Below are 55,549 nucleotides of genomic sequence, written 5' to 3' on the forward strand. Positions count from 1 at the left end.
TCCGGAACCCCCCACCCCTGCGGCCCCGCCCCCTCCCGCCGGTGACTTGCACTCAGGGCCTCAGCCTTCTACCGCCGGTGGCCGTCCTCAGGTGCTCGACCCTCTACCGCCGGTGACCCGTCCTCAGGGCATCGGTCGCTGGGGTCAGTGGCCCCGTCGGCGAGCGCACCACTCGCCGTGGCGGGTTCCGCGCGGACAGGTCCCGCTGCCGGGCCCGAGCCGGAGGGCGGACCGGTCCACTCCCGGGCGTCTGAGGACGGGCCGACTCAGGCCCGCAGCCGCGCCGGGAGCGCCGACCAGGAGTGCGGCCGGTCGCGAACTCGTAGTCTTTCAGTGCCCGTTCATGGGAGCAGGTAGGGAACGCCCGGCCCCCCATGTGTCCGATTCGTCTGCTGCATGGTCAATTCCGGGTATGCGTCCCCCCTTCATGTTGTGCCCTGCAGAGTCATGCCCGCATTCCCCTCTTGTCCCCGACAGGCGGGACGGGATGTCCTGATCATCCGCGAACGGCGGCAGAAAAGGACGGAGGTGTCAGGCACATGTCGTATGTCTTTCTCGCTGCTCCTTACACGCAGTGGATGGATTGGTCCACCGGAGAGCTGGACCCGGGTCGTAAGAAATACCTGCAGACGCTTCGTCAGGCATTCATTGACCGAGGACACGCGGTATTCAACGCGCACCAGAATGAACAGTGGGGCAAAGCCTGGCTTGCACCCGAGATCTGTACACCGGCGGATTTCCTCGCCGTGGCGAACGCCGATGTCATGTGCGTCATCGTCGGGGATCCGCCGTCTCCCGGCGTGATGATCGAGATGGGCTGGGCGTCCGCACTGGGAGTTCCGATCGTCCTGCTCCAGGAGGGCGATTCCGCACCCGCCCTGGTGGCCGGGATCGGTGAGGTCACCAGCACCACGCGGTGCCGGCTCCCGCAGGAGCTCACCGAGGAGAGCCTGGCCGACATCATGACCACCGTGGAGAAGGCGGCCGCCTCGCCGAGGAGTCCGCGGGTGACCGAGCCGGTCGCCGGCTACCCGAAGACCTCGCTCCCGAACGGCTACGAGGCGGCCGAGCAGCCCATCGGCCATGTCTGACCAACAGGTGCGCGCAGGTGCGCGCCCCCTGCGGATCCTGGCCTCCGGGGTGAACTTCGGGTGGGGAAGCGCAGGCAAACTCTCCAGTGTGCTGCGGGCCCTCGGCTCGCGGGCGGAGCTGGAGGTCACCGGCATCGGCACCGAGCTGGGGCGACCGGTCCTCGGCGGTCTGGGCATCACCCGGTGGCGGACCGTGGACGCCTCGGACGCCCACGCGGTGGATGTGCTGGTCGCCGAACTGGCGCCGGATCTGGCGCTGGTGGTCCTGGACCCGGAGCTGGCCACGGCTCTGCAGAACGCCGGCTGCCCCGTGATCTACGTGGACAGCCTGCCGTTCCTGTGGACCGAGCACGACCCCGTGCCCGGGGACGTCGAGCTCTACTGCGCGCAGCGCACGCTGCCGCTGCCGCCCGCCGCCGAGTCGGCACTGGGCCGGGTGCGGAACCTGACCTGGGTTCCGCCGATCGTGCCCGACTCCGCCGGCCTGTCCCGGGCGGCGCTCCGGGCGGAGGACACGGCCACCGGCCGGGATGCCGGTCTCGCCGTGCTGAACCTCGGTGGGCTGCACTCCCCGGTCACCGGAAGTACCGATGACTCGTATCAGCGGCTGGTGCTCGGGCCCGCGCTCGACGCGCTGTCGGCGGTGGGCGTCGAGCGGGTGGTCATCACCGGGAATCTGGCGCCGGACACCGTGGTGCCCTCGCCCGGCTCGATGACCGTGGACGTCCGGCGGTGTGCTCACGACGAGTTCGTCGATCTGCTGCTCAGCGCCGGACGGATCATGACCTCACCGGGGCTGACCACCATCCTGGAGATCGCGGCGGTCGGCCGGAGCGCGGTGCTGCTGCCGCCTCAGAACCTCAGCCAGGTACTCAACGGAGATCTGGTCGAGCACGCCTGCTCCGCGCAGTTGCGTACCTCCTGGCCCCTCCAGGTGCTCACCCGCGCGAGCATCGACGCGTGGCACCGCGAGGGCGAGGAGTACGCGGTGGAGCGCATCCGTGCGCGCCTGGCCACCGCCTGCGCGAACCATCTGCGCGACGTCGTGACCCGTGAGCTCACCACCGACCTCGAAAAAGGCCTCGCGCTGCTCGCGGACGGCGCCCCGTCCTTCGCTCGCATCGCCCAGGACTTCGGCGGCGCCGAGCGTGTTGCGGACGAAATTCTGTCCCGCTGGGCCGCGGCCGCTGTCGCCTGAAAGTAGGGAACCATGAAGACCCCTCGGAACAAGTATCTGTTCATTCGCATCCTTGAGGCGTGCAACGCCGACTGCTTCATGTGTGAATACGCGCTGTCCCGTGACACCTACCGGTTCTCACCCGAGGATTTCGCCGAGCTGCTGCCGGAGGCGATCGAGGCCGGGGTGGGATATGTGCGGTTCACCGGCGGTGAGCCGCTGATGCACCGCGACGTCCTGGAACTCGTGCGCATGGGTGCCGAGCACGGGATGAGAATGTCCCTCATCACCAACGGCATGTTCCTGCCGCGCTTCGTGGACCGGCTCGCGGAGGCCGGCCTCGCCCAGGTGATCCTGAGCCTGGACGGTTCCTCCGGGGAGACGCACGATGTGTACCGGCGCTCCCCCGGCATGTTCGACGCGGGCCTGGAGGGCCTGAAGCGGGCCCGGGACCTGGGCATTCTCCCCCGGGTCAACAGCGTGGTGGGCCCGCACAACTACGACCAGATGCCCGAGCTCCAGCGCGTGCTCACCGAGGCGGGCGTCAAGCAGTGGGAGCTGTCGGCCATCAAGCTCGGCCGGGAGATCACCTATCCCGACCCCGCCGATGTCCTGGAGGCGTGCGAGCCCATCTACCGGGCCGACCCCGGGACGACGCTGGTTCCGCTGGGCAAGCGGTTCTACGGCGAGACCCCCGAGGAGCAGAAGGCCTACTTCGAGGAGTCGATCACTCCCCGTCCCTCCGGGCCGCTGTGTCTGGTGACCGACGACGTCATCTACCTGGACGGCAAGAACGGCCGCGCCTTCTCCTGCAGTTGCCTGCCGCACTCCGAGGACGACGCCGGCCCCGGTGGCGCCCCGCTGCGTGGCGGCTCCGGGAAGGTGGAGCTGAACAGTCCGGTGTTCCGCGAGCACGCCGACGCGTTCAAGGTGAACGGCCCGACCCTGTGCGACGGCTGCTCCGCCACCGCCGCCGGCTACAGCGACGATCTCGCCCGGATGGGCGCGGTCCCGGAATGGAGCTACTGACCCATGGGGACACGGCTCACGCCCGCGGGGACGGGACTGAAGGTCCTGACGGCCGCCCTGCCGGGCGACCCCGAATCGCAGACCGTGCTCCGCTGGATCTGCGCCCACCTGACCGAAGTCGAGCTGGTGGACGGCTCGGAGGCGGGTTCCGGCACCGAGGCGCCGGACGCGCGGGCCGACGTGGCGGTCATCTGTGACGACACCGCTCTCGCGGAGCACACCGAGCGGGCGGGCACCCCGGTGGTCTTCGTGTCCGGTACCGGGGTTCCGCCCGCGAAGGGCTGGCCCTCCGCCCGGATCCGGTGCCTGCACCGGCCCGGCTGGCTCCCGGACGCACCGGAACGCGGCGTGCACCGGGCGGGGACGGTCGCACCGCCCCGCGCGGTCCGCGCCCGCCACGGCCGTGGCGCGCTGATCCGGCTGGCCGTGCCGGACGCGGCAGCGGCGGAGGACTGCACCCGTCTCCTCCGCAACGCCGGGGCGGCGCTCACGGACGCCGGCCACCCGGCCTTCGCCGTGCACCTGTCCGGCCCGGGGAGCACGCAGCTCGCCGACGCGGTGACGGCGCTGCTGCCGGACACCACGGTGTTCACGGACGCCGGTCCGGAGGCCGAACGGGCCCTGGCCGACGCGTCCCTGCTGGTCTCCTCACCGGCCCTCACGGGCGTGACGCTGGCGCAGACGGCGCGGATCCCGCTGGCCGTGCTGCCCCCGTCCGGCGCCGTCCAGCAGCAGGCCGCGGACGTGCTCGGCTCCGCCGGCGCGCCCCTGGTCGTGCTGAGCGGCGACCCGGCCCACCGGACGGCCGAGGCCGAAGCTCTGCGTGGCGCCCTGGACGCGCCGGAGGAGCTGGCGCGCTGGGCCGACACCGCTCAGCAGGCGGCCGGCGACGACCGGCGGGGCGGACAGCGCATCGCCCGCAGAGTCCGTCAGCTGCTGCTCGCCCCCATGTGAACCGGGGCCGCCGACGTGCCCGACGCGGCGCCCCCACCGATCTCTTGGAGTCACCTTGCTGCGCACCCTGCCCTACGGGGCCAACTACCTCGACTGGAGCGAGATGCCGGAGCTCCGGCAGGCCGTCGAGGGCAAGTCGCTCTTCCGGTACATCTCCTCGGGCCCGAGTGTGTCCAACCGGCTGGAGCAACTGGTCCAGGAGCGGCTGGGCGCCACCAGGGCGCTGGCGGTCCACAACGGGACCGAGGCCCTGCGGCTGGCCCTCATGGGCACCCGGCCCTCCGCAGGCGATCCGGTGCACATCCCGGCCGTCACCTTCGTCGCCGTCGCCGGCGCCGTGCTCTCCTGCGGTCTCGTGCCGGTGCCGGTGGACGTGGACGAGCGGTTCGCCCTGGACGCGTCCCTGCTGCCCGCGGACGCGCAGCGGGTGATCGTCGCGCATATGGAAGGCATGGTCGGACCGCTCCCCCAGGGCGTTCCCTACCTGATCGAGGACACCGCCCAGGCGATGGGCGGCCGGCACGCCGACGGCCGTCACGCCGGCACGGTCGGGTACGCGGGCACCTTCAGCTTCCACCACGCGAAGGTGCTCACCTCGGGCGAGGGCGGACTCGTCGTCGTCCGGGACCCCGACGACTGGGAGCTGCTGCGCTCGTACCACGACCACGGCTCCGACCGGGAGCACGGCAAGTACCCGGCCTGGCGGGACGGCGCGTTCTACGGTGAGAACTTCTGCGCCAACGAGGCGGTGGCCGCGGTCCAGCTCCAGCAGTTCCGCCACCTCGACGGCATCCTGGCGAGCCTGGAGCGGCATCACCGGCTCGCCTCCGAGGCGCTGCCCGACCGCCCGGACATCCGCCAGGTGACACGGACCGACGGGGACGTGAAGGTGAGCGTCCGGATCGAGCTGGAGTCGCGCGAGCTGCGGGACCGGGCGCTGACCGAGCTCACCGAACGCGGCCTGCCGTGCTGGACGCTGGACAAGTACTTCCTGCCGGAGCACCCCGTGGTGCGGGACCGGGTGTCGATCTACGCCGACGGGTTCCCGTGGAACCTCGACGACGGGTCGGAGCGCTACCGCCCCGTCAGCCGGGACGGCTTCCGCACCACGCGCCACCTGCTCGGGCGGACGCTCTGCCTGCCGCTGGCCCCGGAGCTGGACGAGAGCGCCCAGGCCCAGGCGGCCAAGGAAGTGGCAGCCGTTCTGGCCGCGTTGTAGCTTTCCCGCAGCGCGGACCTCGCCGGCTTCCCGCGATGCCCCTTCAGGGCAACTCCCGTTCCGGCGCCGTCCGGTCGCGGGAGACGGGCCGTTGCCGCCGTGCGCTCCCGACCGCATCCCCGCCTCGTCGAAGGAAGAGACGTGTCCTCAGGCGTTTCCCGGTTCACCGATCTGCTGCGCCACCGCCTCGTGCAGAGCCCTGTGCTGTGGGGTGTCGTCGGCCGGCTGCCGCTGTATCTCGTGAGCCTCGCGCTGACACTCCACCTTCTGGACACGGGGCTCGGCTACGCCTCGGCCGGACTGGTGCTGGCCGCGTACACCGTGGGAACGGCCGCGCTCGGTCCCGTGATCGCGCGCCGGATCGACCGGCACGGCCAGCCACCCGTCCTGGTGCTGACGGCGATCGTGCATCCGCTGGCCCTCGCGGGCTCGGTGTACGCGGCGTCCGGGCCGAGAGCGGTGGAGCTCGTGCTGGCCTTCCTGGCCGGCGGGACGATCCCCCCGGTCAGCCAGGTGATCAGGGCGCTGTGGAGCACCCTGCCGCTGAGCCGGGACGAACGCTCCACCGCGTACTCGCTGGAGTCCATTCTCGCCGAACTCTTCGTCATCGGCGGGCCCCTGCTGCTCAGCCTGCTGCTGGCGGTGGGGGACGCGGGCACGGCCACCGTGGTGGGCGGGGTGCTGTCCGGCCTCGGCGGCCTGGGCCTCGCGACCACGAAGGCCTCCCGGCAGTGGAAGGCCGAGCCGGTCGCGCGCCGCGATCTGCTGGGCGCCCTGCGCTCGCGGCCGCTGCTGATCCTGCTTCTGCTGCTCGCCCTGTCCGCGCTGACCCTCGGGGTGCTCAACCTGGCACTGGCCGCCTTCGCGAAGGAGCACGGATCGGCAGGCGATGTGGGGTTCCTGTTCGGCGCCTCGGGCGTCGGCGGGGCGATCGGCGGGCTGTGGTTCGGCAGCCGGTCCTTCGCCGCGTCGAAGGGCCATCAGCTGCCGGTGGCCAGTGCGGCCTTCACCCTGGCCGCCGCGGGTCCCCTGCTCGCCTGGGACACCTGGTCGATGGCGGTGGCCATGGCGTTCCAGGGCGCCTCGATCGCCCCGCTGACCGCCGTCCTGTACGAACTGGTCGGCTCGGCCGCGCTGCAGGGCACCGTGTCCGAGGCCTTCACCTGGGTGCTGACCGCCACCACCGGCGGTGGCGCGGTGGGCTCGCAGGCGGCCGGGGTGCTGATCGGCCGCTTCGACTGGCACGCCGGATTCGTGCTGGGCGTGCTGAGCGGCGGTTGCGCGACCCTGCTGGCCTGCGTCGTACGCCACCGGATGGCGGCGGTGGCCGAGGAGGAGCCGTCCGGCGCCGCGACGGCGGAGCCGGCCTCCCTGGAACGGGACACATGAGGAGACACAAACGGGGCTGACGACGCGGCCCCCTCCCGGATTTCCCATCGACACCGGTGGCGCCCGCCCCACCGGCCGACGACAGACGGAACGTGGCGCACGGGCGGCAGTCCCCGCCTGCCCCGCCACGACGGCGCCCGACGCCGCGTGACGCGCATCGACGTCACCACCGGTCTCCGGCGCACCCGCCCCGGGGCGGCCCCTCGGCCGACGCCCGGGCCGGCACCGAGCCGGCATCCCCATCCGCCCATGAACTGGAGTCCCTCATGACGAGCTCAGCCCCCGAGACATCCGCGCTTCCGGTAGTGCTGCTGGTGGACGGCAGGCCCTCCACCTTCGCCCGCAGCGTGCTGGACCGGGACGACGTGCACATCGTGCTGCTGCGCTTCACCTCGGCCCTCAAGGACCTGCCGCAGGAGTACCTGGACCGTACGGCGCATCTGCCGGTGTTCCTCGCCGAGGACGACCGTCTCGCCGAGGAGGCGGAGCGCTACCTGAGTTGGGTCGGCACGCTGGAGCACGTGCCCACCTACTTCTGCAACCCCCAGGAGCCGCACCAGGAAGTGGCCCAGCCGTTCGCCGCGCTGGTGGGGCTGCCGCACCTCACGCAGCAGCAAGTGGCGTGGGTCCGGCACAAGACGGCGATGAAGGACCGGTTCGCCGAGCTCGGGCTGCGGTGCGCCGCCTACCGGAGGGTCGAGTCGCTCGCCGAGGTGGGCCGGTTCGCCGAGGAGCAGGGGTGGCCGGTCATCGTCAAACCCATGGACTCCTTCGCCTGCATCGGGACGTACCGGATCGACGGCCCGGACGAGCTCGGACACGTTCCGGAACTGGCGCCCGACCGCCGGTGGATGGCCGAGGAGTACATACGCGGCACGGAGTACCAGCTGTGTGCGCTCGTCTTCGGCGGCAAGGTGGTGGACGCCTACCTGTCCCTGAACCCGGTGCCGATCCTGGAGGTCCTGGAAGGGGCCATCAACGCCAACATCACCTACGCCCCGGGCGAGGAACTGCCGCTGGACGTACGGTCGGTGTGCCAGGAGCTGGTGGACGGCTTCGGCCTGGACCACGGCTACTTCCACGCGGAGTGCTTCCTGATGGAGGACGGAACGCTGTGCGTGGGCGAGGCCGCCGCACGGATCACCGGCTGCGAGGTGCTGGCCAACCACGGCCTGTCCCGCGGCTTCGACATCCACCGCGCGACGCTCGACACCTACCTCGGCCGGACCCCGGACCTCACCTACGCGGAGAACCAGGCCGTCGGCGACCTGCTGCTGCCGGTGACGCCGGGACGCGTGGTGAGCCTCAGCACCGAGGAGGAGCTGCTCCGGCTGCCCGGGGTCCTGGGCGTGCAGCTGAAGCTGGCCGTCGGGGACGTCGCGGCGCCGCCGCGCGCCTCCCACGCCTCGTCGGGATTCGCGCATGTCGCGGGCGCCACCGTAGCCGAGGTCGAGCGGCGGATGCAGAATGTGTTGGAGCACTTCACCATCGAAACGGAGCCCGTGACGACATGACGACGGCCACGGTCCCCGACGACGTCACTACCCTGCCGGAGCTGTTCGCCCGGACCGTGGCGGAGCACACGGAGCAGCCCGCGGTCAGCGATGCCGACGGCGCACTGACCTACCGGGAGCTGGACGAGCTCTCCGACGCGGTCTCCGGGCTGCTCCTGCTGCACGGCGTGTCGCCCGGCGACCGGGTCGCGCTGTGCGTGGCCCACTCCCCCGGCAGCTGGGCGGCCGTCCTGGGGATCCTCAAGCGGGGCGCCGTCCTGGTGACGGTGGAGACCTGTGATCCGGCCGGCCCGAGCGCGCCGGCGATGCGGATGGCCGGTGCGACCCGCTGTCTGACGGACACGCCCCCGCCGCCGTCCCAGCAGTGTCCGCGCGTGGTCGTCATCCCGCTCGCGGAGGCCGGCCCGGACACCGCCGCGCACCACGCGCCGCCCAACCCGCGCCTGGCCACGGCCTCGCATGTCGTCGCTCCGGCGGCGCGGGCCGGGGCGGCCCGCCGGGCGCTGATCGTGGACCACACGGACGTCCTGGCCCAGGTCGAGGCGTGGGCCGACGAGCGGAACAGCCCGGACCTGCGGGGCGAACGGTTCGGATACTTCGGCGATGTGCCGCTGTCCGCCGTGGAGTTGTCCCTGTGGGTCGGGCTGGCCCACGGGGCGCACCTCGTGGTGCTGCCGTCGCTGGCGTGTCTGCTGGAACGGGGGCTGCGGGAGGAGCTGAGCCGGCGGGGCGTCACCGCACTGGCGCTGCCGGCCGAGGCCCTGCGGCACGGGGTACGCGCGGAAGCGGGGGGCTTCGCGTCCTTACGGGCCCTCGTCGTCGAAGGCGAGGACCTGGCACCGGAGATCTGTCAGATGCTCATCGGCGGCGGCTTCGACGGGCACCTCGTCCAGGTCGGAGCGCCCGAAGCCGCCTCCTGCCGGGTGGTGGACACCACGGCCTGACGGGAGCGGGCACGCATGCGTCGTCCCGGAAGCCGGTCCGGCTTCCGGGACGGTGTTCGGCGTTCCGCGGGCAGGCCCGCGGAAGGACGCCGATGCCCCAGGGCGTTCAGCGCTCCGCGGACCCGCCGGCCGGGAGGACACCGAAGTCCCAGCGCGCCACCGACAGGCCGAGGTCCTGAACGGCGAACGCCGTGAAGTAGTACGCCTGCGGGTGTGCTCCGGCGTCGACGGCGAGCGAGAACTCCGCCTCGTGCCACTGCCCGGCGGCGGCCCGGATCTTGCTCGCGGACGGCGTCACGGTGCAGTCCGAGCGCAGGTGACGGGGGACGAACATGCCGATCCTCACGGGCCCGCGGCGTTCGGACCGCACCCGGACGCGAGCGTGCAGCGTCTCCCCCGCCCGCACCTCCTCGCCCGCTGCCTCGACCCGCACCTCGGGCGCGCCGTCGGTCCGGTACGCCATGTCGCCGCACCGGATGCAGACGGTGCAGACCGTGTCCAGCGCCGTGGGGACCAGGGCGCGCTTCACGAACTGCCGGGCCGGCCGGCCGCAGGGACACCGCACCTCGGAGACGGACTCCGGGGCGACCGCGCTGCGCAGGCCGAAGTGGGCGTGGCAGTCGGTGAACTCGGTCTCCGGGTTCTCCACGATCTGCCGGCTGATCACGTGGTCGAGGGACTGGAGGTCGTCGGAGAGCGCCCGCAGGATGGCCTGCTCGCCCTCCGCGGCCGTCGCCTGCCGGGTGACCCAGCGCTCCACCTTGCCGGCGAATCTGGTGAGCCGCGGACGCAGTGCGTGCCGCTCCGGAAGCAGGCCGCCGGCGAGGTACGCGGTCAGCCGGGCGGACGTGGAGAGCACCAGCGGGTCGGGGACCTGCGGGACGGGGCGGGGCTCGCTGCCCCGGTCGTCGGCCATGCCGAAGTGCCAGTAGGCGGGGTCCGGCTGAGCGCCGGAGATCGCGGTGTTGAGACCGGTCACGGAGGGGGAACCGGCCGCCACCGCGTTCATCCAGGCCGTGTTCTCGGGGCGGGCCGAGTCGTGCACGGTGGGCGCCGCCACGACGTCCCGGGCCGCGCCGTCGATCGCGTTGAGCATCAGCTGGTACTTGGGGTCGTAGGCCACGGCGTCGGCGAACGGACCGTTGTTGCACGAGCTCAGCACGATCTCGACCGCGGAGACCCGGTTCAGGGGGATCAGCTTCTCGTTGGGCTTGTAGCAGTCGGGCCCGTAGGCGCAGCGCGGCCCGAGCAGATCCGGCCGGCGGGGCGCTTCGGAGTTGAGCCCGCAGACGGTGAAGTCCGCGAGATTGACCGAGTCGTCGCGCCCGTGCCCCTGGAGGAGCACCCGCCGCCACCGCCTCCCGAGGAGCTCGGCGCCGATGTCCCGGCGTTCCAGGGCGCGGTCGTCGTAGACCTCCACGGCACCGAGCGCCTCCGGGCGGTCGGTGGAGGTAAACAGGCCCGAGGCGTCGACGCCGGGGGCGGGGCGGCAGAACTGCTTGGCGGTGAACCACGCCAGCGACGCGGCGTCCCGGCCCGTCAGGAACGCCACCCGTCGGCCCTCGCCCGGCCGGGCCCGCCGCACGATCTCCAGGACCGGGTCCGAGGTCAGCCGCGGGTAGGCCGCCACGACCAGCAGGGACCGTCCGCCGGGGGCGCTCTGCAGGAGCTCGGCGCTCAGCTCCTTCTCGTCCAGCCACTGGAGGGCCAGCGGCGCCATCAAGGCCCGTAGTCCCGCCGGGAGTTCGTCGCCGCCCAGGAGCACGCCCCGCGCGTACGGCTCCGGCCGGGCGATGCCGTGGTAGAGCCCGGCGGCCAGCCGCACGGCGGAGAGCAGATCGGCGCGGCCGCCCACCCACACCGGAACGGCCTCCGGGCACGGTGAGCCGAGGAACCGCGCGACGGCTTCGGCGTAGGCGGCCTCCTCGTCGACGGGCGTGAAGAGTGTCGTGGATACCTCGGTCGGTGAACTTGGCATGGTGGTCATCCTCGTCGAGTCGTCGCTCTTCCGGAAAAAGGAGCTCTTCCGGGACGGAGCTCATCCGGAACGGAGCCCTTCCGGGAAGTGCGGGCGGGTGCGGCAGGAGCGGGCGGACCGGTCGCACACAGGAAGGCGGCGGGGGCGTCCTGCTCACCGCCCCCGCCGCATGTGTCACGACCTCGGCCCGTGGGAGAACGGGCCGGCCGACCGGCTTCCGGTCCCCGCCGCTACTCGGTCACCGGCGCCGGGAAGAACGCCGTGACGTCGCTCTCCGGCACCCAGATCGGCCGCTCCTTGGCGATGATCAGGTACCGGTGAAGGTTCTTCTCGTCGTCCCAGGAAACGGCGAGTACCCGGTACTTCGCCTTGCCGCCGATGTTGACCTCGACATCGCTCGCCACCCCGGTGAAGTGGATCGACATGCTCTTTCTCCTTGAATTCAGTGACGGTTGGTGAAGCGCTGGAGATAGGCGATGCCGGACGGCCTGCCCTCCAGGTAGCTGGTGGTCGAGTAGCTGTCGTAGGCGTGCCGCTCGATCAGGATCTCGTCGAAGTACGGCTCCCAGCGCGGTTCGAGCTTCGGCTCGGTCACGAAGAACGACATGAAGTGGCCGCCGGGGGCGAGGACGCGGGTGATCTGCTCACGCATGAGGGTGTCCCACCACTCGGCGTCGTCCCGCATCGCCTTGGGGAGCCAGGGGTCGAGCATGATTCCGTCGATGGTCCCGGTGGGGATCGACTCGATGTACTCGAAGAAGTCCGCGTGGACGATTTCCAGGTTGCCGGGGAGGTTCGGGGCCGACTTCTTGAAGTCCTGGATCACCTCGTCGTAGACCTCGACGACGGTGTGCTTCTTCACGTTCGGCTGCTCCGCGATCGCCACGGCGGAAAGGCCGAAACCGAGGCCGCACTCGAGGAATACGCCGCCGTCGCGGCACAGGACCTCGGCCGAGCGGCGCATCAGCGGCGCTTCCCACTCCTGCATGGCCTGCGAACCGTCGATGTACAGGGTCTTCTCGCCGTCGGAGTCCTTGACGGCGATGTCCGGTGCTGCGGGCTGGGCGGGATGCTTCACGATCTGTCCTTACTCTCGAGGATCACTGCGGGAAATGACGCACTGATGTCGGCGCGTATTCAGGGAAAGGAATCGCAAATGAGGCCACGATGCAGGTCCGGGCACCTATCGGCCGGTTCTGCTTCACCGTAGCCGCGCGCCGGGGCGGGCGGCCGGAATGCGCGGGCCGGGCAATCTGCATTGCGGGAACATGCAGCGTTCCCAAATTCGGGCAAAGGCCACCGGAGTGGGTCCGGGGCGCCGTTGCGCCCGGCACCGCGGAACCCCGCGGGCCGGCCGCGACGGTCAGCCGGCCGTCGCGGTACGGCGCAGCCGCACGCCGACGGCGGCGATGGTCTCCAGGGACCGGGTGAGCACAGCGGGGTCGACACCGGTCGGCACCCGGATGTGGCGGGGGTCCGCCGGGTGGTAGTGGGCGCCGGTGGTGACGACGAGCCGGTGCTCCGCCATCAGCACGTCCGCCAGCACCTCCACGTCGGGCACCCCGGGGTCCACCCACACATGGGTACCGCCCTGCGGGGCGGAGACCCGCATGCCGTGCACCCGGGCCCAGTCGAGCACCAGCCGGTGACCGGTCCGCACCCGCTCCGTCAGCGACTGGTTGCCCAGTTTGCACAGCTGGGCGGCCTGGTTCTGGGCCCGTGTCGACACGGCGATGCGCTCCCACTCCATGCGCGCGGTGAGCGAGGCCACCTCCTGCGGTTCGCCGGTGATCCAGCCGACCCGCAGCCCGGGGGCGCCGTAGTTCTTCGAGAAGCTGTTCAGGCCGTAGACGCCGCGCCAGTCCTCGACCAGCGCCAGCGGCGTGGCGCAGGCCGCGGGGTCCTGGACGAAGGAGTCGTAGGCCAGGTCCAGGACGAGCGTGAAGCCGAGCTGCCGCTGCGCGTCGAGCAGGTCGCGGGCCGTCGCCTCGTCCAGACACACGCCGGTCGGGTTGTGCGGGGAGTTGACGTAGAGCAGGTCTCCGGGGCCGAGGGCGGTCCAGGAGCGTTCCCCGACCAGGGCGGGCCAGTCCAGCACCTCCATGTCGAGCCCGACGGACCCCAGCAGGTCGGCGACGCTCAGCAGGACGGGGCCACCGCACACCGCGCGCCGCACACCGCTCCCGAAGAGGTGACGGGCGATCAGTCCGAGCCCGTCGAAGGCGCCGTTGGTCACCAGGAGCGAGTCGGCGCCGACGTCGACGCCCTGTTCCCGCTGCCGCAGGCACAGCGCCTCCAGCAGCTCGTCGGTGCCCTGGCTCGGGGGGTACTGGGCGTCCAGCTCCCAGCCGACCGTCTGCAGGCCGGGCGGTTCGGGCCAGACGGGCACGTTCTCGGCCAGGATCTCCCAGGGCTCCTCCGGCGAGGCCGCGACCGTCGCCAGGCGCTGCCCCAGCGGCGTCAGGCTCACTGTGCGGCACCTTCCTGCCGGGTCAGCAGATATCCGATCTCCAGGCCGGTGGAGTCCACGGACGGGTCGGCCACCCGCCGCGAGACCACCGCGGCGCCGGCCTCCTCGAACAGGTCCTGCCAGAACCGGTCGGTCTCCAGCTTCTGTTCGGTGAGGACGTGCAGGAGGAAGTAGGGGTTGTAGTAGGCCAGACCGAGGCCGTGCCGCATGACCTGCGGGTCGGCGGGGCGGTGGTCCACCTCGACGATGGCGAGATGGCCGGAGTGCCGGAGGGCCGCGCGGACCAGTTCCACCACCGCGCCCCGGCCTTCCTGCTCCAGGATCTCCTGGAGCAGGAACGCGGCGAGACAGAGCCGCGAGGAGTCCGGCTCCGCGTCCGGGGCGACGGTGTCGCGGACGTAGTCGGTGGCGCCGGAGCGGACGAAGCGCAGCCCGTCGGTTCCCCGCTCCTCCGGGGCGAACGGGTCGACCCCGATGCCGGTGACGGTGCCGGAGTCGCCGATCAGGCCGGTGAGGAAGGTGCCGTCGCCGCAGCCGAGGTCCACGACGGCGGCCGGCGCGGCCGGCAGGTCGGACATCAGCTCACGGACGAGCGGCAGCGCGTCGTAGGCGCTCATGCCGCAGCTGCCGATGCCCACGAGCCGGCCGTCGCGGGAGGCGTAGCCCTTGCCCCGCAGGACGTCGGTGATCTGCTGGAACGTCTGCGCGTAGCCGCCGATGAGCAGCTCGTACCACGGGCGGTACGGCCCGAGGGCACGCCCGTGCTCCGTGAGGGTCACGGTGTCGCCGCTCAGCGCCACGTAGTTCTCGTTGGCGAGGTACCGCAGGAATCCGGCGGTGCGCGACGCGTCGAGTTCCAGGGACGCGGCCAGTTCGGGTACCGCCTGCGGGCCCTCCGCGATGCGGTCGTACAGCCCGCTGCTGAACAGGTGGTAGAGGCCCTGCGCCAGCGCGAAGCCACGGACGGGCTGCAGTGCCTCGATGAGCCGGAGCTCGAATCCCTCATCCATTGTGCTGCCCCTCATCTGGTGAACCATCGGCCTTGGGCCGGAAGTCGATACGGACGATTTCGAGATCGCAGGTGTGATGCAGCAGTTTCCGAAAGCGGTCGGCGCGCGCCTCGGACCGTGTGCTGACGCGGATGAACGGGCGGCTGCGGCCCTGCCAGTCGAGGACGCGGGAATCCGCCGCGGTGACGAAAACGCAATCCTCGCGGAACGTCTCTCCCGCCAGGAGCCCGCGCACCCGCTGCTCCAGTGCGTCCCGTTCCTCGCGTGATGAGCCGAAGAACTCTATGGTCGGCATCAGTCCTCCTTGTTCGCCCCGTCGGGATGGCTGTTGCTGTTGCTGTGAGGCTCTCCTCCAGGAGCGTTCCTGCCTTCCGGCCGCCGGCCTCGCCCGCGTACGAACGACGGGGGCGGCGATGCTGCCGGAGGGGCCGGGCGGGCTAGTCCAGGGGTGAGCGGACTCCGCCGCGGCGCCGCGCCAGGGGTTCCAGGAGCGGTGGTCCGGGCGCTGCCGGGACACTCCGTCCGCGTGCACGACGTCGGCGTACCGCCGTCCGCCGGGGCCGCGGAACCGGTCACGAAGCCCTCTGCGAACCCGTGGGCCGTCTCTCCCCGTACCGGGCGACTCACTGCGTCAGCGGCTCTCAGCCCCAGGCGGAGTCGTCCGACTGGTTGCCGGCGGCCCGGAGTGCCGAAGAATTGTCCGGGTGCAGGTTCTGCGTGGACAGGCCAACTATCGCCAGAAGGAAGATGCAAGCCACTGCGAAAAGGTTGCGCATGAGATCCCACATTTCTTTTTCTCGTTCGATGTCGCGTCGTTGACGATATCCGGACGGCCCCGCTCATGACCCGAAGAGGAAATGGCGAGGACTTGCATTGCCGAATCATGAAGGGCCGACAAGAGGTGACCCAATCAATGCAAGTGGAACATAACGGACAGGAGTGCAGGGTCCGTCCCGGGTCGGGGCGGGTCGTACACGGCCGGGAGCGCCGCTTCTCCGGGACTCACCCGCACCCGCTCCGGCGTCGTGACGGCCGATCCCCATGCAGCGAAGGCCGGTTCGCGCAGGCCGGGCACGGGCGGGGCACGGGGGCGCGGAGAGAGAGCGGGGACGCGGCCCACGGGCGAGAAGCCGCATGCGGACGCGCCCCCGGAACGAGAAGCGGCGCTGGGACGGAGCGGGGACGGACCGCGGAATGGAGGCGGGCCGCGGCGCGGAGCCTTTCGGCGGCGCTGCGGGGGCGGGCCGCGGAGCGGACGGCGGGCCGCGTCCGCGCACGGACGCGGCCCGGGGCCCTACGCGGTCACAGGTCCTCCCGCTCCTCGGCACCGGACAGTGAGTTGCCCGGCCCGGAGAGCAGACCGGTGGTGCCGATGAGATAGGCCAGTTGGGGCCGGCTGCGGCTGCCCAGCGCGTCCGAGGTCTTCTTGATGTGGGTGGCCACGGTGCGCACACTCATGCCCAGCCGCTTGGCGATGGCCTCGTCCGTGAATCCGTCCACCATGAGCCGGAGCACCGCGCTGCGAATCTCGTTGCTGATGAGCGGGGACCGCTGGGTCACGGTCCTCGGGTCGACGGACCGGGCACGCGCCCACATGTACTCGAACATCGTGGCCAGGTAGTTGACCAGCCCGGGGTGCCGCACGGTGAGCGCCGACGCGCTGCGGTCGCCCTCGCCCGGGATGAACGCGATCCTCCGGTCACAGATGATGACCCGGTCGAACACCTCGTCCAGCGTCCTGACCTGTGCCCCCACCTCTGTCACCCGCTCGATGTAGGCCATCGTGGGGCCGTGCGTCCGCACGGTGTGCTGGTACAGCGTCCGCTGCACGACGCCCCGTTCGTTGAGCTCCAGATCCCGTTCCAGTGCCTGCCTGAGCAGTTGGGGCGACCGGCCGCCGCCGGGCTGCGCGGTGATCAGCTCCTCCTGGCACGACTGGACGGCCCGCTCCAGCGCGGCAGCGATCAGGGCCGGATCGTCCAGCAGCTCCACCGGGGCCACCCGCTGCCGGTGGGCCTTGCTGTGGATGTGGCGTATCCCGTCGATGGCCAGCAGGACATCGGCTAACGCGTTCTGATGGCCCTGAATCGTGCGTTCGATGGGCCGCGCCGTGTTGGCGTAGGCGACGTCCGGGGAGACCGCGAGAAACCTGCCGGCCTGTTCCGGGTCGGGGCGCAGCAGCCCCAGCCCGAGGACGCACTCGGGGACGCCCCCGGAGACGCCGCCCTCGTTGATCGCGGACTCGTAGGCCTTCAGCCCTCGTTCACAGAGTCCTGTCCTGCCTGCTTCACCTGTTGCGCAGTCACTTCCGCACATACGTCGCCCCTTCGCGGTGCCCCGTTCGGGTCATATTAGTGAGCCCTGGCTCCGCGGTGGATCTTGTCGAGTGTCGCCCCGGTGTCCCCGGGGAGGGAATCGGCCGTGGTGACGGGGTGTCCGCCCGTCCGCGCCCCGAGGGCACGGTGGCGGCGCGGAGCCTTGCGGCGGCGCTGCGGGGGCGCGACGAACCGGGCCGTGGTCCGGCCGCTCGCGACTGCGAGCCGCCGGGAGACTGCCGGAAGCGGTAACACGGTCGACGGATGTGCCGCCCGGGTGAACCGCGGGCCGGATGCGGCGAGGTCGACGACGGTGGTGGCCGCGGGCAGGCGGCTTCGCCCGATGGAGGCAGACATGGTTGATCCGATTCGTCACAGGTGCATGGCCCGGTACGCCGTCCGGCCGGTCTCCGCCGGCGGCGTTCGGGGATGACCAAAGCTTGCTCCGCGCTCCGCCCCCTGACCAGATCTGCCGGCCCATCGGGGACGCTCGAACGCTCCCACCGTCTCTGAACTGCGAAAACTCCCTGACCTCGAATGCTCGGTTGGAATGGCGGAGCGGTCGGGCCACGAGGCCCCCACCGGAGATCGGCCGAGTCCGGACACCTGTCGGGCGGGGCCGAAGGACCGATCCGGGCCACGTTCACGACAGGCTCGGCGAGCGGCAGCACGGGAGTGCGTCGACGCCGTCATGGCGACGGGTCGACCATCAGGGGCACGCGTGCAGGCATCAGAGCACAAGACGCCGAAGGTGACCGCACCGCTTCCGAAGGGACGCGCCGGTGCCCTGCGTCAGCCGGGCCGACCGCTCCGACCGGCCGGCCCGCCCTGCCCGGTCCGCCCGGTCCGCCCGGTCCGCGCCTCCAGCCCGTCCAGCAGCACCTCCAGCGCCGCCCGGAAGACCCGCTCGCCCGTCATCGTCGCCATGTGGGCCGAGGTGCGCGCGATCGCCGGATGGCTGGACGGGTCGACCGCCACGTAGTCACGCGTCCAGGCCGCCTCGTCGCCCGCCTGTGCCGCCGGGTCGAGGGTCGCGAAGGCGGCGTCCATACCGGACCAGGCGAGGGTGAAGTCCCCGTAAACACGGTGCAGAAGGGCGGACTGCTCGGGGTCGCAGCCGGCTTCCGCGAAGGCCGTCAGGATGTGCTCGACGATCCGCATCTCCGCGGGCCGCCGCGTGGTCCGGTAGGTGGCGACGACCGCGGCGGCCGGATGCCGCAGGGCCGTATCGCGACTGCCGACCGCCAGATCGCGCAGGGTCGCCCGCCAGTCGCCGGGGGTCGGCTCGAAGGACTCCAGGACCTCCGCGAAGAGCCGGTCGGCCAGGAGCAGATGCAGCTCGTCCTTGTCCGCGACGTGCCGGTACAGGGCCGACGGGTCCACACCGAGCCGGGCCGCCAGCTTCCGCACGGTCAGCGCCTCGGCGCCGTGTTCGTCGCAGAGCGCCAGGGCCGCGTCCACGATGATCGGCGCGTCCAGCAGCACCTTGGGCGGCCGCCCCCTGCCGCGTGCGGCCGTGTCGTCCGATGCCATGCACCCGATGAGATCAGCCGACGGCACTCCCGGGCAACCCCGTGCCGCCGTCCGGAAAATATTTTTCCCACACTGTTGACTTAATCGCTCGGCGGACGCTTTCCTTCCCTCACCCCGGACCGAGGAGACGGCGCATGGACGACAGCCAGGACCCCCGTCACGACGAGTTCCACAAGACCCTCCGCACCCACCACGGCGTGATCATCGCGCTGGCCAACATCAGTCCCACCGTCTCGCTCGGCATCGGGCTCGGCTTCCTGGCCGCCGTCGCCGGAACATCGCTGCCCGCCGCGTTCCTGCTGGCCGCGCTGCCGATCCTCGCGGTGTCCGGCGGCTACGCCCGCCTCGCCGCCCGCGACCCCAACTGCGGCACCGCGTACATCTGGGTGCGCCGCGCACTCGGCCCGTGGACCGGCTATCTCGCCGGCTGGACCTCGGTCGCCACCAACATCATGTTCCTCTCCTACGCGGGCCAGCTGACCGGCCGGTTCACCCTCCAACTCGCCGACGAGGCGGGGCTGTTCCACACGGATTCGACGGTCGCGGTCACCCTCACCGGCCTGGTGTGGACCGGCCTGATCGTGATCGGCGCGGTGCGCGGCGTGCAGGACGCGACCGCCGTGCAGTCGGTGCTGCTCGGGCTGTCCGCAGTGGTCGTCCTCACCGTCGTCGGCACCGCCTTCGTCCGCGGGGACGCCGCCCCGGTGCAGGCGTCGTGGTTCTCGCCGTTCTCCTTCCCCGACCCGCTCACCCTGTTCAGCGCGACGGTGCTCGCCGCGTACATGTTCTGGGGCTGGGAGAGCGCCTTCAGCGTGGTCGAGGAGAACGCCGAGGCGCGGTCCTCGGGCCGGGCGGGCCTGATCGCGATCGTGGTCACGCTGGCGCTGTTCCTGGTCGGCGCGGCCGGCTTCCTGCACGCGCTCACCCCCGGCCGGCTCGCCGACCCGCTCGCCGGGATCACCGAACTCGCCCGCACCTTCTACGGAACCGGCGGCGCGATCGCCGCGGCCGCCGCGATGCTCGCCGCCACCGTCGCCTGCATGCAGTCCTCGGTGATCGCCGGGTCCCGGCTCACCCTGGCGATGGGCCGCGACGGGGTGCTCGGCCCCAGCTGGGCCCGGCTGCACCCGACCCGCCGGACCCCCGTCACCTCCACCCTGCGCACCGCGGGGCTCGCCGTCGCCCTCTCCGTGGCGGGGCTCGCCATCGGCAAGCTCTCCGACGTCGTCCTGGCCGTCGTCAACTCGGTCGGCATCCTGGTGTCGTTGCTGTACGGCATCGGGGGCTGGGCCTGCGTGGTCACCTTCCGGCACGAGCTGCGCGGCGGGCGCCTGCGCGACATCCTCGTCGTGGGCGTGCTGCCCGCGCTCGGCGGGACGGCGCTGCTCCTCCTCGGCGGCCTGGTCGCGTACCAGCAGTGGACGTCCGTCGACCACCTGGCCGTCGACCCGGAGAACGGGCGCTTCCTCACGGCCCTCCCGCTCGGCACCGTCCTCCTCGGCGTCCCGGCCGCTCTCTGGACCCGCTACCACCGCAAGGCCGCCTACTTCACCCGGCCGGCGCCTCCGCTCGCGCCCGCCCCCGCACCGGCATCCGCGTCCACCTCCCCGTCCACGTCCACCACTCCTGGAGTCTCCGCATGAGCACCGCCCCCGACCTCGTCCTCCTCAACGGCACCGTCTGGACCGCCGGACCGGCCCGCGACCGCGCCTCGGCGCTCGCGGTCACCGGCGACCGGATCACCGCGGTCGGCAGCGACCGGGAGATCCGCGAGCTGGCCGGGCCCCGTACCGAAGTCGTCGACCTGGAGGGACGGTTCGCGCTCCCCGGGTTCACCGACGCGCATGTGCACCCGGTGATCGCGGGCCTCGGGATGCTCGGCTGCGACCTGTCCGACGGGCGGGACGTGGACGCGTACCGCAGGACGATCCGCGGGTACGCGGACGCGCACCCGGAGGAGGAGTGGATCGTCGGCAGCGGCTGGTCGTTCGACGCGTTCCCGGGCGGGCTCCCGCCGCGCGGCGTGCTGGACGAGGTGGTGCCGGACCGGCCCTCGTACTTCCCGGTGCGGGACGGGCACTCCGCCTGGGCCAACGCCCGCGCGCTCGCCCTGGCCGGCATCGACCGCGACACCCCGGACCCGGCCGACGGCCGGATCGAACGCGACGCGGACGGCGAGCCGACCGGTGTGCTGCACGAGGGCGCCATGGGCCTGGTCGGCGACCGCACCCCGCCGGTCACCCCCGACCGGGCCCGCGCCGGACTCCTCGCCGCGCAGACGCTCCTGCACTCGCTGGGCATCACCGGCTGGCAGGACGCCCTGGTCGGCGCGTACGGCGGCTACCCCGACCCGCTCGACACCTACCTGGCCGCCGACGCCGACGGTTCGCTCACCGCCCGCGTCCGCGCCGCCCTCTGGTGGGACCGGGAGGCGGGCCTGGAGCAGATCGAGTCGCTGATCGCGCGGCGGGCGAAGGCGGCCGCACAGGGCGGGCGGCGGTTCACCGCGGGCACCGTGAAGATCATGCAGGACGGGGTGGTGGAGAACTTCTCCGCCGCCCTGCTGGAGCCCTACCTGGACTCGTGCGGCTGCCCCGGCGACAACCGCGGGCTGTCCATGGTCGACCCGGCCCTGCTGCGCGAGGCCGCGGTCCGGCTGGACGCCGAAGGGTTCCAGATGCACTTCCACGCCCTCGGCGACCGCGCGGTCCGCGAGGCCCTGGACTCGCTGGAGGCCGCCGTCGCCGCCAACGGCCACACCGGCAACCGGCACCACCTCGCCCACCTCCAGGTCGTCCACCCCGACGACATCCCGCGCTTCCGCACCCTGCGCGCCACCGCCAACATCCAGCCGCTGTGGGCCGCCCACGAACCCGCCATGGACGACCTCACGCTGCCCTTCCTCGGCGCGGAGCGCGGCGCCCTCCAGTACCCGTTCGGCGCACTCCACGCGGCGGGCGCGATGCTCGCGGCGGGCAGCGACTGGTTCGTCTCCAGCCCCGACCCGATGCACGGCATCCACGTCGCCGTGAACCGTCAGATCTGGCCGGAGGAGCTGGGGGAGCCCGTGCTCCGCCCCCCGTTCGTGCCGCACCAGCGCCTCGCCCTCACCGACGCGCTCGCCGCGTACACGGCGGGGTCGGCCTGGGTGAACCACCAGGACGAGGCCGGCGTCCTCGCCCCCGGGCGGCTCGCGGACATCGCGGTCCTGGACCGCGACCCGTTCGACGTGGACCCGCGGGAGCTGCACGGCATCCGGTGCGTGCGGACGTACGTGGGCGGGGCCGCGGTGCACGTCGCGGAGTGAGCAGGGACCGGCGCGGGCCCGTGCGGGGGCCCGCGCCGGCGGTGCGCGGCGGTCCGGCTGGGCGGCTGGGCGTGGCCCGGCAGCGGCGGGCCCGCGGAGCGGCCACGGGCCACCGACGGGCCGTTCCCGTGGGTGGCCCGCTGCCGTCCGCGGGCCCGCTCCGGCCCTCATACCGCCGCCCGCCCTTTCCGGTCCTCAGGCCGCCACTGCCCCCTCCGGCCCTCAGCTCACCGCCGTCAACGCCCGGGAATCCTCACGGCCCCCGGGCGTTGACGCAGAGGTGACCTCCGCACTCGCCACCACCCGGTTCTCCGTACTGGACCGCTCCCGCACCCGCCAGGGGCAGGCTCCCGAGCAGTCGCTGCGCGACACCGTGCGGTTCGCGCAGCAGGCCGAGGCCCTGGGCTATCACCGGTTCTGGGTGTCGGAGCACCACAGCGTGCCCGGCGTGGCGGGTTCGGCGCCGACCGTGCTGGCGGCGGCCGTCGCCGCGGCCACCTCCCGTATCCGGGTCGGCACCGGCGGGGTCATGCTCCCCAACCACCAGCCACTCGTCGTCGCCGAGCAGTTCGGCGTCCTGGAGTCGCTCTTCCCCGGCCGGATCGACATGGGCCTCGGCCGGTCGGTCGGATTCACCGACGGGATCCGCCGGGCCCTCGGCCGGGGCAAGGAGGACGCCGAGGACTTCCCGGCCCGGCTGGCGGAGCTGCTCGGCTACTTCACGGGCGAGCAGACGGCGCATCCGCAGGTGCACGCCCGGCCGGCCGAGGGGCTGCGGGTGCCGGCCTTCGTCCTGGCGACCGGCGCCGGGGCCGATCACGCGGCCGAGTTCGGGCTGCCGCTGGTCATCGCGGCCGTGCGGGGCGAGGACGCGATGCTGCGGACGGTCGACCGGTACCGGGAGCGGTTCCGGCCCTCGGCCCGGTCGGCGGAACCGTATGTGGTGCTGTCCGGCACGGTCGCCGTCGCCGAGACCGCCGAGGAGGCGTGGCGGCTGCTACTGCCGGAGGCATGGTCGGCCGCGTGGTCCCGCACCCACGGGGAGTTCCCGCCGCTGCGGCCTCCGGAGGAGATCCTGGACCTGCGGATGAGCACCCTTGAATCCTCCCCTCCCTGAAGGGGAGGGGATTCCTGGCTCAGGCCGCCCCCTGGAGCAGCGCTCCAGGAGGTCTTGTGCCATCGGCACCAGCCGGGTTGAGACCAGCCCGGACGAGCATGACGCGAGCGGAGTTCTTGTCCCGTGGGGAGGTGTTTCCGCAGGCGGTGCAGGTGTAGGTGCGCTCCCCCAGCGGCAGGCGATGCTTGGCTCTCGCATCGCAGTGCGCGCAGTCCATCGTGGTGTGCGCGGGATGGACCAGGCGGATGTCCCGCCCGTGTTTGCGGCCCATGTGGATCAGAGCTGCTTTGGTGGCGCCGATGGCGGCGTCCGCGGCCTTGCGGGCCATCGTGGTCCTGGCCAGGAACTTCGGGCGGAAGTCCTCGACCGCGATGGCATCATGGGCCAGGACCGCCCTCCTGGCCCACTTGAGGCCGGTGTCCTCACGCTGCCTGGCCACCTTCTTGTGTGCCCTGGCCCGCAGCTTCTTCGCCTCGCGGTAGCCCTTCGACGCCGGCCGGCCCTTCTTCGGCCTGCGGCGGGCCATCATCCGGTCGTACCGGGCCAGCTTCGACCGGGCCTTCTGGCCGTGCCCGGGGTGGGGGAGGTCGTGCGCCTCGCAGGTCGTGGTCGCGGTCTCCTTCACACCCCAGTCGACACCAAGCACCCGGCCGGTCCCGGGCAGGGGCTGCACCTGGGCGGGGACGACGAACGAGGCGTACCAGTGCCCCAGGCTGTCCTGGTAGACGCGCACCGAGGACGGCTCGGCCGGCAGCTCCCGCGACCACACCACCGCCACCACCACGCCCCCGGCCAGGTGCAGCCGGCCACCCTTCAGCCGGAAGCCCCGCCGGGTGTAGTTGAGGCTCGGCAGACTCTCCCGTTTGGTCCTCCACTTCGGCATACCTGCCCGCTGCCGCACCGGCAGGCACTGCGTGATGTCCTGGTGCGCCTTGGCGCGGGCACGACCAAAATCACGGATGACCTGCTGCTGGACAACCGACGAACCCTCACGCAGCCACAGCGTGCCCCTGCGGGCTTCGGTCAGCATCCTGTCCAGCTGCGCCGGGCCGCACGTCTGCCTCTTGCCACCCGCCTGGTTGTGCAGGTGCACGGCCCTGGACTTGGCGACACATTCGTTCCACACCCAACGGCACCGGTCCCCCTCCGCCACCAGGGCAGCACGGGCAGTGCACGACATACGCAGCCGGTACGTATAGCGCGCATGCCCGACCACCGCAACCGCCTCCACCTGCACCATCCCGCGCCCCCTCACAGCCCCGACCGGGACACAGCACCATGCCCGACCCTGCGAACGACCATACGTACGACAGCCGCACAAACACCCCCCAACCCCACAGCCACCACCCCGACCAGCGACCACAGGCACACACGTTCGCATCACCACGGCCACCCCGACACCGCTACAGGCACTCCACACCCCGGACCGGATACGGCAACGCTCCGCGCCGCAACACCCGGATACGAATCCTCCCCGACGTGAACGCCACGGCCTCCTCGCAAGAAAGAGGTGAGCGCACACTGTTCGAGGAGGCGCTCCACGGCCCTCTGCACGGCACCGGGCCCGACGTGGCCGAGGCGCAGGAGAAGCTGCTGGCCCGCACCGCGGCCGATGAGATGATGGTGACGACGAGCACCTACGACCGTCGGCGGGAGCTGGACTCGTACCGGCGGCTGGCCCGCGTCGTGGGGCTGCCCGGCGGAGCCGGTGCCGGACGGCCGGCCACCGCCCCGCCCCGAGCCCCTGCGGAGACCGATGAGCACCCCGGCCCATGACCCGTTCGTCCGTGTACGCGGCGCCCGTGAGCACAATCTGCGCCGGGTCGACGTGGACATCCCCCGGGATGTGCTGGCCGTCTTCACCGGAGTCTCCGGCTCCGGCAAGTCCTCGCTGGCCTTCGGCACGATCTACGCGGAGGCGCAGCGGCGCTACTTCGAGTCCGTCGCCCCGTACGCCCGCCGGCTGATCCACCAGGTGGGGGCGCCCGCGGTCGACGACATCCTGGGGCTGCCGCCGGCGGTCGCCCTGGAGCAGCGGCGCGGGGCGCCCACCTCGCGGTCGTACGTCGGCACGGTGACGACGCTCTCCAACACGCTGCGGATGCTGTTCTCCCGGGCCGGCAGCTATCCGCCAGGGGCGGAGCGGCTGGACTCCGACGCGTTCTCCCCCAACACCGCGGCCGGCGCCTGCCCGGCCTGCCACGGCCTGGGCACCGTGCACCGGACGACCGAGGAACTGCTGGTCCCCGACCCGTCGCTGAGCATCCGGGACGGTGCGATCGCCGCCTGGCCCGGGGCGTGGCACGGCAAGAACCTGCGCGATGTGCTCCGGACGCTGGGGTACGACATCGACCGGCCCTGGCGGGAGCTGCCGCAGCAGGACCGGGACTGGATCCTGTTCACCGACGAGCAGCCGGTGGTGACGGTGCATCCGGTGCGGGAGGCCGGGCGCATCCAGCGGCCCTACCAGGGGACGTACGTGGGCGCCCGGCGGCATGTGATGCACACCTTCGCCGACTCCAGGAGCGCCACGCTGCGGGCGCGGGCCGAACGCTTTCTGGAGAGCTCACGCTGTCCGGACTGCGACGGCAGCCGGCTGCGGCCGGAGTCCCTCGCCGTCACCTTCGCCGGGCACACCATCGCCCAGCTCAACGCGCTGCCCCTGGCGTCGCTCGCCGAGGTGCTGCGGCCGGTCGGCGAGGGACGGTGGGCGGAGGAGGCCGACGAGCCGCGCCGCCGGGTCGCCGAGGCGCTCTGCGCGGACCTCGCCGCCCGGGTCGGGGTGATCACCGAGCTCGGGCTCGGCTATCTGAGCCTGGACCGCACGACGCCGACCCTCTCCCCCGGCGAGCTCCAGCGGCTGCGGCTGGCCACCCAGCTGCGGTCGGGCCTGTTCGGCGTGGTGTACGTGCTGGACGAGCCGTCCGCCGGCCTCCATCCGGCCGACACCGAGGCGCTGCTGACGGTACTGCTGCGGCTGCTGGAGGCCGGGAACTCGGTCTACGTCGTCGAGCACGACATGGAGGTGGTGCGCCGGGCGGACTGGATCGTCGACGTCGGTCCGCACGCGGGCGAGCACGGCGGCCGGGTGCTGCACAGCGGGCCGGTGGACGCGCTGGCCCAGGTCGAGGAGTCGGCCACCCGCCGGTTCCTGTTCGCCACCGGCCCGGACCCGGCCGCGGGCCGTACCCCGCGCGAACCGTCCGGCCGGCTGCGGCTGCGCGGCATCGACCGGCACAACCTGCGGAACGTGGACGCCGAGTTGCCGCTGGGCGTGTTCACCGCGGTCACCGGCGTGTCCGGCTCGGGCAAGTCGACACTGATCGGGCAGGTTCTGGCCGCCGTACTCCAGCGCCACCTCGGCCCGTCCCGGCCGGCTCCGGACGGCGAGACCGACGCCGACGCGGAGCCGGACAGCGTGGACGCGAGCGCCGGAGTGACGGCGGAGGGCGTCGCGGCCGTGGACCGGCTGGTGCAGGTGGACCAGAAGCCGATCGGCCGCACCCCGCGCTCCAACCTGGCCACCTACACGGGCCTGTTCGACTCCGTGCGCAAGGTGTTCGCGGCCACCGACGACGCCCGGTCGCGCGGCTACGCGGCCGGCCGGTTCTCGTTCAACGTCGCGGGCGGGCGGTGCGAGACCTGCCAGGGCGAGGGGTTCGTCGCGGTGGAGCTGCTGTTCCTGCCCGGCACCTACACGCCGTGCCCCGCCTGCCACGGCTCCCGGTACAACGAGGAGACGCTGCAGGTCCGTTACCGGGACCGGACCATCGCCGAGGTGCTGGACATGACCGTGGACACCGCGGTCGCCTTCTTCGAGGACGTCCGCCCCGCCGCCCGCAGCCTGCGCACCCTCCAGGAGGTGGGCCTGGGCTATCTGCGGCTCGGCCAGCCCGCCACCGAGCTGTCGGGCGGCGAGGCGCAGCGCATCAAGCTCGCCTCGGAACTCCAGCGGACCCGCCGCGGCCACACCGTGTACCTGCTGGACGAGCCGACGACGGGCCTGCACCCGGCGGATGTGGAGCTGCTGATGCGGCAGTTGCACGGGCTGGTGGACGCCGGGCACTCGGTGTTCGTGGTCGAGCACGAGATGAGTGTGGTGGCGGGCGCCGACTGGGTGATCGACCTGGGCCCGGGCGGCGGCGACGCGGGCGGCCGGATCGTCGCCGCCGGGCCGCCTGCGTCGGTGGCCCGCGCGTCGGGGAGCCGGACGGCGGAGTACCTGGCGCGCAGGCTCAGGGGGTGAGCGGTGGGGCGGGCGCGGCCGGTTCGGGTTCCGGGGGCCGAACCGAACCGGCCGTGAGCCGGAGCGGACCGATGGGCCCGCTCCGGCTCATGGCTCATGGCTCATGGCTCATGGCTCATGGCTCATGGCTCATGGCTCATGGCTCATGGCTCATGGCTCATGGCAGGAAGTACATCGGGTTCGGCAGCTTGAAGGTCTTGTCGGCGTAGCCGCCCTTGAGGTCGCTGTACTGATCACCGAAGTTGGCCACGATGTCGTAGCCCTGGGACTCGATGTGCTTCCGGGTACCGGACTTGTACTCCACCGTGCTGCACTTCGCCCCGCACGGCAGGTACGCGGGCGGGTTGGCCTTGTTCTTCAGGTAGAAGTGCGCCTTGTTCGTGGGGGTCTTGTACCCGGCGGCCTTGAGGTTGCGGACGCTCCAGGCGCGCTGGTGCTCGTCGCGGCCGGTCAGGAAGAACACCGTGTAGCCCCTGGCCCGTGCCCGGTTGACCAGCTCCGGCATGCCGAACACCGGGTCCATGTCGGTGCTCTTCAGGTACTTGTCCTGGGACTCGGGGGTGAAGTTGAAGCCCACCTGGAGCTCGTAGTTGTACGTCAGCAGCGTGGTGTCGTCGACATCGAGGACGATCGCCGGCTTGCCGTGGTCCGTGCGCGTCGCGGCGCGGTCGAGGTAGCGCTCGGCCTTGGCCCGTATGCCCTTGACCTGCTTGGCGTAGTTGCTGTCCGGCGAGGCGTAGTGCTGGCCGTCCTTGTCGACGGTGTCACCGTAGTAGGCCTTGATCTTGTCGGTGACGTGGGTGAGGTTCGGGATCTCCCGGTCCGTACGGGGTACGGAGTGCTCGGCGGTCGCCGCACCGGCGGCGTAGAGCCCGGTACCGACGGCAGCCGCGGCGACCACGGCTGCGATACGGACGCGCGGGGAGGTGAGCTTCGGGGGCACGCGGAATCTCCTGTGCTGTGGGGGGAGACAAAGGTGTAGTGAAGCTAGAGCGTGGCCTCTTGGCCGGTCAAGAGCCCTCTACGCGCGCAGAGTTCGCCGCTCGGGGTGTCACCCCAGGTACGGATGATCCCGATGCTCCTGGAAGTGACGGATCCTGAGCCGCTGTGTGTGGTGCATGGGCAACCCGTCCAGTTCCTCCGGTGGCACGAAGCAGAGTTCCGTGGACTCGTCCGAGATGGCCAGGTCGCCACCGAGCACTCGGGCCGTGAAGCAGACGTTGAACTGTCGGCGTACCTCGCCGTCCGTGTAAGCGATGACATGGCGCGGGTCGGTGTAGGTACCGACGAGCCCGGTGATCTCCACGTCCAGCCCGGTTTCCTCCTTCACTTCGCGGACTGCCGCGCCCGGCAGTGAATCCGCCATCTCCATACCCCCGCCCGGAAGCGCCCATAGGTCGTTGTCCCGCCGCCGCTGGAGCAGGATGCGTCCCTCCCCGTCGGTGACCACAGCGGAGGCAGCAACCACCAAGCTGTTCGGCTCGGGTGCCTCCGGGTCGTCGTAGTACTCGGTCCGTCCCATGCTCACCCTTCTCGTACTGGCGTCGCAGTCGCCCACACCGCGTCGAAGCTGTCGGCGTAAGTGTCGAACATGCCGCCTGCCCCCGCACGCCGCAGATGCCACACCGGTGCCGCGAAGGCATTCACACCCCAGACATGGGCGTTGACCAACGCCTGATCGTCCGCACGGTAGATCGAGTTGTAGAGCGTTGTGCCATGCGTCCGCACTTCTACACCGGGAACCGCGACGAGATGGCGATAGTGCATCAAGGCAAGTCGGCAGCGAGAGTCGATTCCGTGCCCGAACCGCTCCTCCTCGCCACGCTGTCGGACGTTCGGGCTGTCCGGATCACCGATCGCCAGGCGTACCGCACAGCCCTCGGCGGCCCGCTCCTCCAGGAGACCGGTGAATCGTGGGTACGCCTCGTGCAGAAATACCGCGGCGTACACGAGGACGTCGATCCGCTCCTGAGCTTCGGCCAAGAGGTCCACGAATCTGGACACAGGAACGTCCGCACGCTGCTCGTAGAGGGCCACAATGTCCGGGCTGACTGCTCGAGCGGGTTTCGACTGGCGCAGCGCCGGCCAGAGTGCGTGCACGTCCTCTCCCATGGTCTCGGCAGCTTTTATGGCAGTGAGACGACGCGGTGTACGCCCCAGATTCACCCATCGCTCAACGGACTTGGGATCGACCTCGACCTTCTCCGCGAGGGAGGCATAGGTCCAGCAACCCGCGGCCATGGCTGCGCGCAGCCTTTCGTTCGGCATTCGATTCTCCCCCTCGTCCTGGGACGCAACAAGGGACGTTCTACCGGATGCAGGACGTCTCCAAGTGGGGATTGGCGGCGGTTCCTTCGTCCCGGCGACCAGTCGGAAGATCGCTCCATGGCTACCGACAAATCCTCTCCAGCCCGTGTGGACGTGGACGCGATTGCGGCGACGATCAGTCGTGCTTTGGCCCAGCGGACAGCTCTCCCCCCGTACAAGGAGCTGTGCGAGCTGCAGGCTGAGCTGTTGGAGCACATCCAGTTGCTCCAACCGCTGGTGGAGAAGCATGTGAACAGCCTGAACCGGGGCACGGTGGACTGGTACAGGAAACGCTGCCGACTGGACGGCATCACTGACGAGGTGGGCCAAGGACTGGGCTCCGGGTTGCAGTCGGCCGACTGGCACGTGCGAGGTCTCGGCTACGCCTGCCAATTCCTGCTGGACAACACGGCTGTCGTTCAGCCAAGTGACAACTGATCTGCACCGGGGACGACTGTTGCCACCTGCGGAGCAGGGGCAGTTGATGCCTGAACTCCTCGATAGGGGGCGGCTGTGCAGCGGGTAGCTCATCAGCCCGCTCGCAGCTTCACCAGCCCCGCCCAGGTACGGCGGCGGATCCTCCACCATCCGCCGTCCGCGGTCCGGCTCTCCGGCATTCTCACGCCCGCCCACGGGTGGAGAGCCGGACCGCGCTCCACCGTCGTCGGCATCCCGCCCCGCTCAGGCCCCCGCCCAGCCCTCCGATCACGCCGATCCGGAAGCTCTGGGCGGCCCCCGCGTTCGAGATGCCGCCGTCCAAGCGGCGCCGGGCCCGCAGCCCTCGTCTCTCTGCCCGTGGCGAATCTGCGGCGGGCAGAGAACCCGCATCCGGGGGTCCGGCAAGGTCAAGAGTGGAGTCAACGGCATCACTGCCCCCGACAAGGAGACCAGATGACTCCCCTCACCACGCTCCCGCCCCGTGCGGAGGAGGGCGACACACCGCCCAGCCGCTTCGACGACCATCTCGCGGCACAGTTGCTCGCCCAGCGGATCGTGCTTCTCGGCACGCAGGTCGACGACGTGTCGGCCAACCGGGTGTGCGCGCAGCTGTTGCTGCTGTCGGCGGAGGACCCGCGCACCGACATCAGCCTGTACATCAACAGCCCCGGCGGCTCGGTCACCGCGGGGCTCGCCGTCTACGACACCATGCGGCTCATCCCGAACGACGTCTCCACGCTGGCCATGGGGTTCGCCGCCAGCATGGGCCAGTTCCTGCTCACCGTGGGGGCGCCCGGCAAGCGGCTCGCGCTGCCGAACGCGCGGATCATGATGCACCAGCCCTCAGCGGGCATCGGTGGCACCGCCGCGGACGTCGAGATCCAGGCGGAGAACCTCCAGTTCACCAAGAGCGCCATCGAGCGGATCACCGCCGAGCACACCGGGCAGAGCGAGGAGACGATCGCGCGGGACGGCGACCGGGACCGCTGGTTCACGGCCGAACAGGCCAGGGAGTACGGGATCGTGGACCGGGTGGTGGAGTCGCTCGCCGACATCCGCCCGGCCGCGTCGCGCCCACGGATGGGGCTGTGACATGGGGTCGTACACGGTTCCCTACGTCATCGAGCGCACCGCGCAGGGTGAGCGGTCCTACGACGTCTTCAGCCGGCTGCTGAACGAGCGGATCATCTTCCTCGGCACCGAGATCGACGACGGGGTCGCCAACGTGGTCATCGCGCAACTCCTGCATCTGGAGTCGGCGAACCCGGAGCAGGAGATCTCGATCTATCTCAACTCGCCCGGTGGATCGTTCACTTCGCTGATGGCGATCTACGACACGATGACGTTCGTGCAGGCGCCGATCTCCACGTTCTGCGTCGGTCAGGCGGCGTCGACGGCGGCGGTGCTGCTGGCCGGCGGAGATCCCGGGCGCCGGTTCGTGCTCCAGCACGCGCGGGTGCTGCTCGGCCAGCCGGCCAGCGGCGGGCAGCAGGGGACGGTCTCCGACCTCAGCCTCGCGGCCAAGGAGATGGTCCGCATCCGCTCGCAGGTGGAGGAGGTCCTGTCCCGGCACACGCAGCACGACGTGGCGACGCTCCGCACGGACATGGACCGGGACAAGGTGTTCACCGCCGAGGAGGCCGTCGCCTACGGGCTCGCGGACGAGGTGCTGAGCCGACGGTTCGCGTTCGCCTGACCCGGCGCGGCGGTGGCCGAAGGCCGGCAAGCCGGACAGTACGGCGGTGGCCGACGAGACGGCCGGTACGGCAAGGGGTGCATCCGTGCCGTACCGGCGTCTCGTCCGGTCAGGCTGCGAGGCAGAGGCCGTCGTACTGCCCCGTGTTCGACGTGCGGCCCCGGCCCGTCCGGCTGCTCCGGGCGTACCGGCCCAGCTCGTCGTGGGCGAGCGAGAGCAGGTCGGCGAGGCCGAGCCCGAGAGCCCCGGCGGCGGCCGCCAGCACCTCGGAGGAGGCCTCCTTGCGTCCGCGCTCCAGCTCCGACAGGTACGGCATCGAGATCCGGGCCTCCTCGGCGACGTCCTTCAGCGTGCGCTCCTGGGCGAGCCGCTCCCGTCGCAGCACACCGCCGACGAGGTCGCGCCACAGGGGTTCCCTCGGCGCGGGTGTCCGTGGGGCTCCCGCCGGTCCCTGCGGGGCGCGGGTCGCCCCACCGGAACCGGGCGGCGGGGTCTGCGGGCGCAGGGGGATGACGCGGGCTTCGTTCGGCGCATGAGTGGTCACCTCTTCAGCCTAGGCATCCGGGGCGCCGGGGGAAGGGAGCGGCGTTCCGCCCTGGGTGAAGCCGGGCGGTCGGACCGGAGGTGTCGCGAGCCCGCGCACCTTGCCGGTCCCAATACCGATCCCGTTCAGGCCCCCGCCCCCATCCCCCCGATCACACCGATCCGGAACCCCAGCCACGGGTAGGTGTGGTTGTAGAAGTCGTTGTCCTGGGGCTGGAGTCCGACCGCCGAGGGCCACATCTGGAAGGCCTCCGCGTTCGAGACGCCGCCGTGCAGGCGGCGCCAGACCCGTGCGCCGTTCTGTCCGGCCGGGGGCGGGGTGACGGTGTCGGTCCATTCGACGGCGTTGCCGCCCTGGTCCAGGGTGCCCCAGGGCGAGGGCGTCCCCGCCTGTCCGACCGTGCTCAGGCTGCCCTGGTAGAGCTTGGGGTAGCTGACGGGGTCGAGCCCGATCGGATTGACGGTGGTGCAGTCCTCGGGGGACACCTGGCCCGGGCACCAGGCGGGGGCGGGCTTGCCGGACGCGTGGTACGAGGCGAGGGGCTGGTCCGCGGCGTTGGTGACGTCGCCGGTGGCGGGGGTGAGGACCGTGGGGTTGGGTGCGGTCGCGTCGCCGTCGCCGAACACCCCGGCGTTGGTGGGGTACTTCCAGTAGGAGTAGGTGCCGCCGCCGGCCGGGTCGTAGTAGGCCGCCTTGATCCATTCGTTCTGGCTCGGGACGACGAAGCCCGTGGCGCGGGTGCGGGTCGGGGCGCGCCGGGCGAGGTCGTACATGCCGCGCTCGGTGCGGGGCGAGAGGGCGACGCGGTAGGTGACGGTGCGGGAGGGGCCGTCGGCAGACGTGGTCCGGGAGAGCACCCGGCCGTTCTGGAGGGCGTTGACGAAGCGTGCGGCGCGCAGGAAGGTCGAGAACCCGTAGGGCTTGGCCGCCCACTGCGGGTACGCCACCGAGTAGTGGCGGCCCGGGCCCGCGCCCGCCGAGAAGTCGATCTGCCCGTACCTGGGCCATGCCGAGGCGCTCTCGGTGTCGTCGTAGAGGTCGTGGGGGTCCCGGCCGGTGGGGTCGGCGGTGTTGAGGAAGGCCACCCACTGCTCGACGGTGACCTCCAGCCGGCCGATCTCGTAGGCGTACGGGACGCCGCCGATCATCTGGCAGCCCTGTGCGGTCTGCGGGGCGTCGGCGCAGGTGCGGTACACGGCGTCGGTGAACGGGACGACGCCGACCGCGGGGTTGCCGGGTGCGCCGATCCCACGGGTCGTCACGGTGACGACTCCGTCTCCACCGAGGCCGGGCGGCTGGCCCGGACCGGTTGCCGCGGCGGCGCCCGAGGCGGCCGTGCACGGGGCGAGCAGGGCCGGTACCCCGCAGGCGACGAGGACGGCCGCCCGGAGGCGTGTCCTGCGGCGGGTACGGCAGGAGGCGAGGCGCATGGTCAGACCCTTTCGGCCGCGGCGGCCCGCCCCTGACCGGCGGCCGCGCCCGCTGGTGCGGTTGGCCCCCGGTCATGGCTGCGGGGGCGGGCCACGCTAGCCGCGCGGCCGGGGCGCCGACGCTCCCGACGCGACGGCGCGCGGGAATGACCCCGCAGAGCCGACGCGGGGCCAGCCGTTCGGAGCAGTGGCGCACCGACCTGGACCCGAAGATCCAGGCCGTGCACAAGCTCGCCCGCGCGTACGGCACGCATGCGCTCGACGCCGACGGCAGGTTCGCCGAGCTCGCCGCGAAGACCGGACCCGGGTACTGGGCCGCGGACGGCGTGCACCCGACGCCGGCCGGTCACGCCGCGCTCGCGGCGGCCTGGCTGCGCCTGGTCGAGTGACCGTCACCGACAACGGCGCGGCTCCAGCTGTTGGCGTACTCGGGAACATCGCCGGCAGTGCGGCGCGGCCCGCCGCACTAGTCACCGCCATCGAGGAACTGAAGGTCACGGCTGCGCGGCAACCCCTCAGCCAGTTGCAAGAAGGCGTGATGGAGTCGGCCGTTGGTGGCGAGCACCGACATGTCGCCTTCCAGCACAGCGGTCCCGCCCAGGTCGGTCACCCGGCCGCCGGCCTCCGTGACGATGACGGGCATCGGCGCTACGTCCTCGTACCCCATGGGCGGACCGGCGATCACCACAGCATCGGTGCGGCCCGTAACCAGGTCCACGATTCCGCCCATCGAGGGCAGCAGGAAGACCTGACGGTGGAGAACGGTGAGGAGTTCCTCCGGCCAGCCGGCCGGGTTGTGCATTTGGGTCCTTGCGCCGCGAATGCCGGCCCGCTCTGTGACCCGGGCACGGTAGCCCGTCCGCAGGTCCGGCTCCGGGCCGGTGAGTACCCAGCAGCCCAGACCACGCCCGGCCACGACCATCTGCTGACTCAGAGGCATGTTGATCAGGCCAATGGCCGGGCCGTGCTCGTCTTCGTAGGCGAGGTCATTCGAGAACAGCGGAACCCTGCGGGTGAAATAACCTGTTCCGTTGATGGGGTCGATGATCCATCGGTGTCCAGAGGTTCCGCTGGTCGCGCCTCCCTCCTCGCCGAAGACCCCGTCCTCGGGGACACGGCGGCCCAATTCGGCTCTGATCAGTTCCTCAACCGATGCGTCGACTTCGGTGACCTCGCTGCCGTCCTCCTTGCTGCGGCTGTGCCAGTCGCCGAAGAAGCCCTCCACAGACATCTGCCCGGCACGGCCGACGAGGCGAACAGCGAAGTCGAGAAGTTCCCGGTCAGCCGGCGGGGCATCGAACGCATAGTCCACCCGGTGAGCCTTCCACGGCTTCGCCCCGAGTGGAGCCGGATCAACTTCTTACGTCGTGGCGCCACTTCCGGTCCGCGCAATGGAATCCAAAGAAGTGCTTACCGACACCAAGCCGCTCCAGCGGTCACGATATTGGTCCCGAACCTCGGGGCACTGCCGGAAGCCGGCCGACGCGTAGGTGGCGACGGCCCCGGCATTCGCGCTCGGGGCGCAGACGAGCGCGCTCGACGAGCCCAGCTCCTGGAGCGCGGCCGCCGCGGCGACGGTGATCGCCTCGCCGTAGCCGCGACGGCGATATTCCCGGTGGACGCCCATCGGTTCGAGCAATCCGGGCCTGCCCGGACCGGCCGACCACACCGTCACCGCCGCCACCGCGTTGCCCCGGTCGTCATACGCGACCAGGCTCCGGGCGTCGGCGTACGGCAATCCGGCCGCCATCGTGTGCCAGCGCTCGCCTGTGCACCTCGACCCGTCGAACGCTGCCCGATGGACGGCGGCGAACACATGCGCCTGCTCCGGCCCGATCACCTCGATCCGCACGCCCGGTTCCTGCACCGGCTCCGTGAGGTCGCGGCGCAGCGGCGTCCACGGCTCGTCGGCCTGCCAGCCGTCCTCGAACAGCAGATCCTGGACCAGGGCGCCCATCGGCGACTCGACGGCCGCCTTCCCCTCGGGCAGCACGCCGCGCTCCGGGTCGGTCAGGTCCGCCTCCAACTGCCGCGCCAGCTCCTCGTCCCACTGAGCGTCCGGCGCGATCGTCAGCCGCAGCAGCCCGGGACCGTCCAGCAGGCCGAGGGCGAGAATCCGTCCGTCCCGGCTCCACGTCCTGACCGCCGCGGCGGTCGCTTCCGCACCCGACTGCCAGAACCAGCCCAGGTCCCCCGGGTGCAGTTGCATCGGCGCCCCGTCGTGCTGCCACTCCCGCAGCACGCCCACGGTCTCGCTCAGTCCGTCGACTCCCGGCTTTCGCATCACCATCGCCATGCCACCGATCACACACCATCGCACCGACGTTGGCGTGTGGAATCAGCGCAGCACACCTTCATCACCACTGCGTGCCGCCGGCTCTCCTTTGCCGGAGAACCGCTCCGGTTCACCGGAGAACCGCTCCGGCGCTTCTCCGGGCGGCCTGCTCCGGACTGCCGGGCTCCGGACGATCCGATCCGGACGTATGAGCCGGCCCGGGCCCGTCCTCGGCCCCCGAGAGCGGTCCCGCCGTCACCCCCGCCCCCTCCCCGGGGCCTTCCGGGCCGCCCGCAGGTACTCGCGGTTCAGCGCGGCGATACTGGGCAGCGGGATGCCCTTGGGGCAGGCGGTGGCGCACTCGCCGGTGTTGGTGCAGCCGCCGAAGCCCTCGGCGTCCATGGCCGTGACCATGTCCAGGACGCGGCTCTCCCGCTCCGGCAGCCCCTGCGGCAGGGAGCGCAGATGGACGACCTTGGCGGCGGTGAAGAGCATCGCCGAACCGTTGGGGCAGGCGGCCACGCAGGCGCCGCAGCCGATGCACCCGGCGTTCTCGAACGCCGTGTCGGCGTCGGCCTTGGGGACCGGGGTGGCGTGTGCGTCGGGGGCGCTGCCGGTGGGGGCGGTGATCCAGCCGCCCGCGCCGATGACCCGGTCGAGCGCGGTCCGGTCGACCACCAGGTCCTTGACGACGGGGAAGGCCGCGGCGCGCCACGGTTCGACGTCGATGGTGTCGCCGTCGCGGAAGTGCCGCATGTGGAGCTGGCAGGTGGTGGTGGGTTCGGGGCCGTGGGCCCGGCCGTCGATGACCATGCCGCAGGCGCCGCAGATGCCCTCGCGGCAGTCGTGGTCGAAGGCGACGGGTTCGTCACCGCGCTCGGTCAGCTCCTCGTTGAGGGTGTCGAGGACTTCGAGGAACGACATGTCGGGTGAGATGCCGCGCACTTCGTAAGTGGTCATCGCGCCGGGTGCCCCGGGCCCCGGCTGCCGCCAGATGCGCAGGGTGAGGGTCATCGGGTGCGCGGGGGCGGGCCCCCGCTGGGCCGGGGTCATGCGTAGCTCCGCTGGGTGGGGTGGACGGACGTGAAGACCAGGGGTTCCTTGTGGAGCACGGGCGGGGCGCCGGTGCCGGTGAACTCCCAGGCGGCGACGTAGGCGAAGCGTTCGTCGTCGCGTCGTGCCTCGCCGTCGGGGGTGCGGCTCTCCGCGCGGAAGTGGCCACCGCAGGACTCCTCGCGGTGCAGGGCGTCGAGGCACATCAGCTCGGCGAGTTCCAGGTGGTCGGCGACGCGGTTGGCGTGTTCCAGCGACTGGTTGAGCTGCTCTCCGGAGCCGGGCACCCGGACCCGCCGCCAGAACTCCTCGCGCAGCGCGGGGATCCGGTCCAGCGCGGTGCGCAGTCCGGCCTCGTCGCGGGCCATGCCGCAGCGGTCCCAGAGCAGCCGGCCCAGTTCGCGGTGGAAGGATTCGGGGGTGCGGTCGCCGTTCACCGAGAGCAGCAGGTTCAGGTGGTCCTCGGTGTCCGCGACGGCCTCGACGACCGCCGGGTGGTCCAGGGGTATCTGCTCCTGCGGTGTCCGGGCCAGGTAGTCGTTGACCGAGGTGGGCAGCACGAAGTAGCCGTCGGCGAGGCCCTGCATGAGGGCGCTGGCGCCGAGCCGGTTGGCGCCGTGGTCGGAGAAGTTGGCCTCCCCCACGGCGAACAGGCCCGGCACGGTGGTCCGGAGGTCGTAGTCGACCCAGAGTCCGCCCATCGTGTAGTGGATGGCCGGATAGATCCGCATCGGCACCGCGTACGGGTCCTCGGCGGTGATCCGCCGGTACATCTCGAAGAGGTTGCCGTACTTCGCCTCGACGGCGGCGCGGCCCATCCGGGCGATGGCGTCGGCGAAGTCCAGGTAGACGCCCTGGCCGCCGGGGCCGACGCCGCGCCCCTCGTCGCAGACGCTCTTGGCGGCGCGGGAGGCGATGTCCCGCGGCACCAGGTTGCCGAAGGACGGGTACAGGCGCTCCAGGTAATAGTCGCGTTCCGCTTCCGGGATCGCGCCGGGCGGCCGGGGGTCGCCCTGGACCCTCGGCACCCAGATGCGGCCGTCGTTGCGGAGCGATTCGCTCATCAGCGTCAGCTTGGACTGGTGGTCGCCGGAGCGCGGGATGCAGGTGGGGTGGATCTGGGTGAAGCAGGGGTTGGCGAACCAGGCGCCGCGCCGGTGGGCCCGCCAGATCGCGGTGGCGTTGGAGTTCTTGGCATTGGTGGACAGGTGGAACACGTTGCCGTAGCCGCCGGTGGCCAGGACGACGGCGTCGGCGAGGTGGCTGGTGATCCGGCCGGTGACCAGGTCGCGGGCGACGATGCCGCGGGCCCGGCCGTCGACGACGATCAGGTCGAGCATCTCGGTGCGGGCGTGCAGTTCGACCCGGCCGGCCGCGATCTGCCGGGAGAGCGCCTGGTACGCGCCGAGCAACAGCTGCTGGCCCGTCTGGCCGCGGGCGTAGAAGGTGCGGGAGACCTGGACGCCGCCGAAGGAGCGGGTGTCGAGCAGCCCGCCGTACTCGCGGGCGAACGGCACGCCCTGCGCCACGCACTGGTCGATGATCTGCACCGACAGCTCGGCGAGCCGGTGGACGTTGGACTCCCGGGCGCGGAAGTCGCCGCCCTTGACGGTGTCGTGGAACAGCCGGTGCACCGAGTCCCCGTCGTTGCGGTAGTTCTTGGCCGCGTTGATGCCGCCCTGGGCGGCGATGGAGTGGGCGCGGCGCGGTGAGTCCTGGCAGCAGAACTGGACGACGCGGTAGCCCTGTTCGGCGAGGGTCGCGCCGGCCGAGCCGCCGGCCAGCCCGGTGCCGACCACGATGACGGTGTGCTTGCGGCGGTTGGCCGGGTTGACCAGGGCGGCCTCGAAGCGGCGGCGGTCCCAGCGCTGTTCGACGGGCCCGGCCGGGGCCCGGGTGTCGGCGAGCGGGTCCCCGGTGCGGTAGGAGGTGTAGCGGGTCATGTCAGTTCACCAGCCCGGTCAGTACGGCTACGGGCACGCTGAGGAAGCCGACGGTCAGCAGGGCGGAGAAGCCGGTGGCCGCCCCTTTGAGCGTCCGGTCCCGGCGGGCGCTGTTGGCGCCGAGGCTCTGCGCCGCGCTCCAGAAGCCGTGGTGGATGTGGAGACAGAGGGCGAGCATTGCCACGATGTAGATGCCGCCGCCGTACCAGGTCGAGAAGGAGGCGACGAGGTTCTCGTACGGATGGTCCCGCTCGGCCCGCGGGTTCACCGTGAGGGTGGTGAGGTCCAGGATGTGCCAGACGATGAACAGGCCGAGGATCACCCCGCCCCAGCGCATGGTGCGGGTGGCGTAGCCGGCCCGGCGCCGCCGGTGAGCGTAGCCCCGCGGCCGGGCGGCCCGGTCCCGCCGGCTGAGCTGGTACGCGGCGACGCCGTGCAGGACGACGCAGGCGGTGAGCCCGATGCGCATGATCCACAGGAACCAGGTGCGGTGCAGGACCGGTGCGCCGATGGTGCGCAGCCAGGCACCGTAGTGGTTGAACTCGTCGGGGCCGAAGAAGACCTTGAGGTTGCCCGCCATGTGGGAGACCAGGAAGAGCAGCATGACCACGCCGGTGACGGCCATGACCGCCTTCTTGCCGACGGTCGACCGCCAGATCCGGCGCAGAGTGGACGAAGAAGCCGCCGTGGACGAAGAAGCCGTGGACGGAGAAGCCGTCGTGGACCGGGAAGCCACCGTGGACGGACGATGCGCCCTCGTTGCGAGTGCCATGGTCATTGACGGTAGGACCGGCCCCTTCGACAGGTCCAAGACATGGTTCGGCTCATCTCCATAGACAGGGCCTATGGTGAGGGGGTGCAGTTCCAACAGCTCCGGTACTTCGTCGCGGTGGCCGAGACCCGGCACTTCACCCGGGCCGCCGAGCAGGTCCATGTCGCCCAGCCGTCGTTGTCCCAGCAGATCAGGGCCCTGGAGCGGGAGCTGGGCGCGGACCTCTTCAGCCGGGCCCGCGGCCATGTCGCGCTGACCGACGCCGGTGAGGCGCTGCTGCCGCTGGCCCGGCGCATCCTGGCGGACACCGAGACGGCCCGCTACGCGGTGCAGGAGGTGGTGCAGCTGCGGCGCGGCCGGGTGCGCCTCGGGGCCACGCCGAGCCTGTGCACCGGCCTGCTGCCGGACGTACTGCGCGCCTTCCACGACCGGCATCCGGGCATCGAGCTGCTGCTGGAGGAGAGCGGTTCGCACGACCTGGTGCGCGGGCTGGCCCGGGGCGGTCTCGACCTGGCGCTGCTGATCCTGCCGCTGCCCGGCTCCTCCCCCGCCCTGACGACGACGGAGCTGCTGCGGGAGGACCTCGTGGTGGTGTCGTCGCAGGCCGCCGGGGCGCCGGGCGGGGGCGGGCCGGTCCGGCCCGAGGATCTGCGCGACCAGCCGCTGGTGATGTTCCGGCACGGCTACGACCTGCGGGAACTCACCGTCGCGGCCTGCCGGGCGGCGGGCTTCGAGCCGGTCTTCGCGGTGGAGGGCGGGGAGCTGGACGCGGTGCTCGGCTTCGTCCGGGCGGGTCTGGGCCTGGCGGTGCTGCCGAGCATGGTCGCCGGGCGGGCAGGTCCGGGGCTGCGCAGCACCCCGTTCGCCGCTCCGGGGCTGCGGCGCACCATCGCCCTCGCCCACCGGACGGATGTGGCGCCGCCCCGGGCCGCGCGGGAGCTGCGCCGGGTGCTGCTGGAGCATTTGCGGGATGCCGCGGCTCGGGGGAGGCTGCCTGAAGGCACGGAATTGACCGCCCCCGCCTGAGCTCCGGCCCGGGCAGCCCGAGCTCCGGCCCGGGCACCGGCGACGTTCCGCATTACCGGAGCGGCGCCGGGCAGTCTTGAGGGTGCGTCTCCCAGTGGCTTAGGTGGAACGAGCAACTCGGCACCGCGACCGGCCGGGCTGCGAGAGGGTTCCTTCGACGAGAGGTACCGGCCGTGCTGGACGAACCGAGGACGACCCCCGCGAGCACCCTGACCGAGGCCGTCGCCGAGGCCTACGTGGAGGGCATCTGTTTCAAGACCGGACCGCCCCGGCGGCTCGGTGTCGAACTGGAATGGCTGGTCCGCGACCTGCACCAGCCGTCCCGGCCCGTGGACCCCGGCCGGCACGCCGCCGCCGTCGCGGCGCTGCGCCGCCTGCCACTGCGGTCCCCGCTGACGTTCGAGCCCGGTGGCCAGCTCGAACTCAGCCCCCCTCCGGCCGGCTCGCTCACCGCGTGTGTGGCGCAGGCCGAGGCGGACCTGGCCCTCGTCCGGGCCGCGCTGCGCGAGCACGCGCTGCGCCTGGTGGGCCACGGCCACGACCCGCGGCATCCGCCCCGCCGGCTGCTCACCGCACCCCGGTACGACGCCATGGAGGCGTACTTCGACCGCGGCGGCCCGGCCGGCCGCTCCATGATGTGTTCCTCGGCGTCCGTGCAGGTGTGTCTGGACGCCGGTCACGAGGAGCCGGGCCCGCTGGGGTATGCCCGCCGGTGGCGGCTCGCCCATCTGCTGGGCGCCGTGCTGGTCGCGGCGTTCGCGAACTCCCCGCTGCGCGAGGGCCGGCCCACCGGCTGGCGGTCCACCCGGCAGGCCGTCTGGGCCGAGCTCGACCCGGGCCGGTCGCTCGCCCCGCCCGACGGCCGGGCCCCGCGGGCGGCGTGGACCCGGTACGTGCTCGACGCGCCGGTGATGTGCGTGCGCTGCGACGAGGGGCCCTGGAGCGTTCCGGAGGGGCTGACGTTCCGGGAGTGGATCCGCCGCGGCCTCCCCCGGCCACCGGAGCAGGCGGACCTCGACTACCACGTGACGACCCTCTTCCCGCCGGTCCGGCCGCGCGGCCACCTGGAGCTGCGCATGATCGACGCCCAGCGCGGGGACGACGGGTGGCAGGTCCCGCTGGCCGTGACGGCCGCCCTCTTCGACGACCCGGAGGCGTCCGAGACCGTCTACCGGGCGATCAAACCGCTCGCCGAGACCGCCGGTTCCGCTCCGGCGCCGCGCAATCCGCTGTGGCGCGCCGCCGCCCGGCACGGTCTCGCCGACCCCGAACTGCACGCCGCGGCCCTCGTCTGCTTCGCAGCCGCGCAGGAGGCGCTGCCCCGGATCGGGGCGTCCGACGCGCTCCGGGCCGCCGTGGCCGCCTTCACCGACCGCTATGTCGCCCGCGGACGATGTCCCGCCGACGACGTGCTCGACCCCGCTCCAGGGAAGGCTTCAGGGAAGGACATCCGCTCATGACCGCCACCGGCCCCGTCACCGGCGCTGTCACCGGCCCCGCCACCGGCCCCTCCACCGAAACTGCCCCTGTCGTCGGTGCCGAGGCGCTCCGGCAGCGGGCCGTCGACGCCCTCCGCACCGCCCGCGAGCGCACCGCGCTCCTCACCGGCTGCGTCGAGGACCCCGACCTCACCGCCCAGCACTCGCCCCTGATGTCGCCGCTCGTGTGGGACCTGACGCACATCGGCAACCAGGAGGAGCAGTGGCTGCTGCGGACGGTCGGCGGCCGGGAGGCCCTCCGGCCGGACATCGACAAGGTCTACGACGCGTTCGAGCACCCGCGGGCCGAACGCCCCTCGCTGCCGCTGCTGCCGCCCGCCGAGGCCCGCGGCTACGTCGCCGACGTGCGCAGCCGGGTGCTGGACGTGCTGGAGAGCACCCCGCTGACCGGCGGCCGGCTCATCGACGCCGGGTTCGCCTTCGGGATGATCGCCCAGCACGAGCAGCAGCACGACGAGACGATGCTCATCACCCACCAGCTGCGGCGCGGACCGGCCGCGCTGACCGCTCCCCCGCCGCCGCCCGCACCGGCCGACGCCGCGGGGCTGCCCGCCGAGGTCCTGGTGCCCGGCGGCCCGTTCCTGATGGGGACGTCCACCGAGCCGTGGTCCCTGGACAACGAACGCCCCGGCCACACCCGCGAGGTGCCGGGCTTCTTCATCGACACGGTGCCGGTCGGCAACGGCGCCTACACCCGCTTCATCGAGGACGGCGGCTACGAGGACGCCCGCTGGTGGGCCCCCGAGGGCTGGGCGTACCTCCGGGAACACGGCCTGGCCGCGCCCCTGTTCTGGCAGCGCGACGGCCGGACCTGGCTGCGGCGGCGGTTCGGGGTCACCGAGCCGGTGCCCGCCGACGAGCCGGTGCTGCACGTCAGCTGGTACGAGGCCGACGCCTACGCGCGCTGGGCCGGGCGCCGGCTGCCCACCGAGGCGGAGTGGGAGAAGGCGGCCCGCCACGACCCGGCCACCGGCCGCTCCCGGCGCTACCCGTGGGGCGACGCCGACCCCTCCCCCGAGCTCGCCAACCTCGGCCAGCGCCATCTGCGGCCCGCGCCCGTGGGCAGCTACCCGGCGGGCGCCTCGCCGCTGGGCGTGCGGCAGCTGATGGGCGATGTGTGGGAGTGGACGTCCAGCGAGTTCCTGCCCTACCCGGGGTTCGCCGCCTTCCCGTACCGGGAGTACTCCGAGGTGTTCTTCGGCGACGGCTACCGGGTGCTCCGCGGCGGCTGCTTCGCCGTCGACCCGGTCGCCTGCCGCGGCACGTTCCGCAACTGGGACCACCCGATCCGGCGGCAGATCTTCTCCGGCTTCCGGACCGCCCGCGACGCCACCCCGGAGGCCGTGTGAACACCCGCCGAGCAGCCCCGCCGCCCGCCGGCGGATTCCGCCCCCGAACCACTCGGCCGCACCCGGCCTGCGTCCGGGGCGCCGCCGGGAGGTGGATCTGATGTGTCGTCATATCGCTTACCTGGGGCCGGAGACACCGGTCGGCGAGGTCACCCTGCGCCCGCCACACGGGCTGTTCCGGCAGTCCTGGGCGCCGCGTCGGCAGCGGTACGGCACCGTCAACGCCGACGGCTTCGGCGTCGGCTGGTACGCCCCGGGCGACCCGGTGCCCGCCCGCTACCGCAGGTCCGGACCCATCTGGGCGGACCAGTCGTTCGCCGACCTGGCCCGGGTGGTCCGCACCGGCGCCGTGCTCGCGGCCGTCCGGGACGCCACCGAGGCCGGGGCGGACGCGGAGGCCGCGGCGGCACCGTTCGCCGACGGGCCCTGGCTGTTCAGCCACAACGGCGCCCTCACGGACTGGCCCGGCGCGGCGGCCCCGCTCGCCGCCGGACTGCCCACCGTGGAACTGCTCACCCTGGAGGCCCGCTGCGACTCGGCGCTGGTCTGGGCGCTGATCCGCAACCGGCTACGCTCCGGCGACGAACCGGGCCAGGCCCTCACCGACACCGCCACCGCGCTCGCCGAGGCCGCCCCCGGCTCCCGGCTCAACTTCCTGCTCACCGACGGGGTGTCGATCGCCGCCACCGCCTGGGGCGACACCCTCTGGTACCTGCACGACCCCGCCCGGCGCTCCGTGGCCGTCGCCTCCGAACCGTACGACGACGACACCCGCTGGACGGAGATACCCGACCGGACCCTTCTCACCGCCACCCGCACCGATGTCCTCCTCACCCCGCTCAAGGAGCCGAGCCGTTGAGTCCGTTCGCCGTCACCCGCACCCTGCCCGCCGACGCCACCGCCGCCGCTCTCCGCTCCGATGTGCAGCGGGGGCTGACCGCCACACCGAAGCAGCTGCCGCCCAAGTGGTTCTACGACGCCCGCGGCAGCGAACTGTTCGAGGAGATCACCCGGCTGCCCGAGTACTACCCGACCCGCGCCGAACGGGAGATCCTGATCGACCGGGCCACCGACATCGCCGCCGCGAGTAGCGCCCGCACCCTCGTCGAACTCGGCTCCGGCTCGTCCGAGAAGACCCGGCACCTGCTCGACGCCCTCACCGGTCTGCGCACGTATGCGCCCGTGGACGTCAGCGAGTCGGCACTCACCCTGGCCGGCCGGGCGCTGCTGGAGGAACGCCCCGGGCTCACCGTGCACGCCCTGGTCGCCGACTTCCAGCACGGCCTTGAACTCCCGGAGAGCCCCGGACCGCGGCTGGTGGCCTTCCTCGGCGGCACGCTGGGCAATCTGCTGCCCGCCGAACGCGCCGCGTTCCTCGGCTCGGTCCGGGAGTTCCTCTCCCCCGGCGACGCCCTGCTGCTCGGCACCGACCTGGTGAAGGACGAGGCGACGCTGGTCGCGGCGTACGACGACGCGGCCGGGGTCACGGCGGCCTTCAACAAGAACGTGCTGTCCGTCCTCGACCGCGAACTGGGCGCCGACTTCGACCCCGACGCCTTCGACCACGTCGCCGTCTGGGACGCCGACCACGAGTGGATCGAGATGCGCCTGCGCGCCCGCACCGCGCTGACCGCGAAGATCCCGGCGCTGGACCTGGCAGTGACCTTCGCGGCGGGCGAGGAACTGCGGACCGAGATCTCGGCGAAGTTCCGCCAGGAGACCGTGCGGGCGGAGCTGGCAGCGGCCGGACTGTCGCTGCGCCACTGGTGGACGGACGCGGCGGGCCGGTTCGCGCTGTCGCTGGCCTTTCCGGAGGACTGAGGGCTTCCCGCGGGCCTGTGCGTCCGCCCTCGGGTCCGCGGGCGGACGCACAGGCCCGCACGGCGGGAGAGTGGCGGGGGTCGTCGCTACCGCTTGGCGGAGCATGTCACCGGCTGGCCTGCTGCTCCCTTCTGCTGGTCCAGAACGCGGTCTTCGCCTTCCAGCAGGAGGCAGTGCGCCAGGCCTTTGCCAGTGGGTACGACCTTGAGGCGTGGAGTGTGGCCTCCGTCCTCATGGGTGCTCCATGTGGCTCCGCTCACCTCGGCCGGCATGCTTACCGCGCCGTTGGGGCCATCGATGTAGTCGTGCCTGACGGATTGCAGGTTGCCTCCTTCGGTCCAGGCTTTGTACGTCACGTCGGGGCTCTTGGCGCCGCAAGCCGTCAGGAGTCCGCAGGCAACAGCCAGCCCCGCCATCGTGGTGATGCGCTTCGTGGCTGCCGGTATGGGGAATGTGGGCATGACGTGGCCTCTCAGTGAGTTCACTTGGGTGTGGGGTCGGGGAAGGATCTGTCGCCGAAGAGGACTCGGCTTGCCGCGGCTCGGCCGAGCGGTGTACGCAGCAGGGTGAATCCCGCTGCTGCTGTTGCAGGCGTCCGTACGCGGGCCAACATCCCGCGCAGCATGAGTCGTCCGCGGAAGTGGGGGCGGAGCGCGGCTCCGTCGTAGTTGGCCATCGTGTCCGGTTTTCCGGTGCGCAGTGCGTCGTCGAGGACCTCGGCTGCGAGTTGCGACTGTCGTAGGCACGGGTCCAGGCCGCCGGCGGTGAGTGGGGAGACCGCGCCTGCCGCATCCCCCACGAGGAGCCCGTCGGCGCAGCTGATCCGGCGCAGCAGGCCGCCGACGGGTATGGGGCCTGCGCGCCGCTCCACCGTTTCGGGACGTTCGATGCCGGTCAGTCCGGGCGCCGAGGCGCTGAACTGCTGCATCGCACGGCGAAGACCGTCTGGATAGCGGTCGGCGTAGCCTGCGACTCCGACGTGGGCGTGTTGCCCGTCGTTGATGACCCAGGCCAGGTAGCCGGGGGCGAGTGAGGGGTCGAGTACGCAGTGGAATGTCGGCGGCTGGTCGCTTCCTGGTAGTTCGAAGACCTCTTCGGCGCCGACGATCAGGTGGTGGTTGCGGTCGAGAGCGAGGTCGCGGGCGACTCTTGAGCGGGCCCCGTCGGCGCCGACGATGAAGCGGGCCCGGACCGTGGTCGGTCCGTCGCGCCCGTCCAGGTGGAAGGTGTTGCCCTGTCGGCCGGCGTAGCGCGTGCCCAGTGCGACGCGTACGCCGGCGTCGACGGCGGTGGCGGCCGTCGCTTCGTAGAGTGGTGCCATGTCGCCCACCCGGTATTCGTCGCGGGTGCTGGTGAGGCTTACCGGGCGGCGCAGGTCAGGGGGGTAGAGGACCACGCGTCGGATCGGTGGTCCGAGGCAGTCGGGGGGCAGCGGGAAGTCGTCGAGTGTCTTCCGTACGAAGATTCCTGTGGTGCGGATCGCGCCGGAAAGGCTTGTTCGGCGTTCGACCAGGAGTACGTCGTGACCCTGTCGGGCGAGGAGTGTGGCGGTGTTGAGTCCGGCGAGGCCGGCCCCGACCACCAGTACGTCGGCACTGTCTGTGCCCCCGAGGCGGCAAGAGAGGCGTGCTGTCGTCATGTCTGCTCTGTTCCTTGTGGAGACCGTATCGGTGCGTGCGGCGCGCGGCAGGCGCCGACCGGCGGCGGGCAGTGCGGCCAGGCCCGTGCCGCGATGAGGTGTGCGGACGTCGTCGTCAGGTCGTCACTCGGGAGCTTGCTGAAGATCAGGCGGAGCGGGTCGCGCGGCAGGGGTGGTGGAGGGCGTCGTACCTGGTGATCGTGTGCAGGCGGGCGGCCACCGCGACTGCGGTCACCGCGGCGGGGAGCCGGCTGGGACGGATGCTCCGGATTCGTGCGCGGCCCCGTCCCCGTCCCCGGGGGCATCGGGCTCCCACCGCAGCAGGTCTCCGGGCTGGCACTCAAGCACCTCGCACAGCGCGGCGAGCGTGGTGAAGCGCACCGCCTTGGCGCGGCCGTTCTTGAGCACCGCCAGGTTGGCGGGTGTGATCCCCACGCGGTCCGCCAGTTCGCCCACGGACATCTTCCGCTTGGCCAGCATCACGTCGATGTCGACGGCGATCGGCATCAGATCACCTCGGCCAACTCGGCCCCCAGCTGCGACGCCTCGACGTCGCGTGCGACGGCTTGTGCGAGCAGCATCCGCAGCACGAGCACGATGAGCGCGTTCCCGAGGATCGCCAGGCACACCCCGCCCAGCAGGGCCACAACGCCCGGGGGCACGACCTCGCCAGGCGCCAGGACTGCCACGAGCGCGAGCACCAGGAGCGAGGCCGTCACGAACGCGCCGATCACGAGATGGACGTAGCGGAATGCGGCGTGGGAGAACACGGTTCCGCGTTGCGCCATCGTCACCAGCCGCCACACGCAGACCAGGACGACCTGGACCGTCACGACGCCCAGGACCGTGATCACGAGGACCGGAGTGCGGCGGTCCGCAAGGATGCTCTCCTCCATGGCGCCCGTCAGCATCGCCACCATCACCGCCTGGGCGACCACCGCCCCGGCGTGCAGTGCCACCATCACGGCGCGCAGCGCGAGCACTGTCAGCTTTCCCAACGCCACTCCCTTGATCGAATCACGATGGAAAACTATCGAATATCGATAGGATTGGCAAGTCGGGGCCGTCGGCGGGATGGGCCTGCGCGCCCTCCCGAATTCCTGACGCAGTGAGGCGAGCCGCCTCCCGGGGCCCCATGGAGGGGCCAGGTGTACTGACCCGCAGGGTTGTTGACGCGGCTGATGGGCGCCGCCGTCACGGCCCGGAGCACCGTGACCTTCGCGGCCGTCATCATCTGGCTCCGCTCATGATCGGAGAGACATGGCCTAGCGTGCCGTCAGCGCGAGTTGTTCGTGATGCAGGACTCTGTGGGGGAGGACGGATGGGACGGGGACGCTTATGGCGCATGGCGGTCCGTACCGCGCTCGTGGGAGTTGTGGTCGCCGCGACGGGGTGCACGAACGGTGCGGACGATCCATCAGGGAATGACATGTCGCCGCGTGCGCGGGGCTACTTGTCGGAGGCACTGAACCTCATGGAGAAGCACTCCCTCGTCCGTCACGAAGTCGACTGGGCGGACGTGCGAAGCCGTGGGTTTTCCCGGGCCCGCGGCGCACGGAAGCCGGCGGACACCTACGGGGCGATCCACTCGGCACTGCGTTCCCTGGGCGACGGGCACAGCTACTTCCGGACGCCGGAGCAGGCCGAGGCGAAGCTCAGGTCCTCCCCCGCTTCGTTCCGCGGCCTGCGGGGCCGTTCACTGAAAGGCGGCATCGGTTACGTCTCCCTCCCCGGGGCGGAGGGATCGCAGAAGGCGTACGACCGGTACGTACAACAGGGCCGGGAGGCCGTGGCGGCGGCGGACCGGTCCGGAGCCTGTGGCTGGGTGGTGGATCTCCGTGCGAACGATGGGGGTTCCCTGTGGCCGATGCTCGCCGTCGTAGGGCCCGTCCTGGGCGACGGCACGGCAGGCATGTTCGTGGACGCCGACGGCGACCGGTCCGCGTGGTCGATCAAGCACGGCACCCCGTACCGGGACGGCAAGCCGGCCGGTTGGGGCGACAGTCGGCCGCTCGCCAGGAGCACCCCACCGGTCGCGGTGCTGACGGGCAGCAGGACGGCCAGTGCGGCGGAAGCGGTCGTGGTGTCCTTCCGAGGACGTCCCCACACCCGGTCCTTCGGCGAGCGGACCAACGGCGTTCCCTCAGCGAACAAGCGCTACGGCCTGTCCGATGGGGCCGTGCTCACCCTCACAATAGCCAAGGCAGCGGACCGAACCGGCCGGACCTACGACGGAGCGATCCCCCCGGATGAGGAGATCCCCGAGAACCAGGAAGCAGCGGCCCGCGGCCGGGACAACGCCGCCCTGAAGGCGGCACGGAGCTGGCTCCTCGAGCAGGCCGCCTGCCGACGGCGGTGAACCACTGCCCGGCCGGACACGTCGGCGCCCTCGCAGGAGGGGTGTGAGCAGGTGCGGCACAGAAGGGCCGCCGGGGGCCGGTCGCGCACCGGCCCCCGGAGCCCCGGCATCAGGGCGGACGTCAGGCGCCGGGCCCGGCCACCTTCACCCCGTCCACCACGATGTCGGCGACGGTGTCGTAGAAGCACAGGTGGTCCTTGATCGCGGCGACCTCCGTGAGCGGGTCCGGGTAGGTCCACACCACGTCCTCGCGGAACTCGCCCGTGCCGTCCCGGTAGGACCAGTACGCGGCGTCGCCCTTGAACGGGCAGTGGGTGCTGGTGACCGTGGCCTCCAGGCGGTCCGTGGCCACGTCCGCCGGGGGAAGGTAGTAGCGGACCGGCAGGCCCGTCTCGTGCACCAGCACCGGACTGCGGGTCTCGGCGACGACCTGGCCCCCGATCTCGACCCGGACGTGCTGCGATCCGGGGACGGCTTCGACGGTGTGCTTGCGGTGGGGCACGATGCGCTCCTTCGCTGCCGACTGTGTCCATGTGCAGGCCGCGGTGCCGCCCGCAGTGCGGGCGGACGCTCACCCGGCGTTCCGCCGTCGGGTGTCGTTCACCCGGGGTGCTCTTCTCGGGCACTCGGGCGCCGTTCACCTGCTGTCCACGATGCCGACGCCCTTGTCCGGCGTGCGACCGACGCCTGATCCGGCGGCGTGTTGTGGCTCTCCCTAGGTCAACACCCGGTGCGGGCCGCTGATTCCTTCCCGCCCGTCCGCGGCTCGCCCCTCCGCGACTCGCAGGTCCGTGACTCGCCCGTCCGTGACCGCACCCGGGTGGAGGCCGCCCGGCGCGGGACCGCCTCGGTTGGGATCGCCCGGGTGGAGACCGCCCCGGTGGAGACCGTCCGGGTGGAGATCGTCCGGGTGCGGATCCCCCGGCACGCCCCAGTCACCACGCGCGCCCTCCGCCACCCCGCGCACCGCCGTGTGGGCGGCCCGGGCCAGGGCGCGGCGGTCCGCGTACGCACCGGCTGGTATCCGCGGCAGGAGTACCAGCTCGGCGACCAGTCCACGGGAGCGGGCGACCCGGCGCACCGAGGTGAGCAGGGTGTCCTCGCCGATGAACGCCGGGACGGCCGTGGGCGAGCGGTCCAGCAGCCGGTAGCGGACGGCGACCGGCTGCACGGGCGCGGACGCGTCGAGGGCGGCCTGGAACACGGCGTTCCGGAAGCGTCCGTGGCGGCGCCCGCACCAGGTGCTGCCCTCGGGGAAGGCCACCACGGTGCGGCCGGTCCGCAGCACCGAGGCGATCTCGCCGACCGTGCCGGGAAGGGCCCGCAGCCGGGCCCGGTCCACGAAGAGCGTGCCGCCGCGGGCTGCGAGCCGGCCGAGGACCGGGTAGTGCGCGATCTCCGCCTTGGCAAGCATCCGGCCGGGGCGGGCGGCGGCGATGAGCGGGATGTCCAGCCAGGAGACGTGGTTGGCGACGACGAGGGCTCCGGCGGCCGTCCGTTCGGCTTCACCTCCGGTGACCCGGACCCGTACGCCGAGGGCCGCGATCAGGGCCCGCGACCAGCGGGCGGTGAGCCGGTCGCGGAGCACCGCGGGGAACGCACCGACCACGGGCGACAGGAGGACTCCGCACATCAGCACGGAGAGCAGCGCCGCGTACCGGACCGCCCGGCGCGGCCCCGCCACGGTGGGCGCGGGGCCGGCCAGGCAGCGCGGGGCCGTGCACGGGGCGCTGGGCAGCCAGACGCTCATGCCGCCGGGGCGAGCGAGAGGAAGTGACGGAGGTAGCGCGGATCGGTGCGCTTCAGGGAGAGCAGGACGTACAGGTCCGCGACGTTGAAGTCGGGGTCGTGGGCGGGCTCCCCGCAGACCCAGGCGCCGAGCCGGAGGTAGCCGCGCAGCAGCGGCGGCAGCGGGGTGCGGCCGGTGGGGGCGACGCCGGTCGGCTGCCACGGCAGGCGCGGCTCGACCCGGTACTCCGGCGGCGCGAGGTGCTTCGCGGAGACCGCGTCCCAGACGCCGGCGGCGAGGGCTCCGCCGTCGGTGAGCGGTATGGAGCAGCAGCCGGCGAGCCACTCGTGCCCGCGCTCGGTCAGGTAGCGGGCGATCCCGGCCCACATCAGCGAGATGACCGCGCCGTCGCGGTGGGCGGGGTGGACGCAGGAGCGGCCGACCTCGACCAGGTCGTGCCGGAGCCCGGCCTGCCGGCCGAGGTCGAACTCGCCCTCGGCGTAGAGCCGACCGGCGACCGCGGCCCGGTCGGGCGGCAGCAGCCGGTACGTGCCGACGACGCGGCCGGTGCTCTCCTCGCGGACGAGGAGGTGATCGCAGTAGGCGTCGAAGGGGTCGATGTCCAGTCCGGGCTCGGTGGTGGCGAGCAGCGCGCCCATCTCCCCGGCGAACACCTCGTGCCGGAGGTGCTGTGCGGCCCGGACGTCCTGTGCGTCGCGGGCGAGGGAGACGGTGTAGCGGGGGCGGACGGCGGCCCGGCGCGGGGCGGGGGCGAGCGGAGGCGAAATCGTCATGCCTCCTGTGTGGCGGCGCGGGCTGGCCGTGACGTGGCCGTTTCACGGAGCGCGGGTGTGCGGCGGCTGAATGCTGAGGGCACCCGCCTCGCGGGCCGTGCCGGGCTGGGGCACGGTGGGAGGAACGACCGCATCGTCCCGTCGGCAGGGAGGGCGTCATGTCCGATCACACCTACCGGGTGACCGAAATCGTCGGATCCTCGCACGAGGGAGTCGATGCCGCAATTCGGAACGGAATCCGACGCGCCGCGCGGACGCTGCGCAATCTGGACTGGTTCGAGGTCACACAGATCCGCGGACACATCGAAGAGGGCGGTATCGAGCACTTCCAGGTCGGCCTGAAGGTGGGATTCCGGCTGGAGGACGCCGACGGACCGGGCTCCTGAGATCCTGCCGGGACGTACGCGTCCGTTCGGGGGCACCGTCGCACGGGCGGCGCAACCCAACGGGCATATAAGGATTAAAACGGGCAAGCTGGGAATAGAGTGGCGGCGGATCGCTGTTCGCCACGTTCCTCAAGGGGAGGACTCCCGTGCCCGTAAGCCTGGATCAGTTGCGCCGATGCACGGTCGCCGTCGACCTCGGGGCGGCGCGGACGAGGGTGTACGTGAAGGACACCGGTCTGGTCGTCGACGAGCCGAGCGTGGCCGCCGTGAACACCCGCAGCGGGGCGCTCCTCGCCGTCGGTGAACTCGCGGAGCGGATGAGCGGCCGGACTCCCGATCACATCCGGGTGGTCCGCCCCATCTCCGGCGGCACCGTGGTGGACATCGACATGGCGCAGCGCATGCTCCGTCAGCTCATCGGCGGCAAGCTCCGCAAGGCCTGGCGGCGCAGGCCGACGCTGCGGATCGCGGCCTGCACCCCGCACGACAGCGAGCCGCTGACGCAGCGTGCCGCCGTGGAGACCCTCACCGCGCTCGGCGCCCGCCGGGTGGAACTGGCGGACACCCTGGTCTGCGCCGCCGTCGGCTGCGGGCTCCCCGTGGAACAGCCCGAGGCGACGATGATCGTGGTGTGCGGCGCCGCGACCTCGCAGGTCGCGGTGCTCTCGCTGGGCTCCATCGTCTCCGCCGAGACCATCCCGGTGGGCGGCAACTCCATCGACCACGCGGTGGTCGAGCATCTGCGCAACGAGCACGAGTTGATGCTGCCGAGCCCGGCGGTGCGCCCGCTGCACCTCGTCCTGGGCTCGGTGGAGGAGACGCAGACCGAGGTGCACGGCCGGGACGTCACCACGGGGCTCGCCCGCTCGGTGGTGGTGGAGACCGAGGACCTGCGGCGGGTCATCTCCACCCCGCTGACCGGTGTGCTGGACGGCATCCGGACGGTCCTGCGGCGCTGCCCGCCGGACCTGGTCGCCGACCTGTCCGACCGGGGCATCATGCTGGCCGGCGGCAGCGCGCTGCTGCCCGGTCTGGACACCATGCTGAGCCGGGCGACCGGCATGCCCGCCCACACCGCCGAGCGGCCCGACACCTGTGCGGTGCGCGGGCTGGGCGCGATGCTGGAGGGCAAGGTCCAGCCGCTGCATCTCGACCCGATGGCGAGTTGAGCCGGCGCGGGCCGCGCCGAGGGGGCCTTGCACTGCGCCTGCCCGGGTCGCGTGGTCCGGTGCCGTGCGTCGGGCGCTGACCGTGCAAGGACCGCTGAGCGCGGGGGCGGGTGGTTGTTTCCGTTCCCGCCCCCGGCGCCTCTCAGGTCCTGCCCTCCCGCTCCTGCGCGTCGCGCAGGGCGGCCGACGGTGTCGCCCAACGGGCCCGCACCACCCGGAATCCGGCGCGTTCGCAGGCGTCGCAGACCAGCTCGTCGTCGTCCACGAACATCCGGATCTCCCGGCCCCGGGCGAGCCGGCACAGGATCTCCGGTTTGACGTAGCGGGCCGGGCGCCGGTCGCTGTTGGGCCGCATCAGCAGCCGTCCGTCCGGCAGGCCGTGCGCGGCCAGCCAGTCCAGGGTGTCCCGGCGGCACCGCTCGGGGCGGCCGGTCACGTACACCACCTCGCACTCGCCCGCGCTGCTCAGCGCGAGTTCGACGCCCTCGCCGAGCGGCGGGTCCTGCGGGGCCGCGGCGAAGAAGCCGTCCCAGTCGCGCGGGCGGCGCTCCAGGAAGTGCTGGCGGTGGGCGGTGCCGGCCAGGGTGCCGTCCAGGTCGAAGACGGCGAGCGGCCGGGGTCCGCCGGTCACGAGGCGTCCGCCAGGGACAGTGCGTGCAGCCGCTCCGGCGGTCCGGGGCGGGCGTAGTACCAGCCCTGGGCGGTGTCGCAGCCGAGGATCCGCAGATGCTCGGCCTGGGTTCCGGTCTCCACGCCTTCCACCGTAACCGCGAGGTCGAGGGTGTGGGCGAGCGAGACCACCCCCTCCACGATCTTGATGTCGATCGGGTCGGCCGGGTCCTGCTGCATGCCCCGGGTGAACGAACGGTCCAGTTTGAGCGTACTCACCGGCATACGGCGCAGATTGGAGAGATTGGAGTAGCCCGTGCCGAAGTCGTCCAGAGCGATGTCCACGCCCAGGTCGGCGAGTTGCCGGAGCGGCTTCAGCAGCGACTCGTCGGCGCCGATCAGCGCGGACTCGGTCACCTCCAGGCACAGACCGCTGGGGTCGAGCCCGGCGTCCTTCAGTACGTCCACCGTGTCCCGGACCAGGCCCGGGTGCCGGAGCTGGAACGGCGAGAGGTTGACGTTGACCCGCAGCGGTTCCCGGCTCGCCCCGAACTGCCAGTCGCGGGCCTGCCGTACGGCCTCCTCCAGCACCCAGCGGCCCAGCGGCACGATCAGCCCGGTGTCCTCGGCCAGCGGGATGAACTGGTCGGGGCCGAGGATCCCGCACCGCGGATGGCACCAGCGCACCAGGGCCTCCGCACCGTGCACGGTGCCGTCGCTGAGCCGGACGAGCGGCTGGTACTCGATGAAGAACTCGCCGCGCTCCAGGGCCATCGGAAGGCTGGTGGTCAGCGCATGCCGGGTGATGGCCACGACGTCGGCCTCGGGATCGGCGTGCTCGTAGCGGTTGCCGCCGGCGGCCTTGGCCCGGTACATGGTGATGTCCGCGCTGCGCAGCACCTCCGCCGGGCCCAGTTCCCCCGCGGGCCCGTCGACGATGCCGATGCTGCCCCGGACCGGGAGTTCGCGGCCGTCCAGCGTGACCGGCTCGGCGAGCGCGCACAGGATCCGGCGGGCGAGGGCGGTCACGTCCTCCTGCGTCGCCGGGTCCTGGATGAGCGCCACGAACTCGTCGCCGCCGATCCGGGCGATCAGTTGCTCCTCGGAGGTCAGGCAGGTCTGCAGCCGGTCGGCCACGGCCACCAGCAGCTGGTCGCCCACGGCGTGTCCGAGGCTGTCGTTGACCGCCTTGAACCCGTCGAGGTCGAGGTAGCACAGCCCGAAGCGGGCGGCGCCGCTCCGGGTGCCGAGCGCCGCCTCCAGGCGCTCGAAGAACAGCGTCCGGTTGGGCAGCCCGGTCAGCGCGTCATGCGTCGCCTCGTATCGCAACTGCTCGTGCAGCAGCCGCCGTTCGGTGATGTCCTCCATGAGCGCGAGCATGTACTGCGGCTCGCCCGCGGCGTCCCGGAGCAGTGAGA

52 protein-coding genes and 1 pseudogene (1 of these 53 cut by a window edge) are annotated in these 55,549 nt (G+C 72.1%); 25 read left to right on the plus strand and 28 right to left on the minus strand.

Annotation, left to right across the window (positions count from 1 at the left end; genetic code table 11):
• The first annotated feature begins 539 nt into the window (after window positions 1–539).
• The 8 genes from AC3EQ1_RS02955 to AC3EQ1_RS02990 all read left to right on the plus strand — a co-directional run bounded on the left by AC3EQ1_RS02955 (window position 540) and on the right by AC3EQ1_RS02990 (window position 9,317).
• The gene (locus tag AC3EQ1_RS02955; RefSeq protein ID WP_351515310.1) at window positions 540–1,091 is read left to right on the plus strand and encodes a hypothetical protein; all 552 of its coding nucleotides are present in this window, start codon (window positions 540–542) and stop codon (window positions 1,089–1,091) included.
• Window positions 1,084–2,289 carry a hydroxymethylcytosylglucuronate/cytosylglucuronate synthase gene (locus AC3EQ1_RS02960; protein WP_432092638.1) on the plus strand — a complete coding sequence of 402 codons (1,206 nt, stop codon included), beginning with the start codon at window positions 1,084–1,086 and terminating at the stop codon, window positions 2,287–2,289. The genes AC3EQ1_RS02955 and AC3EQ1_RS02960 overlap by 8 nt, the downstream gene beginning before the upstream one ends.
• Before the next feature lie 12 nt (window positions 2,290–2,301).
• Window positions 2,302–3,297, plus strand: coding sequence for a cytosylglucuronate decarboxylase (gene blsE, locus AC3EQ1_RS02965; protein ID WP_432092639.1), 996 nt, complete (start codon window positions 2,302–2,304; stop codon window positions 3,295–3,297).
• Window positions 3,298–3,300: 3 nt separating this feature from the next.
• Window positions 3,301–4,251, plus strand: a complete 951-nt coding sequence (gene blsF, locus AC3EQ1_RS02970) for a CGA synthase-related protein (protein WP_432092640.1) — start codon at window positions 3,301–3,303, stop codon at window positions 4,249–4,251.
• 55 nt (window positions 4,252–4,306) lie between these two features.
• A complete protein-coding gene (locus AC3EQ1_RS02975) occupies window positions 4,307–5,470 on the plus strand; it encodes a DegT/DnrJ/EryC1/StrS family aminotransferase (RefSeq protein ID WP_432092641.1) in 1,164 nt (387 codons plus the stop codon).
• Between the two features lie 141 nt (window positions 5,471–5,611).
• A complete protein-coding gene (locus AC3EQ1_RS02980; RefSeq protein ID WP_432092642.1) occupies window positions 5,612–6,859 on the plus strand; it encodes an MFS transporter in 1,248 nt (415 codons plus the stop codon).
• Between the two features lie 266 nt (window positions 6,860–7,125).
• Window positions 7,126–8,373, plus strand: coding sequence for an ATP-grasp domain-containing protein (locus AC3EQ1_RS02985; protein ID WP_432092643.1), 1,248 nt, complete (start codon window positions 7,126–7,128; stop codon window positions 8,371–8,373).
• The gene (locus AC3EQ1_RS02990) at window positions 8,370–9,317 is read left to right on the plus strand and encodes an AMP-binding protein (RefSeq protein WP_432092644.1); all 948 of its coding nucleotides are present in this window, start codon (window positions 8,370–8,372) and stop codon (window positions 9,315–9,317) included. The genes AC3EQ1_RS02985 and AC3EQ1_RS02990 overlap by 4 nt, the downstream gene beginning before the upstream one ends.
• A gap of 106 nt (window positions 9,318–9,423) precedes the next feature.
• Here the strand turns inward: AC3EQ1_RS02990 and AC3EQ1_RS02995 are convergent, their stop codons facing one another.
• From AC3EQ1_RS02995 to AC3EQ1_RS03030, 8 genes are all read right to left on the minus strand, one after another.
• Complete coding sequence (locus AC3EQ1_RS02995; protein ID WP_432092645.1) at window positions 9,424–11,295, minus strand: hypothetical protein; 1,872 nt, start codon at window positions 11,293–11,295, stop codon at window positions 9,424–9,426.
• 230 nt (window positions 11,296–11,525) lie between these two features.
• Window positions 11,526–11,720: a hypothetical protein gene (locus AC3EQ1_RS03000; protein WP_351515319.1), complete on the minus strand. Its 195-nt coding sequence runs from the start codon at window positions 11,718–11,720 to the stop codon at window positions 11,526–11,528.
• Window positions 11,721–11,737: 17 nt separating this feature from the next.
• Window positions 11,738–12,373, minus strand: coding sequence for a class I SAM-dependent methyltransferase (locus AC3EQ1_RS03005; protein ID WP_388855099.1), 636 nt, complete (start codon window positions 12,371–12,373; stop codon window positions 11,738–11,740).
• A 285-nt stretch (window positions 12,374–12,658) separates the two neighbouring features.
• On the minus strand, window positions 12,659–13,765 hold the full coding sequence (locus tag AC3EQ1_RS03010; RefSeq protein WP_432092646.1) for a beta-methylarginine biosynthesis bifunctional aminotransferase: 1,107 nt from the start codon (window positions 13,763–13,765) through the stop codon (window positions 12,659–12,661).
• A complete protein-coding gene (locus AC3EQ1_RS03015; protein ID WP_432092647.1) occupies window positions 13,762–14,775 on the minus strand; it encodes a 2-ketoarginine methyltransferase in 1,014 nt (337 codons plus the stop codon). The genes AC3EQ1_RS03010 and AC3EQ1_RS03015 overlap by 4 nt, the downstream gene beginning before the upstream one ends.
• Window positions 14,768–15,070, minus strand: coding sequence for a hypothetical protein (locus tag AC3EQ1_RS03020; protein WP_432092648.1), 303 nt, complete (start codon window positions 15,068–15,070; stop codon window positions 14,768–14,770). The genes AC3EQ1_RS03015 and AC3EQ1_RS03020 overlap by 8 nt, the downstream gene beginning before the upstream one ends.
• 1,007 nt (window positions 15,071–16,077) lie before the next feature.
• Window positions 16,078–17,091, minus strand: coding sequence for a LuxR C-terminal-related transcriptional regulator (locus tag AC3EQ1_RS03025; protein ID WP_432092649.1), 1,014 nt, complete (start codon window positions 17,089–17,091; stop codon window positions 16,078–16,080).
• A 791-nt stretch (window positions 17,092–17,882) separates the two neighbouring features.
• Window positions 17,883–18,623 (minus strand): TetR/AcrR family transcriptional regulator C-terminal domain-containing protein, encoded by a 741-nt coding sequence (locus AC3EQ1_RS03030; RefSeq protein ID WP_432092650.1) that lies wholly within the window; start codon window positions 18,621–18,623, stop codon window positions 17,883–17,885.
• Between the two features lie 134 nt (window positions 18,624–18,757).
• On the opposite strand from AC3EQ1_RS03030, the gene AC3EQ1_RS03035 reads away from it, so the two are divergent.
• The 3 genes and pseudogenes from AC3EQ1_RS03035 to AC3EQ1_RS03045 all read left to right on the plus strand — a co-directional run.
• The gene (locus AC3EQ1_RS03035) at window positions 18,758–20,266 is read left to right on the plus strand and encodes an APC family permease (RefSeq protein ID WP_432092651.1); all 1,509 of its coding nucleotides are present in this window, start codon (window positions 18,758–18,760) and stop codon (window positions 20,264–20,266) included.
• A complete protein-coding gene (locus tag AC3EQ1_RS03040) occupies window positions 20,263–21,930 on the plus strand; it encodes an amidohydrolase (protein ID WP_432092652.1) in 1,668 nt (555 codons plus the stop codon). Before AC3EQ1_RS03035 ends, AC3EQ1_RS03040 begins: the two co-directional genes overlap by 4 nt.
• A gap of 280 nt (window positions 21,931–22,210) precedes the next feature.
• Window positions 22,211–23,032 (plus strand): annotated as a pseudogene (locus AC3EQ1_RS03045) (MsnO8 family LLM class oxidoreductase); the annotation flags it as partial.
• Between the two features lie 34 nt (window positions 23,033–23,066).
• Here AC3EQ1_RS03045 and AC3EQ1_RS03050 read toward each other — a convergent pair.
• Complete coding sequence (locus AC3EQ1_RS03050) at window positions 23,067–24,287, minus strand: RNA-guided endonuclease InsQ/TnpB family protein (RefSeq protein ID WP_432092653.1); 1,221 nt, start codon at window positions 24,285–24,287, stop codon at window positions 23,067–23,069.
• 239 nt (window positions 24,288–24,526) lie between these two features.
• Between AC3EQ1_RS03050 and AC3EQ1_RS03055 the strand changes: the two genes are divergently transcribed.
• Window positions 24,527–24,823, plus strand: coding sequence for a hypothetical protein (locus tag AC3EQ1_RS03055; protein ID WP_432092654.1), 297 nt, complete (start codon window positions 24,527–24,529; stop codon window positions 24,821–24,823).
• Entirely contained in the window at window positions 24,804–27,293 is a 2,490-nt protein-coding gene (gene uvrA / locus AC3EQ1_RS03060; protein ID WP_432092655.1) for an excinuclease ABC subunit UvrA, read from the plus strand. Before AC3EQ1_RS03055 ends, uvrA begins: the two co-directional genes overlap by 20 nt.
• Before the next feature lie 157 nt (window positions 27,294–27,450).
• Here uvrA and AC3EQ1_RS03065 read toward each other — a convergent pair whose 3' ends face one another.
• The 3 genes from AC3EQ1_RS03065 to AC3EQ1_RS03075 form a co-directional block, all read right to left on the minus strand.
• Window positions 27,451–28,236 (minus strand): HAD family acid phosphatase, encoded by a 786-nt coding sequence (locus tag AC3EQ1_RS03065; RefSeq protein ID WP_432092656.1) that lies wholly within the window; start codon window positions 28,234–28,236, stop codon window positions 27,451–27,453.
• A 108-nt stretch (window positions 28,237–28,344) separates the two neighbouring features.
• Entirely contained in the window at window positions 28,345–28,815 is a 471-nt protein-coding gene (locus AC3EQ1_RS03070; protein ID WP_432092657.1) for an NUDIX domain-containing protein, read from the minus strand.
• Window positions 28,816–28,817: 2 nt separating this feature from the next.
• Window positions 28,818–29,561, minus strand: a complete 744-nt coding sequence (locus AC3EQ1_RS03075) for a DUF5919 domain-containing protein (protein ID WP_432092658.1) — start codon at window positions 29,559–29,561, stop codon at window positions 28,818–28,820.
• A 117-nt stretch (window positions 29,562–29,678) separates the two neighbouring features.
• Between AC3EQ1_RS03075 and AC3EQ1_RS03080 the strand changes: the two genes are divergently transcribed.
• The 3 genes from AC3EQ1_RS03080 to AC3EQ1_RS03090 all read left to right on the plus strand — a co-directional run bounded on the left by AC3EQ1_RS03080 (window position 29,679) and on the right by AC3EQ1_RS03090 (window position 31,734).
• Complete coding sequence (locus tag AC3EQ1_RS03080) at window positions 29,679–30,038, plus strand: DUF6415 family natural product biosynthesis protein (RefSeq protein ID WP_432092659.1); 360 nt, start codon at window positions 29,679–29,681, stop codon at window positions 30,036–30,038.
• Between the two features lie 453 nt (window positions 30,039–30,491).
• Entirely contained in the window at window positions 30,492–31,130 is a 639-nt protein-coding gene (locus tag AC3EQ1_RS03085) for an ATP-dependent Clp protease proteolytic subunit (RefSeq protein WP_432092660.1), read from the plus strand.
• Window position 31,131: 1 nt separating this feature from the next.
• On the plus strand, window positions 31,132–31,734 hold the full coding sequence (locus AC3EQ1_RS03090; RefSeq protein ID WP_432092661.1) for a ClpP family protease: 603 nt from the start codon (window positions 31,132–31,134) through the stop codon (window positions 31,732–31,734).
• A gap of 109 nt (window positions 31,735–31,843) precedes the next feature.
• Here AC3EQ1_RS03090 and AC3EQ1_RS03095 read toward each other — a convergent pair whose 3' ends face one another.
• Window positions 31,844–32,278 carry a helix-turn-helix domain-containing protein gene (locus AC3EQ1_RS03095; RefSeq protein WP_432092662.1) on the minus strand — a complete coding sequence of 145 codons (435 nt, stop codon included), beginning with the start codon at window positions 32,276–32,278 and terminating at the stop codon, window positions 31,844–31,846.
• Between the two features lie 125 nt (window positions 32,279–32,403).
• Entirely contained in the window at window positions 32,404–33,708 is a 1,305-nt protein-coding gene (locus tag AC3EQ1_RS03100) for a hypothetical protein (protein ID WP_432092663.1), read from the minus strand.
• Window positions 33,709–33,854: 146 nt separating this feature from the next.
• Between AC3EQ1_RS03100 and AC3EQ1_RS03105 the strand changes: the two genes are divergently transcribed.
• Window positions 33,855–34,097 carry an SGNH/GDSL hydrolase family protein gene (locus AC3EQ1_RS03105; protein ID WP_432092664.1) on the plus strand — a complete coding sequence of 81 codons (243 nt, stop codon included), beginning with the start codon at window positions 33,855–33,857 and terminating at the stop codon, window positions 34,095–34,097.
• Between the two features lie 77 nt (window positions 34,098–34,174).
• On the opposite strand, the gene AC3EQ1_RS03110 is transcribed toward AC3EQ1_RS03105, so the two are convergent.
• The 5 genes from AC3EQ1_RS03110 to AC3EQ1_RS03130 all read right to left on the minus strand — a co-directional run bounded on the left by AC3EQ1_RS03110 (window position 34,175) and on the right by AC3EQ1_RS03130 (window position 39,751).
• The gene (locus tag AC3EQ1_RS03110) at window positions 34,175–35,020 is read right to left on the minus strand and encodes an inositol monophosphatase family protein (protein ID WP_432092665.1); all 846 of its coding nucleotides are present in this window, start codon (window positions 35,018–35,020) and stop codon (window positions 34,175–34,177) included.
• 48 nt (window positions 35,021–35,068) lie between these two features.
• Window positions 35,069–35,998: a GNAT family N-acetyltransferase gene (locus AC3EQ1_RS03115; RefSeq protein ID WP_432092825.1), complete on the minus strand. Its 930-nt coding sequence runs from the start codon at window positions 35,996–35,998 to the stop codon at window positions 35,069–35,071.
• Window positions 35,999–36,238: 240 nt separating this feature from the next.
• The gene (locus tag AC3EQ1_RS03120) at window positions 36,239–36,997 is read right to left on the minus strand and encodes a succinate dehydrogenase/fumarate reductase iron-sulfur subunit (RefSeq protein WP_432092826.1); all 759 of its coding nucleotides are present in this window, start codon (window positions 36,995–36,997) and stop codon (window positions 36,239–36,241) included.
• A 35-nt stretch (window positions 36,998–37,032) separates the two neighbouring features.
• Entirely contained in the window at window positions 37,033–38,979 is a 1,947-nt protein-coding gene (locus AC3EQ1_RS03125; protein ID WP_432092666.1) for a fumarate reductase/succinate dehydrogenase flavoprotein subunit, read from the minus strand.
• 1 nt (window position 38,980) lies between these two features.
• Window positions 38,981–39,751, minus strand: a complete 771-nt coding sequence (locus AC3EQ1_RS03130; RefSeq protein WP_432092667.1) for a succinate dehydrogenase cytochrome b subunit — start codon at window positions 39,749–39,751, stop codon at window positions 38,981–38,983.
• Between the two features lie 84 nt (window positions 39,752–39,835).
• Here AC3EQ1_RS03130 and AC3EQ1_RS03135 point away from each other — a divergent pair, with 84 nt between their 5' ends.
• From AC3EQ1_RS03135 to egtD, 5 genes are all read left to right on the plus strand, one after another.
• Window positions 39,836–40,777: a LysR substrate-binding domain-containing protein gene (locus tag AC3EQ1_RS03135; RefSeq protein ID WP_432092668.1), complete on the plus strand. Its 942-nt coding sequence runs from the start codon at window positions 39,836–39,838 to the stop codon at window positions 40,775–40,777.
• A 176-nt stretch (window positions 40,778–40,953) separates the two neighbouring features.
• Window positions 40,954–42,237 (plus strand): ergothioneine biosynthesis glutamate--cysteine ligase EgtA, encoded by a 1,284-nt coding sequence (egtA, locus tag AC3EQ1_RS03140; protein WP_432092827.1) that lies wholly within the window; start codon window positions 40,954–40,956, stop codon window positions 42,235–42,237.
• The gene (gene egtB / locus AC3EQ1_RS03145; protein WP_432092669.1) at window positions 42,234–43,625 is read left to right on the plus strand and encodes an ergothioneine biosynthesis protein EgtB; all 1,392 of its coding nucleotides are present in this window, start codon (window positions 42,234–42,236) and stop codon (window positions 43,623–43,625) included. Before egtA ends, egtB begins: the two co-directional genes overlap by 4 nt.
• Window positions 43,626–43,725: 100 nt before the next feature.
• Window positions 43,726–44,484 carry an ergothioneine biosynthesis protein EgtC gene (egtC, locus tag AC3EQ1_RS03150; RefSeq protein ID WP_432092670.1) on the plus strand — a complete coding sequence of 253 codons (759 nt, stop codon included), beginning with the start codon at window positions 43,726–43,728 and terminating at the stop codon, window positions 44,482–44,484.
• Window positions 44,481–45,446, plus strand: a complete 966-nt coding sequence (gene egtD, locus AC3EQ1_RS03155) for an L-histidine N(alpha)-methyltransferase (RefSeq protein WP_432092671.1) — start codon at window positions 44,481–44,483, stop codon at window positions 45,444–45,446. Before egtC ends, egtD begins: the two co-directional genes overlap by 4 nt.
• Before the next feature lie 86 nt (window positions 45,447–45,532).
• On the opposite strand, the gene AC3EQ1_RS03160 is transcribed toward egtD, so the two are convergent.
• The 4 genes from AC3EQ1_RS03160 to AC3EQ1_RS03175 all read right to left on the minus strand — a co-directional run bounded on the left by AC3EQ1_RS03160 (window position 45,533) and on the right by AC3EQ1_RS03175 (window position 48,083).
• Complete coding sequence (locus tag AC3EQ1_RS03160) at window positions 45,533–45,907, minus strand: hypothetical protein (protein WP_432092672.1); 375 nt, start codon at window positions 45,905–45,907, stop codon at window positions 45,533–45,535.
• 20 nt (window positions 45,908–45,927) lie between these two features.
• Window positions 45,928–47,085, minus strand: a complete 1,158-nt coding sequence (locus AC3EQ1_RS03165; RefSeq protein WP_432092673.1) for an FAD-dependent oxidoreductase — start codon at window positions 47,083–47,085, stop codon at window positions 45,928–45,930.
• Between the two features lie 231 nt (window positions 47,086–47,316).
• Window positions 47,317–47,592 (minus strand): helix-turn-helix domain-containing protein, encoded by a 276-nt coding sequence (locus AC3EQ1_RS03170; RefSeq protein WP_432092674.1) that lies wholly within the window; start codon window positions 47,590–47,592, stop codon window positions 47,317–47,319.
• Complete coding sequence (locus AC3EQ1_RS03175) at window positions 47,592–48,083, minus strand: DUF2975 domain-containing protein (protein ID WP_432092675.1); 492 nt, start codon at window positions 48,081–48,083, stop codon at window positions 47,592–47,594. Before AC3EQ1_RS03175 ends, AC3EQ1_RS03170 begins: the two co-directional genes overlap by 1 nt.
• A gap of 476 nt (window positions 48,084–48,559) precedes the next feature.
• Between AC3EQ1_RS03175 and AC3EQ1_RS03180 the strand changes: the two genes are divergently transcribed.
• Window positions 48,560–49,444, plus strand: coding sequence for a S41 family peptidase (locus tag AC3EQ1_RS03180; RefSeq protein WP_432092676.1), 885 nt, complete (start codon window positions 48,560–48,562; stop codon window positions 49,442–49,444).
• 121 nt (window positions 49,445–49,565) lie between these two features.
• Here the strand turns inward: AC3EQ1_RS03180 and AC3EQ1_RS03185 are convergent, their stop codons facing one another.
• The 3 genes from AC3EQ1_RS03185 to AC3EQ1_RS03195 form a co-directional block, all read right to left on the minus strand.
• Entirely contained in the window at window positions 49,566–49,946 is a 381-nt protein-coding gene (locus AC3EQ1_RS03185; RefSeq protein ID WP_432092677.1) for a DUF427 domain-containing protein, read from the minus strand.
• 213 nt (window positions 49,947–50,159) lie between these two features.
• Window positions 50,160–51,194: a lysophospholipid acyltransferase family protein gene (locus AC3EQ1_RS03190; protein WP_432092678.1), complete on the minus strand. Its 1,035-nt coding sequence runs from the start codon at window positions 51,192–51,194 to the stop codon at window positions 50,160–50,162.
• Entirely contained in the window at window positions 51,191–51,967 is a 777-nt protein-coding gene (locus AC3EQ1_RS03195; protein ID WP_432092679.1) for a GNAT family N-acetyltransferase, read from the minus strand. The genes AC3EQ1_RS03190 and AC3EQ1_RS03195 overlap by 4 nt, the downstream gene beginning before the upstream one ends.
• A gap of 158 nt (window positions 51,968–52,125) precedes the next feature.
• Between AC3EQ1_RS03195 and AC3EQ1_RS03200 the strand changes: the two genes are divergently transcribed.
• Complete coding sequence (locus AC3EQ1_RS03200) at window positions 52,126–52,353, plus strand: dodecin (RefSeq protein ID WP_432092680.1); 228 nt, start codon at window positions 52,126–52,128, stop codon at window positions 52,351–52,353.
• A 146-nt stretch (window positions 52,354–52,499) separates the two neighbouring features.
• A complete protein-coding gene (locus tag AC3EQ1_RS03205; RefSeq protein WP_432092681.1) occupies window positions 52,500–53,522 on the plus strand; it encodes a rod shape-determining protein in 1,023 nt (340 codons plus the stop codon).
• 142 nt (window positions 53,523–53,664) lie between these two features.
• Here AC3EQ1_RS03205 and AC3EQ1_RS03210 read toward each other — a convergent pair whose 3' ends face one another.
• Together AC3EQ1_RS03210 and AC3EQ1_RS03215 are read right to left on the minus strand one after the other, a co-directional pair.
• Window positions 53,665–54,153: a phosphatase domain-containing protein gene (locus tag AC3EQ1_RS03210; RefSeq protein ID WP_432092682.1), complete on the minus strand. Its 489-nt coding sequence runs from the start codon at window positions 54,151–54,153 to the stop codon at window positions 53,665–53,667.
• A protein-coding gene (locus tag AC3EQ1_RS03215) for a putative bifunctional diguanylate cyclase/phosphodiesterase (protein ID WP_432092683.1) crosses the window boundary here: on the minus strand, window positions 54,150–55,549 show its 3' portion. 778 nt of this gene lie beyond the right edge of the window; 1,400 of the gene's 2,178 nt are visible here — the last part of the coding sequence; the start codon falls outside the window, past its right edge — the gene reads right to left on this strand; its stop codon occupies window positions 54,150–54,152. Before AC3EQ1_RS03215 ends, AC3EQ1_RS03210 begins: the two co-directional genes overlap by 4 nt.

The organism is Streptomyces sp. bgisy100 (assembly GCF_057709105.1).

What these genes read in the sequence shown, in the direction of transcription:
- AC3EQ1_RS02955 (WP_351515310.1), top strand. Translation starts at nt 540, where the DNA reads ATGTCGTATGTCTTTCTCGCTGCTCCTTACACGCAGTGGATGGATTGG.
- AC3EQ1_RS02960 (WP_432092638.1), top strand. Translation starts at nt 1,084, where the DNA reads ATGTCTGACCAACAGGTGCGCGCAGGTGCGCGCCCCCTGCGGATCCTG.
- blsE (WP_432092639.1), top strand. Translation starts at nt 2,302, where the DNA reads ATGAAGACCCCTCGGAACAAGTATCTGTTCATTCGCATCCTTGAGGCG.
- blsF (WP_432092640.1), top strand. Translation starts at nt 3,301, where the DNA reads ATGGGGACACGGCTCACGCCCGCGGGGACGGGACTGAAGGTCCTGACG.
- AC3EQ1_RS02985 (WP_432092643.1), top strand. Translation starts at nt 7,126, where the DNA reads ATGACGAGCTCAGCCCCCGAGACATCCGCGCTTCCGGTAGTGCTGCTG.
- AC3EQ1_RS02990 (WP_432092644.1), top strand. Translation starts at nt 8,370, where the DNA reads ATGACGACGGCCACGGTCCCCGACGACGTCACTACCCTGCCGGAGCTG.
- AC3EQ1_RS02995 (WP_432092645.1), bottom strand. Translation starts at nt 11,295, where the DNA reads ATGCCAAGTTCACCGACCGAGGTATCCACGACACTCTTCACGCCCGTC.
- AC3EQ1_RS03000 (WP_351515319.1), bottom strand. Translation starts at nt 11,720, where the DNA reads ATGTCGATCCACTTCACCGGGGTGGCGAGCGATGTCGAGGTCAACATC.
- AC3EQ1_RS03015 (WP_432092647.1), bottom strand. Translation starts at nt 14,775, where the DNA reads ATGGATGAGGGATTCGAGCTCCGGCTCATCGAGGCACTGCAGCCCGTC.
- AC3EQ1_RS03020 (WP_432092648.1), bottom strand. Translation starts at nt 15,070, where the DNA reads ATGCCGACCATAGAGTTCTTCGGCTCATCACGCGAGGAACGGGACGCA.
- AC3EQ1_RS03025 (WP_432092649.1), bottom strand. Translation starts at nt 17,091, where the DNA reads ATGTGCGGAAGTGACTGCGCAACAGGTGAAGCAGGCAGGACAGGACTC.
- AC3EQ1_RS03030 (WP_432092650.1), bottom strand. Translation starts at nt 18,623, where the DNA reads ATGGCATCGGACGACACGGCCGCACGCGGCAGGGGGCGGCCGCCCAAG.
- AC3EQ1_RS03035 (WP_432092651.1), top strand. Translation starts at nt 18,758, where the DNA reads ATGGACGACAGCCAGGACCCCCGTCACGACGAGTTCCACAAGACCCTC.
- AC3EQ1_RS03040 (WP_432092652.1), top strand. Translation starts at nt 20,263, where the DNA reads ATGAGCACCGCCCCCGACCTCGTCCTCCTCAACGGCACCGTCTGGACC.
- AC3EQ1_RS03050 (WP_432092653.1), bottom strand. Translation starts at nt 24,287, where the DNA reads ATGGTGCAGGTGGAGGCGGTTGCGGTGGTCGGGCATGCGCGCTATACG.
- uvrA (WP_432092655.1), top strand. Translation starts at nt 24,804, where the DNA reads ATGAGCACCCCGGCCCATGACCCGTTCGTCCGTGTACGCGGCGCCCGT.
- AC3EQ1_RS03070 (WP_432092657.1), bottom strand. Translation starts at nt 28,815, where the DNA reads ATGGGACGGACCGAGTACTACGACGACCCGGAGGCACCCGAGCCGAAC.
- AC3EQ1_RS03075 (WP_432092658.1), bottom strand. Translation starts at nt 29,561, where the DNA reads ATGCCGAACGAAAGGCTGCGCGCAGCCATGGCCGCGGGTTGCTGGACC.
- AC3EQ1_RS03080 (WP_432092659.1), top strand. Translation starts at nt 29,679, where the DNA reads ATGGCTACCGACAAATCCTCTCCAGCCCGTGTGGACGTGGACGCGATT.
- AC3EQ1_RS03085 (WP_432092660.1), top strand. Translation starts at nt 30,492, where the DNA reads ATGACTCCCCTCACCACGCTCCCGCCCCGTGCGGAGGAGGGCGACACA.
- AC3EQ1_RS03090 (WP_432092661.1), top strand. Translation starts at nt 31,132, where the DNA reads ATGGGGTCGTACACGGTTCCCTACGTCATCGAGCGCACCGCGCAGGGT.
- AC3EQ1_RS03100 (WP_432092663.1), bottom strand. Translation starts at nt 33,708, where the DNA reads ATGCGCCTCGCCTCCTGCCGTACCCGCCGCAGGACACGCCTCCGGGCG.
- AC3EQ1_RS03105 (WP_432092664.1), top strand. Translation starts at nt 33,855, where the DNA reads ATGACCCCGCAGAGCCGACGCGGGGCCAGCCGTTCGGAGCAGTGGCGC.
- AC3EQ1_RS03115 (WP_432092825.1), bottom strand. Translation starts at nt 35,998, where the DNA reads ATGGTGATGCGAAAGCCGGGAGTCGACGGACTGAGCGAGACCGTGGGC.
- AC3EQ1_RS03120 (WP_432092826.1), bottom strand. Translation starts at nt 36,997, where the DNA reads ATGACCCTCACCCTGCGCATCTGGCGGCAGCCGGGGCCCGGGGCACCC.
- AC3EQ1_RS03125 (WP_432092666.1), bottom strand. Translation starts at nt 38,979, where the DNA reads ATGACCCGCTACACCTCCTACCGCACCGGGGACCCGCTCGCCGACACC.
- AC3EQ1_RS03130 (WP_432092667.1), bottom strand. Translation starts at nt 39,751, where the DNA reads ATGGCACTCGCAACGAGGGCGCATCGTCCGTCCACGGTGGCTTCCCGG.
- egtB (WP_432092669.1), top strand. Translation starts at nt 42,234, where the DNA reads ATGACCGCCACCGGCCCCGTCACCGGCGCTGTCACCGGCCCCGCCACC.
- egtC (WP_432092670.1), top strand. Translation starts at nt 43,726, where the DNA reads ATGTGTCGTCATATCGCTTACCTGGGGCCGGAGACACCGGTCGGCGAG.
- AC3EQ1_RS03160 (WP_432092672.1), bottom strand. Translation starts at nt 45,907, where the DNA reads ATGCCCACATTCCCCATACCGGCAGCCACGAAGCGCATCACCACGATG.
- AC3EQ1_RS03165 (WP_432092673.1), bottom strand. Translation starts at nt 47,085, where the DNA reads ATGACGACAGCACGCCTCTCTTGCCGCCTCGGGGGCACAGACAGTGCC.
- AC3EQ1_RS03170 (WP_432092674.1), bottom strand. Translation starts at nt 47,592, where the DNA reads ATGCCGATCGCCGTCGACATCGACGTGATGCTGGCCAAGCGGAAGATG.
- AC3EQ1_RS03180 (WP_432092676.1), top strand. Translation starts at nt 48,560, where the DNA reads ATGGAGAAGCACTCCCTCGTCCGTCACGAAGTCGACTGGGCGGACGTG.
- AC3EQ1_RS03190 (WP_432092678.1), bottom strand. Translation starts at nt 51,194, where the DNA reads ATGAGCGTCTGGCTGCCCAGCGCCCCGTGCACGGCCCCGCGCTGCCTG.
- AC3EQ1_RS03195 (WP_432092679.1), bottom strand. Translation starts at nt 51,967, where the DNA reads ATGACGATTTCGCCTCCGCTCGCCCCCGCCCCGCGCCGGGCCGCCGTC.
- AC3EQ1_RS03200 (WP_432092680.1), top strand. Translation starts at nt 52,126, where the DNA reads ATGTCCGATCACACCTACCGGGTGACCGAAATCGTCGGATCCTCGCAC.